This window comes from Vibrio sp. (genome assembly GCF_047973365.1).
Classification (GTDB): Bacteria; Pseudomonadota; Gammaproteobacteria; order Enterobacterales; family Vibrionaceae; genus Vibrio.
The window spans coordinates 1-49,142 of record NZ_JBKEBW010000055.1 but is presented as its reverse complement, the minus strand read 5'-3'; the positions used below and the strand labels follow the sequence as shown (position 1 = coordinate 49,142).

Annotated in this window: 50 protein-coding genes; 18 read left to right on the top strand and 32 right to left on the bottom strand. The window is 42.8% G+C overall.

Annotation, left to right across the window (positions count from 1 at the left end; all coding sequences use genetic code 11):
* Both ACK5MF_RS08035 and ACK5MF_RS08030 read right to left on the bottom strand, forming a co-directional pair.
* Positions 1-797: dihydrodipicolinate synthase family protein (locus ACK5MF_RS08035; RefSeq protein WP_416921053.1), on the bottom strand; the 797-nt coding region annotated here is incomplete at its 3' end.
* A 9-nt stretch (positions 798-806) separates the two neighbouring features.
* A complete protein-coding gene (locus ACK5MF_RS08030; RefSeq protein WP_416921051.1) occupies positions 807-1,943 on the bottom strand; it encodes an iron-containing alcohol dehydrogenase in 1,137 nt (378 codons plus the stop codon).
* Positions 1,944-2,142: 199 nt separating this feature from the next.
* Here ACK5MF_RS08030 and ACK5MF_RS08025 point away from each other — a divergent pair, with 199 nt between their 5' ends.
* Genes ACK5MF_RS08025 through ACK5MF_RS08015 form a run of 3 tightly spaced genes read left to right on the top strand, consistent with a single transcriptional unit; the run spans position 2,143 to position 5,176 of the window.
* Positions 2,143-3,441, top strand: coding sequence for a four-carbon acid sugar kinase family protein (locus tag ACK5MF_RS08025; protein ID WP_416921049.1), 1,299 nt, complete (start codon positions 2,143-2,145; stop codon positions 3,439-3,441).
* Complete coding sequence (gene pdxA, locus ACK5MF_RS08020; RefSeq protein ID WP_416921047.1) at positions 3,438-4,424, top strand: 4-hydroxythreonine-4-phosphate dehydrogenase PdxA; 987 nt, start codon at positions 3,438-3,440, stop codon at positions 4,422-4,424. Before ACK5MF_RS08025 ends, pdxA begins: the two co-directional genes overlap by 4 nt.
* Complete coding sequence (locus tag ACK5MF_RS08015; protein ID WP_416921045.1) at positions 4,421-5,176, top strand: DeoR/GlpR family DNA-binding transcription regulator; 756 nt, start codon at positions 4,421-4,423, stop codon at positions 5,174-5,176. Before pdxA ends, ACK5MF_RS08015 begins: the two co-directional genes overlap by 4 nt.
* A gap of 100 nt (positions 5,177-5,276) precedes the next feature.
* On the opposite strand, the gene ACK5MF_RS08010 is transcribed toward ACK5MF_RS08015, so the two are convergent.
* From ACK5MF_RS08010 to ACK5MF_RS07970, 9 genes are all read right to left on the bottom strand, one after another.
* Entirely contained in the window at positions 5,277-6,260 is a 984-nt protein-coding gene (locus tag ACK5MF_RS08010) for an HAD family hydrolase (protein ID WP_416921043.1), read from the bottom strand.
* A 138-nt stretch (positions 6,261-6,398) separates the two neighbouring features.
* Entirely contained in the window at positions 6,399-7,658 is a 1,260-nt protein-coding gene (locus ACK5MF_RS08005; RefSeq protein WP_416921041.1) for a hypothetical protein, read from the bottom strand.
* Positions 7,651-9,360 carry a VWA domain-containing protein gene (locus ACK5MF_RS08000; RefSeq protein ID WP_416921039.1) on the bottom strand — a complete coding sequence of 570 codons (1,710 nt, stop codon included), beginning with the start codon at positions 9,358-9,360 and terminating at the stop codon, positions 7,651-7,653. Before ACK5MF_RS08000 ends, ACK5MF_RS08005 begins: the two co-directional genes overlap by 8 nt.
* A complete protein-coding gene (locus tag ACK5MF_RS07995) occupies positions 9,353-10,348 on the bottom strand; it encodes a VWA domain-containing protein (protein ID WP_416921037.1) in 996 nt (331 codons plus the stop codon). Before ACK5MF_RS07995 ends, ACK5MF_RS08000 begins: the two co-directional genes overlap by 8 nt.
* The gene (locus tag ACK5MF_RS07990; protein WP_416921035.1) at positions 10,341-10,853 is read right to left on the bottom strand and encodes a DUF4381 domain-containing protein; all 513 of its coding nucleotides are present in this window, start codon (positions 10,851-10,853) and stop codon (positions 10,341-10,343) included. Before ACK5MF_RS07990 ends, ACK5MF_RS07995 begins: the two co-directional genes overlap by 8 nt.
* The gene (locus ACK5MF_RS07985; protein ID WP_416921033.1) at positions 10,850-11,800 is read right to left on the bottom strand and encodes a DUF58 domain-containing protein; all 951 of its coding nucleotides are present in this window, start codon (positions 11,798-11,800) and stop codon (positions 10,850-10,852) included. Before ACK5MF_RS07985 ends, ACK5MF_RS07990 begins: the two co-directional genes overlap by 4 nt.
* A gap of 5 nt (positions 11,801-11,805) precedes the next feature.
* Positions 11,806-12,795: an AAA family ATPase gene (locus ACK5MF_RS07980; protein WP_416921031.1), complete on the bottom strand. Its 990-nt coding sequence runs from the start codon at positions 12,793-12,795 to the stop codon at positions 11,806-11,808.
* A complete protein-coding gene (locus tag ACK5MF_RS07975; protein ID WP_416921029.1) occupies positions 12,782-14,086 on the bottom strand; it encodes an anaerobic sulfatase maturase in 1,305 nt (434 codons plus the stop codon). The genes ACK5MF_RS07980 and ACK5MF_RS07975 overlap by 14 nt, the downstream gene beginning before the upstream one ends.
* Positions 14,087-14,154: 68 nt before the next feature.
* Positions 14,155-15,672, bottom strand: a complete 1,518-nt coding sequence (locus ACK5MF_RS07970; protein WP_416921027.1) for an arylsulfatase — start codon at positions 15,670-15,672, stop codon at positions 14,155-14,157.
* A gap of 143 nt (positions 15,673-15,815) precedes the next feature.
* On the opposite strand from ACK5MF_RS07970, the gene ACK5MF_RS07965 reads away from it, so the two are divergent.
* The 4 genes from ACK5MF_RS07965 to ACK5MF_RS07950 all read left to right on the top strand — a co-directional run bounded on the left by ACK5MF_RS07965 (position 15,816) and on the right by ACK5MF_RS07950 (position 18,488).
* A complete protein-coding gene (locus ACK5MF_RS07965; RefSeq protein WP_416921025.1) occupies positions 15,816-16,676 on the top strand; it encodes a LysR family transcriptional regulator in 861 nt (286 codons plus the stop codon).
* A 130-nt stretch (positions 16,677-16,806) separates the two neighbouring features.
* Positions 16,807-17,244 (top strand): DUF3069 domain-containing protein, encoded by a 438-nt coding sequence (locus ACK5MF_RS07960; RefSeq protein WP_416921024.1) that lies wholly within the window; start codon positions 16,807-16,809, stop codon positions 17,242-17,244.
* A 172-nt stretch (positions 17,245-17,416) separates the two neighbouring features.
* A complete protein-coding gene (locus tag ACK5MF_RS07955; protein ID WP_416921022.1) occupies positions 17,417-17,698 on the top strand; it encodes a hypothetical protein in 282 nt (93 codons plus the stop codon).
* 115 nt (positions 17,699-17,813) lie between these two features.
* Positions 17,814-18,488: a tRNA (adenine(22)-N(1))-methyltransferase TrmK gene (locus tag ACK5MF_RS07950; protein ID WP_416921057.1), complete on the top strand. Its 675-nt coding sequence runs from the start codon at positions 17,814-17,816 to the stop codon at positions 18,486-18,488.
* 40 nt (positions 18,489-18,528) lie between these two features.
* Here ACK5MF_RS07950 and ACK5MF_RS07945 read toward each other — a convergent pair whose 3' ends face one another.
* Positions 18,529-19,029 (bottom strand): GNAT family N-acetyltransferase, encoded by a 501-nt coding sequence (locus tag ACK5MF_RS07945; protein ID WP_416921020.1) that lies wholly within the window; start codon positions 19,027-19,029, stop codon positions 18,529-18,531.
* A 230-nt stretch (positions 19,030-19,259) separates the two neighbouring features.
* On the opposite strand from ACK5MF_RS07945, the gene ACK5MF_RS07940 reads away from it, so the two are divergent.
* Complete coding sequence (locus ACK5MF_RS07940) at positions 19,260-19,781, top strand: DUF2058 domain-containing protein (RefSeq protein ID WP_416921018.1); 522 nt, start codon at positions 19,260-19,262, stop codon at positions 19,779-19,781.
* Positions 19,782-19,864: 83 nt separating this feature from the next.
* Here the strand turns inward: ACK5MF_RS07940 and ACK5MF_RS07935 are convergent, their stop codons facing one another.
* The 10 genes from ACK5MF_RS07935 to thrS form a co-directional block, all read right to left on the bottom strand.
* Complete coding sequence (locus ACK5MF_RS07935; RefSeq protein WP_416921016.1) at positions 19,865-20,299, bottom strand: GNAT family N-acetyltransferase; 435 nt, start codon at positions 20,297-20,299, stop codon at positions 19,865-19,867.
* Between the two features lie 3 nt (positions 20,300-20,302).
* Complete coding sequence (locus ACK5MF_RS07930) at positions 20,303-20,494, bottom strand: DUF1289 domain-containing protein (RefSeq protein WP_416921015.1); 192 nt, start codon at positions 20,492-20,494, stop codon at positions 20,303-20,305.
* 20 nt (positions 20,495-20,514) lie between these two features.
* Positions 20,515-21,132 (bottom strand): NUDIX hydrolase, encoded by a 618-nt coding sequence (locus tag ACK5MF_RS07925; RefSeq protein WP_416921013.1) that lies wholly within the window; start codon positions 21,130-21,132, stop codon positions 20,515-20,517.
* 24 nt (positions 21,133-21,156) lie between these two features.
* A complete protein-coding gene (locus ACK5MF_RS07920; RefSeq protein ID WP_416921011.1) occupies positions 21,157-21,522 on the bottom strand; it encodes a VOC family protein in 366 nt (121 codons plus the stop codon).
* 196 nt (positions 21,523-21,718) lie between these two features.
* Positions 21,719-21,967 carry a DUF3297 family protein gene (locus ACK5MF_RS07915; protein ID WP_416921009.1) on the bottom strand — a complete coding sequence of 83 codons (249 nt, stop codon included), beginning with the start codon at positions 21,965-21,967 and terminating at the stop codon, positions 21,719-21,721.
* 515 nt (positions 21,968-22,482) lie between these two features.
* Positions 22,483-22,701, bottom strand: a complete 219-nt coding sequence (locus tag ACK5MF_RS07910) for a VF530 family DNA-binding protein (RefSeq protein WP_416921007.1) — start codon at positions 22,699-22,701, stop codon at positions 22,483-22,485.
* A 132-nt stretch (positions 22,702-22,833) separates the two neighbouring features.
* Entirely contained in the window at positions 22,834-23,187 is a 354-nt protein-coding gene (rplT, locus tag ACK5MF_RS07905; protein ID WP_102939616.1) for a 50S ribosomal protein L20, read from the bottom strand.
* A 42-nt stretch (positions 23,188-23,229) separates the two neighbouring features.
* The gene (gene rpmI, locus ACK5MF_RS07900; protein WP_416921005.1) at positions 23,230-23,424 is read right to left on the bottom strand and encodes a 50S ribosomal protein L35; all 195 of its coding nucleotides are present in this window, start codon (positions 23,422-23,424) and stop codon (positions 23,230-23,232) included.
* A 118-nt stretch (positions 23,425-23,542) separates the two neighbouring features.
* Positions 23,543-24,094, bottom strand: coding sequence for a translation initiation factor IF-3 (infC, locus tag ACK5MF_RS07895; protein WP_416921055.1), 552 nt, complete (start codon positions 24,092-24,094; stop codon positions 23,543-23,545).
* 3 nt (positions 24,095-24,097) lie between these two features.
* The gene (thrS, locus tag ACK5MF_RS07890) at positions 24,098-26,026 is read right to left on the bottom strand and encodes a threonine--tRNA ligase (protein ID WP_416921003.1); all 1,929 of its coding nucleotides are present in this window, start codon (positions 26,024-26,026) and stop codon (positions 24,098-24,100) included.
* Here thrS and ACK5MF_RS07885 point away from each other — a divergent pair.
* On the top strand, positions 26,025-26,204 hold the full coding sequence (locus tag ACK5MF_RS07885) for a hypothetical protein (protein ID WP_416921001.1): 180 nt from the start codon (positions 26,025-26,027) through the stop codon (positions 26,202-26,204). The genes thrS and ACK5MF_RS07885 overlap by 2 nt on opposite strands.
* Before the next feature lie 118 nt (positions 26,205-26,322).
* Here the strand turns inward: ACK5MF_RS07885 and ACK5MF_RS07880 are convergent, their stop codons facing one another.
* Positions 26,323-28,221, bottom strand: coding sequence for a DEAD/DEAH box helicase (locus ACK5MF_RS07880; protein WP_416920999.1), 1,899 nt, complete (start codon positions 28,219-28,221; stop codon positions 26,323-26,325).
* A gap of 377 nt (positions 28,222-28,598) precedes the next feature.
* On the opposite strand from ACK5MF_RS07880, the gene rnb reads away from it, so the two are divergent.
* Positions 28,599-30,635, top strand: coding sequence for an exoribonuclease II (gene rnb, locus ACK5MF_RS07875; protein WP_416920997.1), 2,037 nt, complete (start codon positions 28,599-28,601; stop codon positions 30,633-30,635).
* A gap of 88 nt (positions 30,636-30,723) precedes the next feature.
* Here the strand turns inward: rnb and ACK5MF_RS07870 are convergent, their stop codons facing one another.
* Entirely contained in the window at positions 30,724-31,077 is a 354-nt protein-coding gene (locus ACK5MF_RS07870) for a DUF3024 domain-containing protein (protein WP_416920995.1), read from the bottom strand.
* A gap of 215 nt (positions 31,078-31,292) precedes the next feature.
* On the opposite strand from ACK5MF_RS07870, the gene ACK5MF_RS07865 reads away from it, so the two are divergent.
* Entirely contained in the window at positions 31,293-32,117 is an 825-nt protein-coding gene (locus tag ACK5MF_RS07865; RefSeq protein ID WP_416920993.1) for a phosphate ABC transporter substrate-binding protein, read from the top strand.
* A 51-nt stretch (positions 32,118-32,168) separates the two neighbouring features.
* Here the strand turns inward: ACK5MF_RS07865 and ACK5MF_RS07860 are convergent, their stop codons facing one another.
* On the bottom strand, positions 32,169-32,840 hold the full coding sequence (locus ACK5MF_RS07860) for a MaoC family dehydratase (protein ID WP_416920991.1): 672 nt from the start codon (positions 32,838-32,840) through the stop codon (positions 32,169-32,171).
* A gap of 418 nt (positions 32,841-33,258) precedes the next feature.
* Here ACK5MF_RS07860 and ACK5MF_RS07855 point away from each other — a divergent pair, with 418 nt between their 5' ends.
* Complete coding sequence (locus ACK5MF_RS07855) at positions 33,259-33,420, top strand: hypothetical protein (RefSeq protein ID WP_416920989.1); 162 nt, start codon at positions 33,259-33,261, stop codon at positions 33,418-33,420.
* Positions 33,421-33,707: 287 nt separating this feature from the next.
* Here the strand turns inward: ACK5MF_RS07855 and uxuA are convergent, their stop codons facing one another.
* The 5 genes from uxuA to ACK5MF_RS07830 all read right to left on the bottom strand — a co-directional run bounded on the left by uxuA (position 33,708) and on the right by ACK5MF_RS07830 (position 39,243).
* Positions 33,708-34,781: a mannonate dehydratase gene (gene uxuA / locus ACK5MF_RS07850; RefSeq protein WP_416920987.1), complete on the bottom strand. Its 1,074-nt coding sequence runs from the start codon at positions 34,779-34,781 to the stop codon at positions 33,708-33,710.
* Positions 34,782-34,784: 3 nt separating this feature from the next.
* On the bottom strand, positions 34,785-36,266 hold the full coding sequence (locus ACK5MF_RS07845; RefSeq protein ID WP_416920985.1) for a mannitol dehydrogenase family protein: 1,482 nt from the start codon (positions 36,264-36,266) through the stop codon (positions 34,785-34,787).
* 103 nt (positions 36,267-36,369) lie between these two features.
* A complete protein-coding gene (locus ACK5MF_RS07840) occupies positions 36,370-37,332 on the bottom strand; it encodes a TRAP transporter substrate-binding protein (RefSeq protein WP_416920983.1) in 963 nt (320 codons plus the stop codon).
* Between the two features lie 16 nt (positions 37,333-37,348).
* Complete coding sequence (locus tag ACK5MF_RS07835) at positions 37,349-38,710, bottom strand: TRAP transporter large permease (protein WP_416920982.1); 1,362 nt, start codon at positions 38,708-38,710, stop codon at positions 37,349-37,351.
* A complete protein-coding gene (locus ACK5MF_RS07830) occupies positions 38,707-39,243 on the bottom strand; it encodes a TRAP transporter small permease (RefSeq protein ID WP_416920980.1) in 537 nt (178 codons plus the stop codon). Before ACK5MF_RS07830 ends, ACK5MF_RS07835 begins: the two co-directional genes overlap by 4 nt.
* A gap of 375 nt (positions 39,244-39,618) precedes the next feature.
* Between ACK5MF_RS07830 and uxaC the strand changes: the two genes are divergently transcribed.
* From uxaC to ACK5MF_RS07815, 3 genes are all read left to right on the top strand, one after another.
* The gene (gene uxaC / locus ACK5MF_RS07825; protein ID WP_416920978.1) at positions 39,619-41,031 is read left to right on the top strand and encodes a glucuronate isomerase; all 1,413 of its coding nucleotides are present in this window, start codon (positions 39,619-39,621) and stop codon (positions 41,029-41,031) included.
* A gap of 71 nt (positions 41,032-41,102) precedes the next feature.
* Entirely contained in the window at positions 41,103-42,563 is a 1,461-nt protein-coding gene (locus tag ACK5MF_RS07820; RefSeq protein ID WP_416920976.1) for a tagaturonate reductase, read from the top strand.
* Positions 42,564-42,572: 9 nt separating this feature from the next.
* Positions 42,573-44,060 (top strand): UxaA family hydrolase, encoded by a 1,488-nt coding sequence (locus tag ACK5MF_RS07815; protein ID WP_416920974.1) that lies wholly within the window; start codon positions 42,573-42,575, stop codon positions 44,058-44,060.
* Between the two features lie 111 nt (positions 44,061-44,171).
* Here ACK5MF_RS07815 and ACK5MF_RS07810 read toward each other — a convergent pair whose 3' ends face one another.
* A complete protein-coding gene (locus tag ACK5MF_RS07810) occupies positions 44,172-44,921 on the bottom strand; it encodes a GntR family transcriptional regulator (RefSeq protein ID WP_416920972.1) in 750 nt (249 codons plus the stop codon).
* Positions 44,922-45,445: 524 nt separating this feature from the next.
* On the opposite strand from ACK5MF_RS07810, the gene ACK5MF_RS07805 reads away from it, so the two are divergent.
* From ACK5MF_RS07805 to ACK5MF_RS07795, 3 genes are all read left to right on the top strand, one after another.
* Positions 45,446-45,829, top strand: a complete 384-nt coding sequence (locus tag ACK5MF_RS07805) for a YgiW/YdeI family stress tolerance OB fold protein (RefSeq protein ID WP_416920970.1) — start codon at positions 45,446-45,448, stop codon at positions 45,827-45,829.
* Between the two features lie 271 nt (positions 45,830-46,100).
* Positions 46,101-46,685: an outer membrane beta-barrel protein gene (locus ACK5MF_RS07800; protein WP_416920968.1), complete on the top strand. Its 585-nt coding sequence runs from the start codon at positions 46,101-46,103 to the stop codon at positions 46,683-46,685.
* Positions 46,686-46,732: 47 nt separating this feature from the next.
* A complete protein-coding gene (locus ACK5MF_RS07795) occupies positions 46,733-48,613 on the top strand; it encodes a hypothetical protein (RefSeq protein WP_416920966.1) in 1,881 nt (626 codons plus the stop codon).
* A 169-nt stretch (positions 48,614-48,782) separates the two neighbouring features.
* On the opposite strand, the gene ACK5MF_RS07790 is transcribed toward ACK5MF_RS07795, so the two are convergent.
* Positions 48,783-49,142: glutathione S-transferase C-terminal domain-containing protein (locus ACK5MF_RS07790; protein WP_416920964.1), on the bottom strand; the 360-nt coding region annotated here is incomplete at its 5' end.

Below are 49,142 nucleotides of genomic sequence, written 5' to 3'. Positions count from 1 at the left end.
TCACCCAGTAAATTCATCATTTTCTTCACAACCGCAGGAGCAAAAGCGATTGGATATAGCGTTGATCTTAAGTAGTTAATTCTTTCTTGAGCCTCGTTAGCCAAACCCTGCTCATCCTGTTTAAAGCCGCGGTAAACTTGGTTAACCAAATCAGGTACTATGTTGGCAATTCCAGAAATACATCCAACGCAGCCCAGTTGATAACCGGTAAGAATTAAAGAATCAGGTCCCGTTAAAACATCGAAATTTTCTGCATCGTTGCTAACAGAAAGAAATCCTTGCAAGCTTTCCAACGATCCCGCACTGTCTTTAATGCCGTATATGTTTGGATGTTTAGCAAGTTCAGCTGCGACTTCAGGCGTAATAGTGTTACCTGTACGCGCTGGAATGTTATAGAGGTAAACAGGTACTGGCACAGCATCAGCAACTTGTTGGAAATAACGAACAAGCTCTTGTGGCCTTAAAGCTGAAAACCAAGGAGTAATCACAGATACGGCTTTAATACCCATTGCTGCAACATCTTTACCATGAGTGATTGTTTGAGCCAAAGTTGTTTCACCAATATGAGTAACAACCAGTTCACTATCTTTGGCTTCATCAAGGCAAATCTCTGTCACTCGGCGTTTTTCAGCGTCATTCAAGACAAAGAACTCACCATTTGTTCCGTTACAAAAAATCTTATTGCCATTAGAAACCTGCCTGCGAACCTGAGCTCTTAGCGCTTGTTCATCAATAGCGCCTGCCTCGTCAAAAGGCGTGACAATGGCTACGTGTGGACCAGTAATTGGGCTAGTCATAATAAGTCCTTAATTTGTGATACTTTGGTAAAGTTTCAGAACATCATCTTCCGTTACTTTTACCGGGGAATGATTCAGCAAACGAGTCACTTGCATAGCACCAGCAGCCAATTCAGGTAACTGGTCTCGTTCAATACCAATTTCGTTTAATGTAGTAGGCAAGCCAAGCTTGCTAACCAGTTGCTCCAGATACTCAACTAAGGCAGCAGCCATATCAGGCTCAGACAGCTCAAGATCAGCGTTTGGAAGAAGACGATAGACGTTAGCAAGCTTCTCTTCACAATGGCGATAAACATGCTTCATAACGGGAACAAGCAATAATGAATTCGCCAAACCATGAGGAATCTTGTATTTGCCACCAAGCGGATAAGAAAGCGCGTGAACAAGGTGGGTTCCCGAATGAGAAATAGAGGCACCACCGTAATAAGACGCCCATAGTAAGTTCAGACGAACGGTGAGATCTGTCGGAGCTTCAATCACCTTTTCGATATTGGCAAAAAACTTCTGCATGCCAATCATCGCGTAATTGTCACCAACAGGATTAGCAACACTCGCGGTATAACACTCAATCAGGTGACACAATGCATCAATGCCTGTTGAAGCTGTAATATGAGAAGGCATCGAAGTCGTTAGTTCAGGTGCTAAAACAACATAGTCAGGTAGCATGACAGGTGAAATAATACCGACTTTAGTTACTTTCTCAGGCAGAGCGATAATTGAGTTTGGCGTCGCTTCTGCACCTGTACCAGCAGTGGTTGGTACAAGCACAAGTGGGATTCTGGATTCTGGCTTTTCACCGTTTAATAGCTGATTGAAACGCTCCAAAGAAGGAGAAGAACCAACATATAACACTGAAATCAACTTAGAGATATCTAAGACGCTACCCCCACCAATACCTAAGACAACATCGACTCTCTGGGGCAATGTATTGATTAAATGTTCGACATCATGATTGGTCGGCTCAGCAGGCAAATCGCTAATCAGCGTGTAGTTATAACCTTGGTTATCCAACGATGATAATAGAGACTGTACTTGATCCAGCTTAATCACATTGTTGTCCGTCATCAGTAATAAATGGTCATCACTTGATAGGACACGCAACATCTGTTCAACGCCGCCACTTACTACTGTTGTAAATATATTCATTCCTTTCCCTTAGCCTAAATGATTGTTTTTAATCATCTCATTCATCAAACAATCATATTTATACATAAAATCAGATTTTAAATGCGGGATTTAGCTCACAAATAATCATAATGATTAAATTTAATCAAAAAAGACTTTATTAAAGTGATTTTTTGATTACAATGAATCCAGTCGATAAATCTTGGAGTACAGAAATCGCATGAAGGAAGAAATAAACAAACCGAGCTATATCATTGCTGATGACTTTACAGGTGCAAATGATATAGGTGTCGCGTTGGCTTCTTCAGGTGTCGCAACAAAAGTTTTGTTAGCAGCAGCGAATACCGAACGCACCTCATCTCATGTTGGTGTTATTTGTACTGATTCCAGAGATCTAGAAATAGCAGACGCAAAATCAGCACTAAAACTTGTTTCCCAGAGCTATCAATTAGCTCAGCAACAACCTCTTCTTATAAAAAAAGTGGACTCAACATTACGCGGGAACATTGGAAGTGAAATAGAAGCATTGCTTGAGGCTGGCTACAAACTAGCAATCGTCGCCATTGCAGCTCCTTTTTCCAAAAGAAAAACCATTAACGGTATTTGCTATATCAATGACATACCACTAGCTGAAACCGAATTTGCGTCTGATCCTAAATCACCAATTCACTCGTCCCGAGTTGAATGCATTATTAAGTCTCAAACTACCTGTGAGACAGCTGAATATCTCTACCCTAAACAAAAAAATTCGTCACATATTCAAAATTTTGTTCAATTTTATGAAGCTGGTACTGAAATTATCGTATGCGATACGCAATCCCATGATGATTTGTATTCACTTTATAGCGCAGCGAGCCAACTGAATGTTCCGGTAGTCTTTGTTACTACTGGAGAACTCACCCACGCGCTTGTGAATAAAAAGTTGAATTTAGAGTTGCCTATAGAAACGACGGACTCTCCCGTTTTAGCAATTATCGGTTCAATGAGTGCAATGACACTCAAGCAGTCTCAATACTTAATTGATAATGAAATAGCTAAAGTCGTTGATTTGGAACTCAATGAGCTCTTGTCCGAAAACTATAAAGCCTACTTGGAAAATATTGCGTTTAAAGCAGCAGCAATTTTGCGGGCAGGAGACAACTGTGTTGTACGCAGTTGTAAAAGCATAGAACTAAGACATGAGTTGAAAGCAATTGCCGCAAAAAACGACTTATCACAAAAGCAATTAGCTGAGCACGTTCGCGAATGTCTGGCTGAACTGGCTTATCAAATCATTGCATCAGACCACCAACAATTAGGTGGAATGATTCTTTGCGGTGGCGACATCGCCATAGCAACTGCTCGGCAGTTAAACGCTTCCTCATACCAAATCGGAGGCATGGTTGCGGACTGTGTCCCTTGGGGATTGCTCGATAGCGAGCTCACTCCGTTTCCAATCTTCACTAAAGCCGGTGGCTTTGGCAATCCCGCTACTTTTTCCCAAGTTATTCAACAATTACATAAAGAGGTCAGACAATGAAAGGTGTCATTGGTATCACAATGGGCGATCCTGCAGGGATAGGGCCTGAAATCATTCTTAAAGCACTCGAGACAAATTCTCTTTCAGGAACCAATTGCGTTGTGATTGGCAGTGCAGAAATTCTTCAGATGGTAATCGATAAAAAATTGGCTAAGCCACAGAAAATCAACATCATCAACAAAGTCAGCGAAGCTCAGTTTGAATCAGGAATCGTGAATGTTCTTGATACGCCTTTGACTGACCTAGAAAATTTTGAGTTCGGTAAAGTACAAGCTCAAGCGGGTGATCTTGCATACCGCTGTATAGAAACAGCGACTACGCTAGCGTTAAATGGCGAAATTAGTGCTATTGCAACTGCGCCATTGAACAAAGAAGCACTGCATCTAGCAGGACATCACTACCCCGGGCATACAGAGCTACTTGCAAAACTTACTGACACCAAAGATTACGCTATGGTGCTTTACACAGATACTTTACGCGTTATCCACGTAACGACTCATATCGCATTACTTAAATTTTTACAGACACTCAACAAGACTCGCGTAAATACGGTGATTAAAATCGCTGACGAGTTCATGAAAAAAGCAGGCTTTGCTCAACCCAAAATCGCGGTTGCAGGCGTGAACCCACATGCTGGCGAAAATGGTCTATTTGGGCAAGAAGAGATTGAAATTCTAACGCCATGTATTGAAACCATGAAACAAGAAGGTCTGGATGTTTATGGTCCTTGCCCGCCAGATACTGTGTTCTTACAAGCTTCACAAGGTCAGTACGATATCGTTGTCGCTATGTATCATGACCAAGGCCACATCCCGTTGAAATTGATGGGCTTTTACGATGGTGTTAACATCACTGCCGGATTACCTTTTTTCCGCACTTCAGCAGATCATGGCACAGCCTTTGATATTGCTTGGTCAGGTAAGGCGAATCCCGAAAGTATGGTTAAATCCGTCGAGCTGGCGGTCAAATTGAGCAATGTATGAAAAATCACCGCGTTGAGCAGATAATTGAATTCCTTAAACACCATAATTTGGTGACAGTCGATGACTTAGTGAAAGTTGTGGCGGCATCTCCCGCCACAATTCGTCGAGATTTAATAAAGCTCGATGAACAAGGAGTCATTACCCGAACCCATGGTGGAGTATCGCTTAACCGTTTTGTGGCAAACCAGCCTACAACCAATGAAAAGATGCTGCGTAGTATGCGAGAGAAGCAACATATCGCAGAAACTGCAGCAGAACTGGTACAGGCTGGTGATTCTGTAGTGCTGGATGCCGGAACCACTTCAATGGCATTAGTGAAAAATCTTATTCACTTACCCATTAGAGTGATCACGGTTGACTTGCACATCGCGCTTTTCCTCTCTGAGTTTAAACAGATTGAAGTCATTGTGACAGGAGGGACTGTCGACCACAGCAGTCAATCCACGATTGGCGAACACGGTAGACAATTGTTACGCTCAATCAACCCGGACATTGCATTTTTAACCTGCAATAGTTGGAGCCTTGAAAAAGGTATAACAACACCGACAGACGAAAAAGCAGCGTTAAAGCGCGACATTATTATTAATGCTAACAAGAAAGTCCTGATTGCGGACAGCTCTAAATACGGTGCTTATTCGCTGTATAAAGCATGTGATTTGGTTGATACCACTCATATCATCACAGACACCAACCTCGAAGACGAAATTCAGGCAAAAATTCGCGCAAAAAATATCGCGTTAATCACAGTATAAAAAAAGCCGCAATCACTCAAAATTGCGGCTTCTCATTTACTGTTACTGCATATTTTCACCAACAAATGCAGTTGGTTTGGTTAGCAGAGTTTGGAAAGCACTAGTTTGGATAAACAGTTTTCCACTCTTTCGCCATATCCACCACAGCCCAACCTTTTGCTTTTGCTTCGTCTAAACCTTTGTCCAAACGACCAACATGCGACTCGCGATCGTATTTGTATTCGCGTTTCTCATCGGTATGGTGAATGTACATTGGGAAACGCAGACCTTTTCCTGCGTATGTCCATTGCAACATAGCTAAATCACCGTCTGAGTTACCAAATGCAGCAATGGGTTGACGACCAATACGCTCGTAAATTTCTAACGCTTTCATCTCTTTGTCATCGTTAACCAAAACTTCAGGCAAACGTTGGATCTCTGGTATGCCGTTATTCATCACATACTCAGTCTTAAAGGTTGTACCGACCACTTGTTCTGGCGGGATACCGTAAACAGACTCGACCCAAGCACGCATAAAGCCTGTACCGCCACCCGAAACGATGAAGGTTTTGAAGTCGTTTGCGCGTAAGTAATCAAGCAGTTCCAGCATTGGTTGGAACACCATATCAGTATATTTCTTACCTGTGATTGGATGTTTCGCTGTCGCAATCCACTCTTTAACAATTGCGTCAAACTCTTCGGTGTTCATACCAGCATGAGTGGTATACAACACTTTCATCAAATCTTCGGTATGCAGGTTCTTGATATCATCTTTCAACACACTGGCGAATGGCTCTTCCGTCTGCCAATCAGGATGGGAAGGAGCTAAAGCTTTTACTCGATCAAGTGCAAATTGCACCTGGAAATACATTGGTTGCTCAGACCATAGTGTTCCATCGTTATCAAATGTTGCGATACGTTCAGCGACTGGAACAAAATCTGGCGAGTCTGCTTTCGTTACCGCTTCAACAAACTTGATAATCGCCGTTTTTGAAGGACCAGCATTCCAAGACGGAAGAGGATCTGCAGCCGCCCAAGCTAAGTTGAGAGAAGCTAAGCTAAACAAAACCGCCACGGCATATTTTTTAAAATGAACCAGTTTCACGACGTTCTCCTTATTGATAATTATTATGCCACCAACACCTTGGATTAGTGACGGTCACCCTAGCACCGATTGCTATCTTGTATACAATCAACTTGTATACAATAAACTTCTCGATTGCATTTCGTTCTACCCGAAAGGCTACTTATTAATGCTTTCTAATTCAGGTAGTGCTTTAGAAATAAACACTTTGCGTTGAGCTTTACGTTTTATATTTCGCCAAAGCAGCAGCATTAATCGACGGTTCGACTGCCCAGCCTGCATCTGTAATGATCTCTCCTGTAGCTTTTCGTTTTTCAGAGTTTCGCTCATTATCAGTTGCCCTGTCGTTAAGCGAGCTTTTCTGTACAGTAGCGTACGCGCAAGTGACCACTTACCTTTTAGAATAGCTCCGTAATAGCTAACCCATTGAGGAGAAGGATGAGTTCGGTAATAACGACGCACAGCCAGCGTTATGAACACCACCACTAGCAACACTACGAGTGAGCTGAATATTACGTAACGATAGGCTTTTAGCCAAGAGGATAACGTATGCTTCACATGTAAGTTGTAGCCCTCAATCGTTATCTTTTCTATGCTTTGTGTTTTTGTATTCCACCACCAAATTTCAAAACTGGGCCAACTGATGTCTCCCCCTTGCTGCAAAACATAGCTGATACTGTCTTTACGTTTTGAAATGTAACCATCACGGCTTTGTGTGTCGGTTAATTCTGGTGGATTCCTATACCCTTGCCAGGCATCACTGACCGGGTTTGACATCACATTCGGTAATAACACGGATAACGAATCTTGTGCCTCAATCTCTATGACACGGGTGATCACATCCCCAACTTTTGGATCTTCAGACGAAACTTGCCAATCTTGTTTCACCGTCACATCACTAGCAGCAAACCAAGGTTGAGTTCCACCTAATTCTGCATTGGGGATCTCGACTCTAAATTTTTGCGCTTGCGTTTCTAATGTCACCAGTTGCTTTTGACCGTTTTTACCTGCCACCTGCACATCTAAAGAGACAGGAGGTACGATAAAATCTCCGCTTTTCTGTGGATAAAGAACGACTTCCCACAACTGACGGGACCATGTTTGCCCTTTTTCACGAACCGTAGAGTTTACCGCGAACGGGTTACGGCGCTTAACCAGCACATCGGGAATTTCTAGCGCCGAAATCTTGGTTCCAGCCGTGAACCAAGTATTAGTAGACACTTCGATATTGAGAACAACTTGCTCAGTAGGTGCAAACACTTGCACCTTATTTGTTGATTCATCTCCAATCCATGTATGCACTGTAACCTGCGTCGGTTGTGATTCCTCAGCAAACGCCATACCGCTTAAAGCCAATAAGACCATCAAAACCAAGACACGCATAACTTCAGGCAAACGCATTTGAGTTAAGTTATTCATTTTTCGTGTCCTCAACCCTAAGTACTCTAGAACCCGCTTGGTTATATTGAATCTGAAACTTAGATTGAAGGAAGCGACTAGGATCAGCTTCCACTCGTTTTAGCCACACTTCCGCAAGTTTTGGATCGCCCAAGATTTGTTCTGCGCTAAGCTGCTGCTTTTTCATAAGCTCTTCAGTGGTATTCTCATCTGCACCATCAGAGGTTTGTGGTTGATCATCAGGTAATTCAATCGAGACTTCCTGATCCATATCCATACTGTTGGCTTGAGATTTACTCATGGTGTTGATTTCATCAATCAGCGCGGTAATCACTTTGAGGTTATAGGCAATATTCCCTTGCAGAGCTTTATCCAGATCGGGGAGCTCGTTTAGCTGCCTTAACAGCGCACGAGCAGCTACATACTCTCTTTGTCTGGCTAATGCACTGGCAGCATAATAAAAACCTAACGGCGTGTTATCTTGCATAAAAGCAGTGTTAGCCAGTTTGAATTCCCCGGCGTAGTAATAAGCAATACCTTTGTTCAGTGGTTTCTGATAATGCGCGGCGGCTTGCTGGTAATCACCACGATTAAACAATCGCTGCGCTTGTTGATCCGGTGTTAACCATAAATCCATCCACCATTGTTCCGTTTTGTTCCACAAAGTCGTTGGTTGTGTGGCAACTGCAGTTTCGGCTTTGCTCTCGACCATACCCGCTGCTTGGGCAGAATTGGGCATAAGTAAGGGCATACTCACAACCATCACCAAGCTCCATTTGACCAGCCAACCTTTTCTAAACCATAACAACATCAGCAAGACCAATGGATATAACAAACGATACCCTTCATCTTGCCATGGCATTGAAGAATCACTGTTGATCAGCATGAAGCGCTCAATTTGACGATTTAGTTGCGTAACATCTGTATCATCAATGCTCATTTCAATCAGTTTGCCATTGGTTTCTTCAGCCAATGTTCGCAAAGATGCGATATCCAGCGGAGAATCAACAGCAACGTCTGAATTACCCACCGCAAGAATCAGCAACTGATAAGGGCGAGTTGCAAAATAGCGCGTAAAATCGCGAATGGTGTTGGCATCGACACCATCGGTCACTAGGAGAAGAGAATTCCCTTTATTGGCTTCAATCTGCTGTGTTAACAAAGGCAGAGCGGTTTGCGGTGCTTTACCTGCGAGCGGCATAATGTCGGGTTTTAAAGCAGACAGATAAGGAAAAATAACCTGATTATCTTTGGTTAAAGGCATGGCGACATGTGAACTTCCGGCATACACCATCAGTCCGGTTTTACCACCAGCACGAAGTTCCGTTAAATCGGTAATTTTATGTTTAGCACGTTCTAGCCGACTTGGCGCAACATCTTTCTGCTGCATACTTTCGCTATTATCCAGCAAGATCATCAGTGAGGCAGCATCTTCGCCAAACGGAGAGGCTTGCTTTTGCCACGCAGGTCCTGCACAAATCAGTACGGATAAAACAAGTAACAAGCTGAGCATTTTAAGCGGCAACTGATTGCTCCAACCGGAACGTTGCACGGTCAATGCATTACGTAGATGAGCAGGAAAAAATGCAAAGCGATTTTCGTCCGCACTGACCTTCCAGCGCAGATAGAAAATTATCGCTAAAGGTATTAACGTCAACAACCACCAAGGGCGTAAAAAATGAAATTGCGAAACATATTGCCATTCAAGCTGCCAATCACTCATTTGGCACCTCTCGTAATCGTTTAATGGTGAGCGCACCAAATACCAGTAGATGTAATATAACCAAAGCGACAATCAGATAATGGTGGAGGCTGATCTTAGGACGATATGTCGCCATGTTGTAAGTTTGTGGTTCCAGCTCATCAATCAATTTATACGCTTCGCTCAACGCTTGCTGATCGATTGCCGTAAATGAGCGGGCTTTAGTGAGAGCGGACACCCGCTCTATCACGTCCATATCTAGCGGCTGCTCACCGACAGTCTCAGGATCACCCATCGCGATCATGTATATTTTGATGCCTTTAGCAGCCGCAATTTTGGCCGCATCAATAGGTTCAACGAAACTGCCTGTATCGTTGCCATCCGTCAGTACAATCATCACTTTTTGCTGCTCTGGATCTTGATTCTGCTCGAACACTTTGATGCCAAGCCCCATTGCATCACCAAGGTTAGTACTTTGCCCTGCCATCGCAACGTCAGATTCATTGAGCAAATTCAACCACACAGCTCGGTCTGCGGTAAATGGCGTTTGAACAAAGGCTGAATCGCCAAACAAAATCAAACCAAAGCGGTCACCTTCACGGTTCGCTACAAATTCTTCCAACACTTGCTTTGCAGCTTGAAGACGCGTTAAATGTTGTCCGTTAGTCGTAAAATCTTGTTCTGCCATTGAACCGGACAAGTCGACTACGACCATCACATCACGCCCAAACTCTTCTCTGGTTTGTACTTCGCCCAACATGCTTGGATGTGCCAAAGCCGTGACTATCAGTAACCATGAAATAAACAATGTGGTCTTTTGCCACCATTGTGAAGTTAATAACCCTGCGGCTTCTTTCGGTGATTCATTTAACGCTTCAAGAATCTGAGTGAAAAACGGTACTTTGATGGCGCTTTCACGGCTGTGGTATGCAGGGACGAGCCAGTAAACCAGTAATGGCAAAGGCAACAATACAAAGTACCAAGGATGTGCAAATTCAATGCTACTCATGATCACCTTCTAACATCACTTGATGGGTGTTAACCCAAACAATCAGACGGCTACGGGTATAGTCAAAATCTGGGTATGGCGACTTGCAATTCTCGGTACACGCCAACCACTGTTGAGTGGCTTCATCATGGCGGAAATTATATTCGCAGTGATTGAGATGACCTGATTGAGATAAAGAATCCATTTTCGACAACAAGTTAACGCCATACAAAGCCGCATTTTGTTTATCTATATATACCAGTACTGCTTTGATGATCTTGACCATTTTATAAGGCCAGTTAGCATCATCTGGTTGAAGAGATTGCAGCGCAACGATGGCTTCTTTACGATAACGGTTTTTCCACCAATGTTTGCCATAGCGATACCCTCGATAAATTGCATACAAAGCAACGAGAGTGAATACTATCTTCCAACCAATGGTCTGAGGAAACCAACTGAACACTTCGGGTAACTCCACATCACGGAGGTTTTTCAGCATGTAGCTGTCTGGCGGTTTTGGGATCATTTCATCACCTCCAGATACTTAGCGAGTTGAACAAAATGGTCACCCTGAGTACCAATCTCGATGCAAGGCAGTTTCTGTGCCGCCATTAACATTTTCAATTGCTCCCGTTTTTCTTCATGCCGTTGCTGCAACGTTTCGTAAGCCTTTTCACTCTGCTTACCTTGCTGTAAAGCAAACTGATATTCACCATCACCAATCACCCAAGGGGCATTTAAGTGCTGGGTCGGCAAAGCAGATTCCAGCGGATCGGAAACAAAAATGCTGATGACATCGTTGTGTTGATGCAGATACTGAAGTTGACGTAACGTCTGTTCATCAGCATCAATGAAATCACTGATAATGATAAAGGTCGCCGACTTGAGCTTTTTCGCCTGTAACGCTTTAAGCCAGTGACTCATACCCACATGAGCGACGCTTTGCGTTTGCACATTGAGTTTGTGGTTGGCTTGAACCAATTCGTTCAGCCCAAGCAAGTAGGATTTCCCACCACGTTTAGCCGAACGCCAGTGAAATTTTTGGTGATCACAAATAAGAAAACCGACACGGTCGTTTTGTGCTAGCGCCATCCAACCCATTAACGCAGCAGTTTCAGCCGCCACGACCGATTTCATATGACTTACCGAACCAAAGAACATGGCACTGCGTTGATCAACGCATAGAATAATCTGCCGATCTTTCTCTTCGGTATAGCTACGCACATGGGGTTTGCCCGTACGTTGCGTCACTTTCCAGTCCATTTGGCGAATATCATCGCCTTTTTGGTAATGACGCAACTCTTCGAAGTTTAAACCACGTCCGCGAGCATGAGAGTGATAACGTCCAGACATCTGAGCCCGCGAATAACGAGCCCCCAATAAATTGATATTGGATACATGGCTTCGTGTACGGTTAAGTTGTCTGATATCGACGTAAATTCGCGGGTCTAAGCGGTTGTGCTTATCATCCATAGCGATTATCCAATATTGACGACGTCCAACAATTCCATCACAAGATCCTGCTGACTGACGCCATCCGCAAGTGCTTCATACGACAGGCTTAATCTGTGCCCCATCACCATAGGCGCGACAGTTCGTACATCATCAACAATCACATGGGCACGCCCTTCCAACCAAGCCAATGCTCGGGAGCATTTGTCGAGAGCAATTGAAGCGCGTGGGCTAGCACCAATGGCAAGCCAGTTTGCCAGCTTAGAATCTGGGTACTGTTCTGGCTCACGAGTCGCCATGACCAAATTAATGATGTAGGTTTCAACCAATTCAGACAGCTCAATTGCCGTGATTTCTTTTCTCGCTTGAGAGATACAAGCAGGATCGATGGTGACACGTTCATTGTTGGTAGAATGCAACTCACCCGCCTCTTCCTGACGAACTAAACGAATGATATCTCTCTCTGCGCTGTGGGTTGGGTAATCAACACAAACTTTAAGCAGAAATCTGTCCATCTGCGCTTCTGGCAATGGATAGGTACCTTCTTGCTCAATCGGGTTCTGTGTCGCCAATACCATGAATGGTTCTGGCAAATGGTGTGTCTGCCCTGCGACAGTAATCGTTCCTTCCGCCATCGCTTCCAAAAGTGCCGCTTGCACCTTGGCCGGTGCTCGGTTGATTTCATCGGCTAATACAATTTGATTAAATACGGGTCCCGGTTGAAAGTGCAGTGATGACTTCCCCTCAGACTCTTGAAGAACCTCTGTACCGGTGACATCTGATGGAAGCAAATCGGGGGTGAACTGAATACGACCAAAAGAGATGGTTAATGCATTTGCCAAGGCTTTCACCGAACGAGTTTTTGCCGTACCGGGTAAGCCTTCCAGCAGAACATGGCCGCTACTTAACAAGCCAAGCAAAATACCCTTAACCACAGAATGCTGACCCACCACTTGTGAATCCAAGTAGTTTAATAAGTTAACAACATCCTTATGGGCTTGATTATTTGTTTCCATTATTTTGTCCCAGTAATACTGATATGCCAGTTAAGATCGGTAAAGAGTAATCAAAGAAAGCTTTGATTCCCGGGCAAAGATAATTCAAGCCCTCTTCACCGTCCGGTGTTTTTAACAGCCGATTTTTCGGACACTCGCCCCAACACAAGTGCAAATATGGACACTCTTTACAATATTTCGGCAGTGAATCTCGCTTTGCCATGCCAAAGGATTGTTGTCTAATAGAGAATGCCATTTCGTTTAAGGGACGATCTTTTATGTTCGCTAATTTATATTCCGGATAGACATAGTGGTCACAACTAAACACGTCACCATTATGCTCAATGGCCAAGCCTTTGCCGCAGAATTCCGCCGTAATGCATAGCTGCGAAGGTTTTCCCATCACCTGAGCCACCGCAGTTTCAAACAGGTTCACTAATACGTGGCCTAAGTCGTTATTCACCCACTCTTCAAATATGGCAATCAGGAATTGTCCCCAGTCATCGGCATCCACTGACCAATCAGTAACCACTGACATCGGGTGCCCCGGTTTGGCTAACTCACTACCCACAATCGGAGTCATACTTTCATTCCAGAACTGTGGCGCGGTAGTTTTAAAACCGCTCGGTTCAACAACGGGAGCAAATTGAATGTAAGTGACACCGAGCTCCTGAGTCATGAAACGATAAACTTCCAACGGATATTTAACGTTATAATCATTCACGGTCACTAACGCATTGAATCGGACACCATGTTTCTTCATCGTATCGACCGCTTTCATCACTAAATGAAAGGTCGGTTTACCGCTACGAGTAACACGATATTTATTATGGATCTCTTCTGGACCGTCGATTGAAAGGCCGACAAGGAAGTTATTGTGTGCCAGAAACTCACACCATTCATCATTGAGCAAGATGCCATTGGTTTGCAGATCGTTCTCAATGCGAACGCCTACAGGCTGATATTTTTTTTGCAGGGCGACAATTTGGCGGAAATAGTCCAAGCCAAGCAGAGTTGGTTCCCCGCCCTGCCAGGAAAAGACAATCTCTTCACCATCTTGACTCTCAATATAGCTCTTCACAAAGGCTTCTAAAGTTTCATCATCCATTTTGGGTTGTTTGGGCTGATGAAGCAGCTCTTCTTTGTGCAAGTAAAAGCAATATTGGCAGTCAATGTTACATTTGGCGCCACCCGGTTTTGCCATCACGTGAAAACGACGTTGATAGGCAGGTTTATCACTGAGATCTTTATACGCTGACTTTAAGGCAACCACATCCAGCATTGTTGAAGCACGCATTGAAGTTTTGGTCATTAAGGCATCCTTATTTCAAATATGGCGCCCACCAAGAGCGCCAATTTTTCTACCGAATCAAGCTCAGTTTATCTTGGAACGAATGTGCCCGCTTTCATACGTGGAGGAAACTCTTTAAAGGTGTCCATCACTTCTTTAGCTTTAGCAATTGCTGGAGCCGCTAAGTACGAGCGTTGATACATCCAAGTGTCATAACCGATGCCGTATTGACCACGTTCAAATGGGTCGATACTGAGGTCAAAGATCAGAGGAACACGTAGTTTGGTGAACGGATGACGCCATACATCAAAGCCAGTTTCTTGTTCCTGAATTTGGAAATGGAACTTGTATTTGCCCTGACGTAGTGCAAGCAAGTCACCATCATCGCTCCAGTAAACAAACTCATCACGCGCGGATTCATCTGATTTGCCGGTAAAGTAAGGAAGCTGGTTATAACCATCTAGGTGAACCTTGTAAGATTTACCATCGGCTTTTTTACCTTTAAGCAGCTCTTCTTTCACATCGTTGTTGCCTGCGGCAGCCACCAGTGTTGGGAAGAAATCTTCCTGAGAAACAATACCGTTTAGCGTTGTACCCGGTTTGATGTGTCCAGGCCATTTGATCATCATAGGAACGCGGAATGCGCCTTCCCAGCCAGTATTCTTCTCGCTGCGGAATGGCGTCATACCAGCATCCGGCCACAATGCAACCATTGGGCCATTATCTGTAGTGTAGATAATAATGGTGTTGTCATCGACGCCAAGATCTTTAACTTTTTGCAATAGTTGACCGATTTCATCATCGTGCTGTTTCACACCATCGGCATAGAAACCGGCACCGGTCGAGCCATTGTATTTATCCGGCACGTGAGTGAAGTTATGCATACGCGTGGTGTTGAACCAAGTAAAGAACGGTTTATCCGCTTTCACCTGTTTCTCCATAAAGTTTCCAGCCGCTTCTAGGAACTCACCATCCACAGTTTCCATACGTTTACGGTTCAAAGGACCAGTATCTTCGATTTTACCGTCAGCGTATGAGTGGATTACACCACGAGGACCAAATTTTTTCTTAAATTCAGGGTCTTGTGGATAATCAACATTCTCAGGCTCTTCTTCTGCATTCAGGTGATAAAGGTTACCAAAGAATTCATCGAAACCGTGGTTAGTCGGCAAGAACTCATCACGGTCGCCTAAATGGTTTTTACCGAATTGACCTGTCGCATACCCCATATCACGCAAGATATTAGCAATGGTTGGATCTTTTTCACTAATACCTTCAGGAGCGCCTGGCAATCCCACTTTACTTAGACCGGTACGCTTAGGCATCTGCCCTGTAATAAACGCACTACGACCTGCCGTTGAACTCTGTTGACCATAGAAGTTAGTAAATTTAACCCCATCGGCTGCGATACTATCAATATTAGGTGTGTTGTACGCCATCATTCCTTGGTTGTAGGTGCTGAGGTTCCAATAACCGACATCATCACCAAAAATAACTAAGATGTTTGGTTTATCGGCAGCATAAGCTGTCATCGAGGCAGCCCCCATTGCAAGTGTGCATGCATTTAGCAGCAACTTGCTTGAGCGGCTTGGTTTACCAGTACTCATAAATACTCCATTTGGACGTGTTAGTGAAATGAAAGTTCTATTCAAATGTGCACATATCGAAGTAAGACTATTCCTAAAAGGTTGAGGAAACAATCGCCCATTTGTTTTATAATCCATAAATTAAATTTATGAGTTAAGCAATTATGGACTTAAACCTAGTACGTACATTTTTAGTTGTAGCGGAGAACCTCTCTTATACCAAGGCTGCCGAGCAAATGCATTTGACTCAACCAGCTGTGAGTTCAGCAATAAAAAGACTAGAAAAAGAATATGGACAAACACTGTTTGTAAAAAATGGGCGTGGCATCGAATTAACCACCCGAGGACATCAGTTAATCCCTTTTTTCCGTCAGGCAATCAATATTATTGAAAGTACCTTACAGATGCGTGAACACTTTAATGTCTATTGCACAGAAACCATTCTTTACTGCCTGCTGCCGATGAAAAATATTACCCTTATTGAATCCCCCACCGATAAAGATATGCTGTTTGAACATCTGCGACAGCAAAAAGCGGATCTGGTGCTCGATATCATGGTAACCAAAGACAGCTCCTTTATTATAGAAGAAATTCACAGGGAGCCTGCGGTGATGATTTGCCGCAAAGATCACCCCCGAATTCAGGGTGAAATCAGCAAAGAAATGTTCTATCAGGAACAGCATGTTCTCAATTCATCAACTTGGGAAAATTTAAGCGGTTTTGAACAATTAGCCCAAGAACCCATTGAAGAGCGTAAAATCAGCATTATTAGCGGTTCATTAGCAGGGCTCGCTCTCCATACTTTGCAAAGTGACGCTTTGGCATTGATATCGCGCTCATTTGCGAATAAGTGGGCCGATAAACTTGGTTTACAGGTACTACCATGTCCGATCAAAACCAACAGTATTCCGTCTCATCTGGTTTATCATAAAAGAGAGCTGCAAAACCCTGCCCACAAGCTATTACGAGAAAGTATTAAACGACAACTCGCCCATAGCTTAACCATAGATTTTGGATCAGAATAATCTCGATATTGATCAACATTTATTCACGAAACCGGTCAGTTCTTGCGCTAATTCGTGATAATGACGTACTTATATTGACATTTCGGGTAAAATTTCTAGCATTACAGTTTTTCTTATCGAGAATTTTTTCATGTCTGAGACAACTCAAAACGAAGCAATCACAGTGGACTTAGAAGCCATTTCTCCAGAGTTACGCCAAGTCATCGAATTTGACCAAGTGCCAGAAGAGATGTACCACATGGTAACGTCTATTCACGAAGTGTCTGAAGAAGCAGTTCGTGAAGCCTGGGATGAACTTCCAGCAAGTGCGCAAAACATTTTAGACAACTTTGAGCAGTTTCATGCACTTATTTCTGTTAGCCAAGCGTTCGCAGGTATCAATGTGATGGAAGAGTTTCCAACCATTCAACTACCGAAAGATATGACAGAACAAGACAAAGAAGAGTATCGAGCTCAACTGTTGGACAAAGTTCTCTACGACTGCGTGAAGGATATGGCAAAGCAGCTTAAGAAAGCACGCCGTGACCCAATTCTGAAGCGCGATTTTAAAGACGTATTCGAAAAATAAGCCAAGCGTTATGAAGACAAAACCCGCAATATTGCGGGTTTTTCATATGCAGAAATGCTAAATCTACATAGTATTGAATTACATCCTTTCCGTATGCTGTTGCCAAGCAAACCCAAATTCGTTTACCCTGCTATGAATGTGGGAATAGCCTATACGTGTAACGAGAACTCAAGTGTCAAAAAAGCCCGATAGAATTACAGCCATGCAGCAAATCATTGATGAAGTGAAGGAACAGTTCCCTTTATACAATGAAGATACCTTTAAATGTGGTACTGACAATACTTGTATCGGCTGCCCCAAGAAACTCATGGAACTCGTTGATTCCGAATTAAGCTATTGGCAGCACCAAATCAATAGAGGTATTGAACCGGGTTTCGATGACATCCGTCGTTTTGGCAAAATGTGTAAAAACGTGCATCGTTCTTTAGTGAGGAATCATCGTATTCCTTCCTAAATTCACTAAGTTCACTTATTTTCTCCGCCAGAGAAAACCTCTAGAATTCGCTCATATCATTCCACTCTAGGTAAACCTATTGAAACTCAGCAAACGACTCACACAAATCGATAAGATGGTCACTGAAAATTATGACCACATTTGGGATTGCTGTTGTGACCACGGTTTTCTTGGCGCTTCCCTTCTGAACAGACAAGCGGCAGCCAATATCCATTTTGTCGATATCGTGCCAAGACTTATGGCAGAAGTAGAGAGTAAGCTGCAACGCTTTTATGCCAATTCATCGTCTAAATGGCATACCCACTGCTTAGATGTCGCTCAACTTCCTTTAGAGCAATACTCAGGGAAACATTTGGTTATCATTGCCGGGGTAGGTGGTGATTTAATGATGTATTTCATTGAACAAATTCATCAAAATCACCCTACATTAGATATCGAGTTCCTGCTGTGCCCTGTGCATCATCAATTTGCCTTGCGACAAACACTAATTGGCTTGAAATTTGGTTTGCTAGAAGAAATTCTGCTTGAAGAAAACGGCCGCTTCTATGAAGTCATTCTGGTCTCTATCTGCAACGAAAATAGAAAACAAATACAAGTGACCGGTAATGAGCTTTGGCACTGCAACAATGATAAACAAGCCAAGACAGCTTACCAGTATCTGACAACGACATTAGATCATTACCGACGTATTCAAAGTGGCAACACAGCAGATGTGCAGCACATTATCGATGCCTATTCAGAAGTGGTTATCACATCAAAGGTTGTTATAACGTCAGAAGTAGAGAAGTAGCTACCGGGACAAAACAGCCACAGCTCGCTAATAGCGCTAGCTAATCGAGCGTTTTCTCGTAGCAAGCAAGAGTTAATGTTTTGCCATTAAGCACAAAGGCATTCTTCTCTTGACCTACACGGACAAAGTCCGACTTTTCAAGCACACGCATAGATGCTGGGTTATTGGTAGCGGCTTTGGCGGTAATCAAACGAAGATCTAACTCATCACGAGCTATCTCACTCAACTCGTTGACAGCGAAGCTAGCTACACCTTTACCACTCCAGTTCTGGCAAACTCGATAACCGATTTCACACTCATCGTCCGTCACATCAATGATGTTTGCGCGAGCAATGACTTCACCGTCCTGAACAACAACATAAAAGTATCCGGTCCCTTCTTCATGTTGTTCAATCAAGCTATTGGTGATATCACGAAAGCTGGCAAAGCTGTCATAGCTTGAAGGTCTTGGGGGTACAAATTGCTCGAACCAGTCTCGGTTGTTTCTCTCAAACTCAAATAGTGATTGGAAATGTTTTTCTTCTAATAACTCTAATTCCATATCTTATATCCGCGTGGAAATGTATTAATTGTTAGTCGCCTAAAATTTGAATATAACGCCCTGTGCAATCACTCGCAATGCATAAACATCACATCTCCAACAATAAGACGAGCAATCGAAAAGCAGCTACATTCATGTCGTTCATATCAACAGTCACCAATACAAGTGACGCTTTATTTGCAGTGTCTGAGCCGTTAAAATGGCACAAATTTGAGAAACGGGACATATCGATGGCAAAGTTAACACTCCAGGAACAGATGCTAAAAGCTGGCTTGGTTAATGAAAAAAAATTAAAAAAAGCACAAAAAGGCTCGAAGAAATCTCGTGTACAGGCTCGCGAAGTGAAAGCAGCCGTTGAAGAGAACAAACGTGCTCAACAAGAGCGCGACAAAGAACTTAGCCTGCAACAAAATGAGCAGCGCCTAAGCAAAGAGATCAGCGCGCAGATTAAGCAGCTAGTAGCAATGAATAAAATTGATATTGCGGATGGCGATATCAAATACAACTTCACCGATGGAACATTAGTGAAGTCTCTTTACGTGACATCGCTGATACGCGATCAGTTAATCAAAGGTATTGTGGCTATTGCCCGTTATGAAGAAAGTTACGCAGTGATCCCAAGCGGTGTAGCAAACAAAATAACAATGCGCGATGACAAGACAGTGATTGAGCAAAAAGCCCCAGAAGCCGATATTCCAGCAGAAGATGATCCGTACGCAGACTTCGTCGTACCTGATGACCTTATGTGGTAATCAAAAGAAGAAATGAGAAAACGGCGCGAAAGGCGCCGTTGCTATTTCAATTCGATCAAATATTTCAGTTCGATCAAATGCAGCTAGACGTTTAAGTTATCCGAACTGTTGTACGAATACATGGTTATCTCACTGCGCGGACACCACCCCAGTTTGTGGTAAAAACCTTTAGCGCTGTGGTTTTCATTTAGCACAAATAGATGGGTTTTTGAGATCCCGAACTCCGCCAATGCACGCACAGACATATCAACCAGCGTTTGTCCGATCTTCTGACCACGATAACGCTCATCAACAGCTAGGTGCTGCAAATATCCGCGGCGACCATCTGTTCCAACAAGCACAGCCCCAATCACAGTCGCACCATCAAGCGCAACATAGCTCAGCCCGGGATTACGCTTCAAATACACTGAAATGTTTTGCTCAGAATCGGCATCTCTAAGCGATAGGTTATCTGTTTGTCCCCATAATGTAATCACTGCCTGATAATCAGAAATATCCATTTCTCGTATGGTTGTCATCATTTACCTATTTAATTTACGTTGAACTTTTCTTTGTTTACATCGTTCTATTATTTGTATTTTTTCTGCATCCGAAGACGCGTTCCAGTGAATGATTTCGTTTATGGTTCGAAAGCATCCCACACAGATATCTTGCTCATCCAAACAACACTGGCGAATACATGGAGAACCGGAGGGCTTGTTATTACGAGACACTACGCACTCACATATTTCGGCTAATCTACATAAATTTTTTTGTTTGGGTCTAGGTAATGTTCAAACATCAGCTCAATATCGCAAGGCAAAACACGCCCTTCCGATAATTTCGGTAACTCATCCAACGCAAAAAAGCCGATATCGGAAATTTCGATGTTAGTCACCGCTTCGCCAGATTCAAACTCACACAGGAAAAACATTTTATAGATATGATAGGGAAATTTAGGAAAATAAGGATGAACATCTCTGTCTTTTATCGCCACCAAGCGTGGAGAATTAACGACATAACCAGACTCTTCCAAGACTTCTCGCACGATACCTTGCGAAGCTGTTTCACACACATCCGCCCATCCCCCCGGGAGCGACCAACAATCATCTTCTCTTTCACGTACCAGCAAGATTTTGTTGTCTTTAATCACGGCAGCTCGTAAATCCACTTTTGGGGTAGGATAGCCAGCTTCAGGGATGAATAACTCTGCAACTCGCTCTACCGGTGTGTCCGACAGCTCAGCAAACATCTGATGGGAAATATCTGAGATTTGATCGAAACGCTCTAAATCGAACTTATCTTTCGAATACGCTTTACCTGCCTGACCAATCGCTTGGATCTGCTTTGCCCACTCCAGCCACTTACTCATTACTACACTCCGACAACTTGTACATTATTGTTCAGCTAAACCTTCAGACCAAACAGCAAACTCATTACCACTAGGCTCTGTAAAGTGAAAACGGCAGCCGCCAGGAAACTCAAAGATAGGTTGCACTATCTCGCCGCCATTGAGTAATACTTTTTCTAAGGTCTCTTCAATGTTGGCACTATAAAAAATCAGTAACGCACTACCATTCGTACTAACGCTACAAGCGTCAGCTTTGTAAAAGCCGCCATCAATACCTTGATCAGCAAACGCAGTATAATCAGGGCCGTAGTCGATAAACTCCCAACCAAAAACCATGGAGAAAAAAGACTTCGTTGCCACTAAATCTTTTGCCGCGTACTCAACATAATTAATTTTTTCGTGCTGTTTCATTGTTATCCCTTATTCCAATAGATAATGTCGACGACCAATAGATAGTGTCAACTGGGCTCAAAATTTAGTTTAAGCCTAGCACTCTATTAGCTATCAGTGAATGACAAGAAACGAGAAAGGAAAGATACATAGAGCATGTGCCCTATGTATCAGATACAGATAGCGAGTGAAATAATTCGCTAGAGACAAGAGTGAGTTACTTGTAGAAAGCCTCTACTTCACCTTTTAAAGTGATGAGCATTGGGTTGCCCCAACGGTCTTTTGCTTTAGGTGACGGAATTTTTACCCACCCTTCACTGATGCAATACTCTTCAACATCAGTACGCTCTTTACCGTTAAGACGAATACCAATAGGGTGTTCAAAGCACTCAGCAACAAAATGTGGGCTGCGTGGATTGCCTGATAGATGATCGGGTAAAGCTGGTTTTGAGTTATTTTCGCTCATTTTTATGACCTGATATGAAAAAAGTAGGCCATTTTAAACAAAGCGAGCCACTGGCTCAACAATTAACACCCAGCTAGCCTTTGCGGGTAATACCCTTCGATTAAAGACTCGCCCTTAATATCAGTTATAGCGTTGGGACTGCCAGTAACCCATGGATATTTTCTGAACAAATTTAAAGCAAAATTTAAATTTTTGACACAGACTTTACAGTGAATTATTGAGTAATAACTCTAACACTGACTATGCTTTTTATTTCATAAGTCGTGAGAGCTAAATTGATGGTAGAAAAGCTAAGATTTCCGTACATCACAGATACTGTGTTAGTCGATGGCGTTTATCAGGCTGAGCGCAGAATTGATATTGAACGACGACGCAACAAAAAACATTCCGTTCATTATGAACGAAGAAGAACTAGGGATCCGCGTTTACCCGCTGCAAAATCGATTAATGAGCTGATATAACCCAATCGTTGCGATCATCTATGCTCGATCTTATCGTCTTCAAACAGTGATGAATTAACAAAAGGTTTGAATATAAAGCGCTTCTACTTTATCGCGCGCCCATTGGGTACGGCGTAAAAATTTTAGTGAAGACTTGATCGATGGGTTGTTATAAAAACAATTGATTTGAATCTGAGCATCTAAACTTTCCCAGCCGTAATGTTCAACCAAGCGAGTAAGAATTTTCTCTAGGGTAAGACCGTGCAGCGGGTTATTCGGTTGTTCCTGGCTCATTCAGCTCTTCTCTATAGCATAATCGTTGGAAGGTGTAGTGTAACACTAATAGACCAATGGGTTTCACTAATCCCCGCTAAAAAGAAGGAGAGCAAATGCTCTCCTTCTTTAAATTTCAAACTTGACTGCTAATTAAAGAGCAGCTTTCGCTTTTTCAACTAAAACAGTAAATGCTGCTTTGTCGAATACTGCGATGTCCGCAAGGATCTTACGGTCGATCTCGATAGATGCTTTCTTAAGACCGTTGATGAATCGGCTGTAAGATAGACCATTTTGACGAGATGCCGCATTGATACGAGCAATCCATAGTTGACGGAATTGACGTTTCTTAGCGCGACGGTCACGGTATGCGTATTGACCAGCTTTAGTAACAGCTTGGAAAGCTACACGGTAAACACGTGAACGTGCACCATAGTAACCTTTAGCTTGTTTTAGAACTTTCTTATGACGTGCACGAGCTTGTACACCACGTTTTACGCGAGGCATTATGCTTCTCCTAAACTAAACGAATTAAAAACTAAAAACAAATTAAGCGTATGGTAAACAACGTACGATACCCGCAACTTCACATTTAGGAAGAATTGAGTTTGGACGTAGTTGACGCTTGTTCTTAGTAGTACGCTTAGTCAGGATGTGACGTTTTGTAGCGTGTTTGTATTTAAAGCCACCAGCTGTTTTCTTGAAACGCTTAGCAGCACCTTTGTTGTTTTTCATCTTAGGCATGATGAATAACTCCGCATTGTAGTAGTTTAATAAACAACGTAATTAGGGCGAATAAAACCCAGCCATGTGCCTTTACTTGAAAGGGACGCGGCTAGGTTCATTACTTGCAAGCCGTTAATTACTTCTTCTTAGGGGCAAGCACCATGATCATTTGGCGACCTTCGATTCTCGTCGGGAAAGATTCCACTAGAGCGAACTCTTCAGTATCAGCTTTCAAACGATTTAGAACGTCAACACCGATCTCTTGGTGAGCCATTTCTCGGCCACGGAAGCGAATTGTTACCTTCACTTTGTTGCCTTCTTCAAGGAAACTGATCAGGTTGCGTAGTTTTACCTGATAGTCACCGATATCAGTCCCAGGGCGGAATTTTAGTTCCTTAATCTGGATCTGTTTTTGCTTCTTCTTCTGCTCTTTCGCAGCTTTGCTCTTTTCGAAGAGGAACTTGCCATAGTCCATCACACGACAAACTGGTGGCTCGGCGTTAGGGCTGATCTCTACGAGATCCATACCAGCTTCTTCGGCTGCAGCTAATGCTTCTTGGATTGACACAACGCCAACTGATTCACCGTCAGCGCCTGTTAAACGAACTTCACGTACGCCACGAATTTCACCGTTTAAACGATGCTGGTTTTGTTTGGCCGGAACTTGGCCACGTCTTCCGCCTTTAATAGTTTATTCCTCCAGATTAAGCTTACGGCTTTCAACTTCGGCGTGGATGTATGAAATAAAGTCATCCAACTTAAATTTACCTAGGTCTTTGCCCTTACGTGTACGTACTGCAATTTCGCCGGCTTCCATTTCTTGGTCGCCACAAACAAGCATATACGGCACACGCTTCAAAGTGTGTTCGCGGATTTTAAAGCCAATCTTCTCATTTCTCAAGTCCGCTTTTGCTCTAATACCACTTTTTTGTAGCTTTTGTGCGACTTCTCGAGCGTAATCAGCTTGTTTGTCAGTAATATTCATGACAACTGCCTGTTCTGGTGCCAACCAAGTTGGGAAGAAACCAGCATATTCTTCAATAAGAATACCGATGAAGCGTTCAAGAGAGCCCAAAATAGCGCGGTGAATCATTACTGGCACTAAACGTTCATTATTCTCACCTACGTATGTCGCACCAAGGCGAGTTGGTAAGTTAAAATCAAGCTGAACAGTGCCACACTGCCATGCACGATCTAGGCAGTCGTGTAGCGTGAACTCAATTTTCGGTCCGTAGAATGCACCTTCCCCTTCTTGAATTTCATAAGCGATGTCCATAGCTTCAAGAGAAAGTTTTAGTGCTTCTTCAGAGCGATCCCAGATTTCATCACTACCTACACGCTGTTCAGGACGTGTAGAAAGTTTTACGGCAATGTTATCGAAGCCAAAAGTAGTATATGTGTCATATACCATCTTAATGCACGAGGTTACTTCTTGCTGAATTTGATCTTCAGTACAGAAAATATGCGCATCATCCTGAGTGAAGCCACGAACACGCATGATACCGTGTAGAGAACCTGATGGTTCGTTACGGTGACATGAACCGAACTCAGCCATACGTAATGGCAGATCACGGTATGATTTCAAACCTTGGTTGAAGATTTGAATGTGACCCGGACAGTTCATTGGTTTAATTGCGTACTCACGGTTCTCAGAAGAGGTGGTAAACATTGCGTCTGCGTATTTGTCCCAGTGACCAGAGCGTTCCCAAAGAACTCGGTCCATCATTAGCGGACCTTTTACTTCTTGGTAACCATATTCGTTCAGTTTTGAACGAATGAAAACTTCAAGATCACGGAATACTGACCAACCATTGTGGTGCCAGAAAACCATACCAGGCGCTTCTTGCTGCATGTGGAACAGGTCAAGTTGCTTACCCAGTTTACGGTGATCACGCTTGGCAGCTTCTTCAAGGCGAGTGAGGTGCGCATTCAGTGCTTTCTTATCATGGAAAGCTGTACCGTAAATACGTTGTAGCATCTTGTTGTCGCTGTTACCACGCCAGTACGCACCGGCAACGTTCAACAGTTTGAAGTGTTGACAGAAACCCATGTGTGGTACGTGAGGACCACGACACATGTCGATGTATTCTTCATGATGGTAAAGACCTGGACGATCATCGCGAGATACGTTCTCATCTAAGATTGCCATTTTGTATGGTTCTTGACGAGATTCAAATGTATCGCGAGCTTCCTGCCAGCTAACGTTCTTTTTCACAACCTGATATTTGGTTTTCGCCAACTCTAGCATGCGAGCTTCAATCTTCTCTATATCTTCTTGAGATAGAGGTTGCTCAACATCGATGTCGTAGTAGAAGCCGCTATCGATCGTAGGACCAATGGCCATTTTTGCTGCTGGGTATAGCTGTTTAAGCGCATGACCAAGCAAGTGAGCACAAGAGTGACGAACAATTTCTAAACCATCAACTTCGTCTTTAGCCGTGATGATTTCTAGGCTTGCGTCGTTTTCGATCAAATCACAAGCATCAACACGAACACCATCAACACGACCTGCGATCGTTGCTTTCGCAAGACCAGGACCGATAGATAGAGCGACGTCCATTGTAGAAATTGGGTTATCAAATTGACGTTGACTGCCGTCAGGAAGAGTAATAATAGGCATGAATAGTCCTTACAGTGGTGTTGCACACCAAGCAACACATGTTTTAAATATTGTGCTTAAAAATCAGAATGATAAAAAACAAGCACTCGATAAATCATTGTTATCTGCATTAATTCAAAGCGCAAATACGGATGCACTGTCCTTAACACAGGGGAAGCATTCTAGCGGATGTGAGTGAAATCTCAAGCGATCATTACAAGCAAGCCCTATTCGAGCTTATTTTAACCGTTGAGATAAATAGCAAAACCCGTGGTTTTCGCCACGGGTTTCATCAATTAGATAGATGTAGATTCTAATTAAGCTTCTTGGCTGCGACGGTTGTGACCACGTTCACCACGGTAGTTACCACGGTTATCGCCGCCACGGTTGCGGTCGAAGCGACGCTCACCGCCTTCACGGTTACCACGGAAACCACCTTCGCGACGGTTACCACCTTCACGATTACCACGGTAGCCACCATCACGGTTACCACCGTCACGACGTCCGCCTTCACGACGACCACCACGAGACTCGCGGAAATCATCAAAATCACACACCACTGCACCCACTTCTTTTTGACGGATACGTAGTTTACGTAGTTTGCCAGTCACTTCGGCAGACATAGTCTTTGGCAACTGAACAAACGTATGACCTTGAGCCAGTTTGATTGCACCGATAGAACCTTTAGTTAAGCCGAGTTCGTTTGCAAGTGCACCAACGATGTCTTTAACTTGAACGCCTTGGTCACGACCAACCTGAAGTTGGTAAGTTTCCCAATCAGCATTGTCACGGCTACCGAATTCACGACGACCGCCTTCACTGCGCTCACCTCGATCATCACGGCGCTCGCGACGACGTTGTTTGTCACGCTCTACTGCTGCGATCATTGGGTCTTCGCCAGTGTAGAAGAGTGGACGCTTACCTTGTTGGCGTTTTAACAAGATTGCACATAGTGTTGCAGCATCGATTTCTAGAGAAGTTTGTAGCTTCTCTACTAGTTCAGCAAACTTATCAAGAACTGTGTTGTTTTCTTTCTCAGCCGCTAGCTCAGTAGCAAGTAGAGTCAGACGAGCCGCTGCTACTTGATCACGGTGTGGAAGTTGGATTTCTTCCATTGATGAACGAGTAACGCGTTCAATAGTGCGAAGCATACGAAGTTGGTTAGTACGTACCAACAGGATCGCTTTACCTTTACGGCCAGCACGACCTGTACGACCGATACGGTGGATGTACGACTCAACATCGAATGGAATATCGTAGTTAAATACGTGAGTGATTCGTGGCACATCAAGACCACGTGCAACAACGTCAGTTGCAACAAGGATATCAATCACACCTTGTTTGATATGGTCAACAGTACGCTCACGTAGAGACTGAGGAATATCACCGTGCAGTGCAGCCGCTTTAAAGCCACGAGAGCTTAACCAGTCTGCAAGACGCTCAGTATCTTGACGAGTACGAACGAATACGATTGACGCATCAGTTTCTTCAGTTTCAAGCAGACGGCTCATCGCTTCGTCTTTCTCTACGCCTTTTACCACCCAGAATTGTTGTTCTACTTTCGCAACAGTTTGGTTTGAACCAGCAACGTCTACACGTGCAGGGTTACGTAAGAAGCGATCAACAATGGTTTTAACCATTGGAGGCATAGTTGCAGAGAATAGTACGCGTTGCGCAGATTCAGGAGCTTGCTCCATGATCCAAGTAACGTCGTCAACAAAGCCCATCTTCAACATTTCGTCAGCTTCATCAAGAACGAATGTATGACACTCGTCCAGGTGTAAGCGCTCACGAGTGATCAAGTCTTTCACGCGACCAGGAGTACCCACAACAATGTGAGCACCTGAACGTAGAGAACGCATTTGATCAACGATAGATGCACCACCGTAGATTTCGAGAACTTTAAGACCAGAAATATTTTGACCTAAGTTTTTGATCTCAGCAGCAACCTGAATCGCTAACTCACGAGTTGGCGCCATGATGATTGCTTGAGGTTTGTGCTGAGATAGATCGATCTTGTTTAACAGCGGCAAAGAGAATGCAGCTGTTTTACCTGTACCTGTTTGTGCTTTACCTAATGCGTCGCGACCTTCTAATAACAGAGGAATAGCAGCTGCCTGGATAGGCGTTGGAGACACGAAGCCCATTGAATCTAGGGCTGAAAGAACAGCACTGTTAAGTGCTAAGTCACTGAATTGAATTACAGTATCAGACATGGGGATCCCACTAAAATAATGATTAACCAAGGTCCCATGTGCTCCACCATTTCCAACCAATCCTGCGATTGTCTGATTCCGTTCAGATACGGATAAGTTTTGTAACGCATCAAGCCACTAGGGACATATAAGGGAGGCGGATTATTCCCCAAATGCATAAAAAAAGCTAGAAAAAATTGAAATTCATCACAATTTATTCTCTTAAAGGATAAAAAATCATCAATCTTTAATTCCAACCCTTTTATTACTAAGCATTTTGTACCATCAAAGCGACAAATTTCATCTTGCAAAATGCCTGAGAAAGGTTATCGCTGGGTAGTAATAATCGCCTGTAATGATTATAGTGTGCGCAATTAACTACGCTAGAAATAGAAGACATGTTCCAAGATAACCCGCTACTCGCCCAACTTAAGCAACAAATTCAGGAAAACCTGCCAAAAAAAGAAGGTGTTATTAAAGCCACCGATAAAGGTTTTGGATTCTTAGAAGTTGATAGTAAAACCAGTTTCTTTATCCCGCCTCCGTACATGAAGAAATGTATGCACGGAGATAAGGTGATTGCCATTATCCGCACCGAAAAAGAGCGGGAAGTTGCTGAACCACAAGAACTTGTCGAACAATCTCTGACTCGCTTTATTGGCCGAGTAAAGTTATTCAAGGGTAAACTCAACGTTGCACCTGATCATCCGCAACTGAAAAAACTGCCCTTAAAAGCAAAAGTTAAAAAAGGTTTGAATCCGGAACACTTCCAAGACGGTGACTGGGTTGTTGCCCATCTGGTTCGTCACCCTCTAAAAGGTGAAGACAACTTTCTCGCAGAAATCTCAGAAAAAATTACGGATTCTGACGATAAAATCGCACCTTGGTGGGTAACGTTGGCAGAGAATGATCTGCCTAACAGTGAGTCTGCAGGTATCGAGAACTGGCAACTTAAAGATGATGCCGACCTTGAGCGTTGTGACTTAACCCATATCCCGTTCGTGACCATTGATGGCGCATCAACAAAAGATATGGACGATGCGCTCTTCGCGAAAAAATTAGATAACGACAGCTTTGAGTTAACCATTGCGATTGCTGATCCTACCGCCTACATCACCCCTGATGATGAGATGGATAAAGTGGCACGTGAGCGTGGTTTCACTATCTATTTGCCAGGTCGCAATATCCCAATGTTGCCACGAGATTTAGCTGATGACTTATGTTCTCTGATTGAAAATCAAGTGCGCCCTGCCCTTTGTTGTACTGTCATTGTAGGCGCAGATGGTGTTATTGCAGACGACATCCGTTTCTTTGCTGCGAACATCCAGTCACACGCCCGTCTCGTTTACGACCACGTATCTGACTGGCTGGAACATGGATCATCGACTGAATGGCAACCGACCGAAACGATTGCACAAATCGTGCGTACCTTGCATGAGTTTTCTCAAGCACGTGCAAACTGGCGCGAAAACAATGCTGTGGTTTTCCCTGACCGCCCTGATTACCGTTTCGAGCTGAGCGAAGATAACGATGTTGTCGCCATTCATGCTGATATGCGCCGCACAGCAAACCGCCTTGTTGAAGAGGCGATGATCACTGCCAACATTTGTGCAGGTAAAGTGCTGCAATCAACATTCAATACAGGAGTGTTCAATACACATTCAGGCTTTAAAGCTGACAAGATGGCGGATGTAGTTGAACTGATGATTTCGAACGGTGCTCAGTGCGATGCAGAAAGCCTAGCAACACTTGAAGGTTTTGCTGCGCTTCGTCGTTGGTTGTGCGATCAGGAAACTTCTTACTTGGATAACCGCATCCGCAAATGTCAAAGTTACAGTGAAATTGGTAATCAGCCACTTCCTCATTACGCTATGGGCTTAGAGGTTTACGCGACTTGGACATCACCAATTCGTAAGTACGGTGACATGATTAACCACCGCATGCTTAAAGCACACATCTTGAATAAAGAGCCTGTGCAGCAGCCTGATGAAACGGTAGGTGAAGAACTGTCACTGCATCGTAAGCATCACAAAATGGCAGAGCGTAACGTTGCGGACTGGCTGTACGCACGGACTTTGGCAGAAGAGCCTGCAAAACAAACGCTATTTAATGCAGAGATCTTTGATATTAACCGAGCAGGCGCTCGGGTACGCCTACTTGAAAATGGTGCTGCAGCGTTTATTCCTGCGTCATTAATCCTTGCCAATAAAGAACGTTTAGACTGTAACGGTGAGCAAGGCATCATCACTATTGATAAAGAAGTGGTATACCGCTTAGGTGACGTTCTTGAAGTAGTATTGACCGATGTTAGCCAAGAAAACCGCAGTATCGTTGCAAAACCTACGCAGGTTTTCGCAGATGAACCTCAGCCGGACGCTGAAGCGCAAGAAAATGCACAGCAGGCTGAAATAAGTCGAGAAGAAAAAGCTGAATAACGTCTTTCCAGCTTCATACCAGAAAGGCATTCCATTGGAATGCCTTTTATCAGTTGATGACCACTTTACCCGGTATAAACTTCCCCATTCACGACCAGAAATAAGACTTAGGATCTTTTTCTACCTCACGCATCACCGCGGTTAAGTCTGAACTTTTGGAAAGAAATGGGTATGGAAGCCACTGTTCGCTGCCATCTTCACGCGAAGGGATATAAAGCTCCCACAAACGTTTATCCGCATCCCAAATAATACGAACAACTGGGCTCGAATACTCACTGTGAACAGAATCTAATTTATAGTGTTGCAGTATGAACTCAACACCGTTATCTATCGATTCGAAACCTGACTTCCCCATATCCACAGGAAGACTTCGATTACGACTATGGCACACAAGCTCTGCTCTACGTTCAATTTGACGCTGCAGCAAATTAACGACCGTCATGACTTTGGATTCCCCATTATCTTGTGACCGAATTCGACATTAAGAGCCTCTATACCCAAGGTACTTAAGGTTAACTCAGTATAAACCATCAGCCTCAAACTAGAGAGTTTTCAACCATATTTCAATGCGTAGCATCAAACACTTTCATAAAACTGTCATTTAATCGCAATATGATATGTCACTGATCTGTACTTATTTTTGCTTGGAGTTCCATTATGTTTCGAGTTGCGCTAGCCACTCTATGCTCGCTTTGTCTAGTAACCTCTTTCGCGCACGCTAGCGAAATCAACGTTTCTGGTTCTACTTCAGTCGCTCGCATCATGGATGTGATCGCAGAAGAATATAACTCTACCCATAAAGATAGCTACATCGCGGTTCAAGGTATCGGCTCCACAGCAGGCATAACACTGCTCAAGAAAGGCGTTTCGGATGTTGCCATGAGCTCTCGCTATCTAACCGATAATGAAGTTGAAGAGTCGCTACAAACCTTCATCATTGCCTTTGATGGTCTAGCGGTTGTGATTAACCAATCAAACCCAATTAATGACTTATCGCGTGAACAACTTTATGACATCTATAAAGGCAAGATCACTAACTGGAAGCAAGTTGGTGGTAACGATCAAAAAATCGCGGTAGTCACACGCGAAGCTTCATCCGGCTCGCGTTTCAGTTTCGAAAGCTTATTAGGGCTAACCCGAATAGTGAAAGACAGACTGGTTTCTGATATCAGCCCAAATAACCTTGTGGTGAATAGCAATAGCATGGTGAAAACGCTGGTCAATCATAACTCACAAGCCATTGGTTTCATCTCTACTGGCTCAGTTGACCGTTCGGTGAAAGCCATTAAATTTGAAGGCGTAGAAGCGACTCCTGAAACTATCGCGAGTCACGAATATCAACTTTCTCGTCCATTCCTACTTCTTCACTACCCTGAAAAAGATAAACAAGAAACAAAAGAACTATTCCGTTTTATTCAGTCAGATAAAGTTAAAAAGCTTATTGAAGAGTACGGTTATATAGCAACAGCGAAATACAAATAGCAGAGACACAAAAGGAGAGCAAATGCTCTCCTTTTTTATATTAATCAGGCATTAGAAATGCAGTTGAATAACAGAAGTTACTACGCAACCAGGGCGGCGAACACCTTCGATTTCAACTTTAATTTCTCGCTCAATTTCTAAACCTTTTCTAATTGGCGTCACTTTTGATAGCGTACTTACCGCGCGTACGCGGCTATCCACTTTAATTGGATAAGGAAAGCGTACTGAATTTAAGCCAATGTTCACCATCATCTTCGCCGTTGGGAACAACAATTTGTCTTCATCAACACTGTCCGTTAATTTCGGTAACAGTGCTAATGTAAGAAAACCGTGTGCGATTGTCGTTTTAAACGGTGATTCCGCTTGAGCTCTTTCAGGATTCGTATGAATCCATTGCATATCTTCCGTAATTGCGCCAAATTGGTTAATTCTGTTTTGATCAACTAACAACCAATCTCCTGTATGGATCACTTCACCCAATCTCAACTCAAGTTCGTTATACACAACCTGAGCTTCTGGCTTTAATACGATAGGTTCAGCAACAGGAGTATCTTCATTTGCTGGCTGGTGAAAATCCTTCACCCATGAAAAAAGCTGGCGGCTATTGGTTTTATCCAATAACTCCCCCCAGTACTCACGCACTGTCGGAGACATCAATTGTTTAAACTCATTATGCTTAACTAAGTTTTCAGCATGATGTTTAAAAATATCCGCAACTTTCATCAAAACCTCATTCATTCTTAACTAAGAAGAAATACGAATTTGTTAATTTTGAAACACTTCACATTAATCCGCAAACACTTTCGAGCGTACAAGCGTATTCTCAACAACAAATAATCGTTTAAATACAATGCATTATGCAATAAAACATTATTTTATTGGTTATTTTACCTTTAGAATGTTTACTCTAATTATCCACAACGCAATTATTTAAATTCCTTTAATTTTCAATGGTTAATATAAATACCGCCGAAAAGCTTCCTTCCTATAGAGAACTGCATACTTTATATACATCACTCGCTGTATAGCTCCGACATAATGTAATTAAATTACCTTTTCTAGTTCACAAATTTAAAATAATCAGAAAATGATTAAAAAAACCACAAACTTTATTGATCTATGTCATACAACGGAGTAAAGTGTGACCAACATCTCGTTAAATACTTACATAAAAGGTGACATCATGTTTGATAAAAAGAAATCGTTACTAAATAACGTTCGTGAACTTGGCAGCATTTTAGCGCTATTCTCAGTTTCATCACTGACTGTGCTTTTACTAAGCCAAACTTGGGTGAATTTCTAATTCTGAGTCAATCACAGAGACACTGAGAAATATCGAGAAAACGAATCTTTGATTGTTACTGTTCAATGATTGCATTCAATGTTTTCGTAAGCTTTCTTAAGCAAAGCTGGAAACAGAAAAGCATGTCCGAGATACAGTTAAAATAGAGGTTCTATTGGAGAGTTTTGATGGTTTGCTTGAGTTCAGATAACCCAAACAAGGTGTCATTTCACCGCTAGTATTTCACATTGAGTGAAATGACACACTTGCAAAACAGACAATCATTAAATAACTGTCTGTTCCCTTTGTTAAGATTGTTTAGCGTTCTTTTCTACGCTGTCCCAAACACCAAGAATATACATAATGCCTAGCGCACGGTCGTAAAGCCCGTAGCCTGGACGCGCCCACTGTTCTTCGCCCCAAATATGACGACCATGGTCAGGACGCACATAGCCTTGATAACCATGTTTATGCAGAGTCTGTACTACTTTCACCGTATCTACTGAACCATCACATGCGCGGTGTGACGCTTCAATAAAGTCACCGTTATCATAACGTTTTACGTTACGGATGTGCATGAAATGAATACGGTCATGGTAAGCATCAATGATGTCTGGAATATCGTTATTTGCTGAACCTAAAGAACCCGTACACAAGCTCAAGCCGTTGTATGGGCTATCGACTAGGTTGAGGAAACGGCCAATATTCTCTTTATTGATGATCAAACGTGGCAGACCGAAGATTGGGAATGCAGGATCATCCGGGTGAATACCCATCTTTATGCCCACTTCCTCACACACTGGGATCACTTGCTCTAGGAAGTATTCTAGATTCTTCCATAGGTCTTCTGCGGTAAAATTTTCATACAGCTTAAAGGTTTCTTTCAGGCGAGATAAACGCTCTGGTTCCCAGCCTGGCATGGTTACGTCAACATTAGTTGATAACTTTTCAATCAGCTCGATTGGATCGATATTTTCGATTTTGCTCTTTTCGAAGAAAAGCGCATTCGAACCGTCTTCCATCTCTTTGTAAAGTTCGGTACGAGTCCAGTCAAATACTGGCATAAAGTTGTAACACACAACTTTTACGCCCACTTTCGCGAGGCGACGCAGTGTCTCTTTGTAATTTTCGATGTATTTTTCACGGCTTGGCAGACCAAGTTTAATGTCTTCGTGAACGTTAACGCTCTCCACAACATCAATGTGAAAACCCGCGCCTTCGATGATCGCTTTTTCTTTTGCGATACGCTCTTCGCTCCAAAGTTCACCAGCAGCCATATCATGTAGCGACCACACAATGCCTTCTACGCCTGGGATTTGTTTAATGTTACCGAGCGTAACTTTGTCGTTACCTTCTCCGTACCAACGAAATGTCATTTTCATCGATTATTTCCTCTGTGCCACGAAGCTTGCTACTGATGCTTTAGCACCATTGGCAAACAGCTTTTCTAACGCTGATTTCAGCTCTGCTTTGAAAGTTTGATTACCTGCTAGCTCTTGGTCAAAGACGCTGCGCAGTGCTAAAAAGCCGTCAACGACTTTTGCTAAATCGGTACCTGCTTGCTGCCAAACTTGTGCAAGCTGTTGTTTTAAAGGGTCTTGAACGTCGATCTCTTGTCCTTGCTCATTTACACCACTGACATAACGCATCCACGCGGCCAGTGCTAAGCATAAGCCTTCAATCGAAACATCATTGTTTAAAGAGTAGCTAATGGTCTGTAAGAAACGTTGTGGGATCTTCTGCGTGCCGTCCATTGCTATCTGCCATGTGCGGTGTTGCAACGCTTTGTTCTCATAGCGTTCGATCAACTGGTCTTTGTACTGGTTGAGATCGATACCTTCAATATTCAGTGACGGCGTGATTTCCTCATCCATCAGATAACGAACAAAAGTTTTAAAATTTGGGTCTTGGATAGTCGCTGCGACGGTTTCGTAACCTGATAGATAACCCAGGTAAGCCATGGTCGAATGTGTACCGTTCAATAAACGTAGCTTCATCTCTTCAAACGGCACAACATTGTCTGTCACTTGAACGTTAGCGATAGAGGTTTTCTCCCACTGCGGACGATCGTTAACGAATTTATCTTCAATTACCCATTGTAAGAAAGGTTCTGTTACTACGCATGCCTTATCTGGCATACCAAGCGCTTTTTCAACACGCTCGATATCGTTATCCGTAGTACGCGGAACAATACGATCAACCATAGTGCATGGGAACTGGATCTCTTTTTTAATCCATTGGTACAACTCTTCATCTAACAGCTTAGCAAATTGCAGTACCACTTTTTCAAGCACATGACCATTTTCTGGTAAGTTATCGCAGCTCATTGGTGTGAACGGCTGAATACCTTTTTGATAACGATAGGCAAGCGCAGAGACCAAAAAGCCAATCGCGGATTTCGGTGCTTCAATATGTTGTAAATCATGCTGGATAAGAGGGTGTGACAAATCCAAATCACCCGTTGCTGGGTTGTGGCAGTAACCTTTTTCAGTAACCGTCAGTGAGACGATTTTCACTGCTGGGTCACGCATGTAACCAAGAACTTGCTCAGTTTGTGCTGCCATCAATACCGTTTCAATTGAACCAACGATATTGATATCTAATTGATCGTTGTATCCGACACCTACCGAATACAAACTATCTTGCGCGATTAAATCTTTCTGTAAATCAACAGAGCTCCAAGTGACGCCGACAATTTTCCAATCGCCGCCGATTTCTTTGATCACAGCATCAGTAATCAGCGCCTGATGAGCGCGGTGAAAAGCACCAAAGCCCAAATGAACAATCCCAACTTTTGCTTTTTTGTTGTTGTCGTTAGGTTTTACTAGGGCATTAGCCACAGATAAGTGAGCTTGACTTAATCTCATAATCATTCGAACCAAATTCTGTTAATACGCGCAAAGACATTTGCGAGAAAGAGGGACAAATAGCGCAGGGAGAATTCCCCGCGCTATAAATAGACATTTCAAATTACATCGCTTGAACTTTGTCTAGAAGAGGAACTAGATCTGGGTTTTCCTTACGGAATTTTTCATACACAGGCTTAACCGCTTCCTGGAACTTAGGAATGTCACTTTCAACAAAAGTAACATTTTGTTTAATCAGTTCCGCTTTCGCTTTTTCTACGTAATTTGCCCAGTTGGTGTCTTGTTCTTTCACCGTCGCTTTGGCGATTTCACGAATTTTCGCTTGGTCTTCTGCTGATAGGCTATCCCATACTGTAGTCGACACAACAAGCACGTCTGGAACCATAGTGTGTTTGTCGTAAGAGTATGACTTCTTCACTTCGTAGTGACGAGAAGAGTAGTAAGATGGAATGTTGTTTTCCGCACCATCGACCACACCTTGTTGTAGTGCTGAGTATAGCTCACCGTATGGTAGTGGAACTGGTGTTGCACCTAGCGCTTTAATGGTATCGATTGAAAGCGCTGAGTTTTGCACACGAATTTTCAGACCTTTCAAATCTTCTGGAGTGCGAACTGGTTTTTCTGTGTAGAAACTACGTGCACCCGCATCTAAGAATGCTAGGCCGATAAAACCTGATTCTTTAGAAGACGCTAGAATTTGTTCACCAATTGGACCTTGTAGTACTGCATCGTATTGTGCGCGGTCACGATATAGATATGGTAGAGAAAGTAGTTTGTAGTCTGAAGCGAATGCTGTCAGTGGCGCCGCACTTACTTTAGTGAAACCGATAGTGCCACCTTGTACCATTTGCAGCAATTCAGTTTCGTTACCTAGAGTACCGTTATTATACACTTTCACACGCAGGCTTGTTTCTTTAGACACTTGCTTAGCAAACCAGTCTAGGGAAGCGTGAACTGGGTGCTCAGTTGGAAGTTCATGCGCTAGCTTAACGGTTGCTGCATAAACATGTCCTGCCATTAGTGTAGAGAGGGTACAAGCAAGTAAAAGTTTATTTGTTGTTTTCATTTTATAGTCCTATCAATTATTGAGGTTTATAACCAGCTAGTTCCGGTAGCCATAATGAAAGTGAAGGGAACAAGGTCACTATCGTCAACGTGATGATCATGAGAACGAATAGCGGTAACAATTTAGGAACAACAGCGCCCAACTTAGAACCTGTAACACTACAGCCAACAAACAAGGCAGTGCCCACTGGTGGTGTACAAATACCGATACATAAGTTGAATACTAAGATGATCCCAAAGTGAATCGGGTCAATACCAAGTGACATTGCAATTGGTAAGAAAATTGGAGTAAAAATCAGTACAGCTGGCGTCATATCCATAAATGTACCAACGACTAACAAAATCACGTTCATCAATAGAATAACCATGATTGGGTTAGTAGACGTTTCTAGCACAAACTCCGCGATGTAGTTCGGAATATCCGCGTTTGCCATTGCCCAAGACATCGCAGAAGAAGTCGCGACCATTAGCAATACGATAGACGTTGTGATCACACTGTCGACAAGCACTGGGAACATATCGCTTATTTTCAGTTCGCGATAAGCGAAACCGAGAATGAGCGCATAAACAACCGCAATTGCAGACGCTTCTGTAGCAGTAAAGATACCGCCCAAAATACCACCCATGATGATGACGACGAGCGTCATACTAGGAATAGCATCCCAGATAACTTTGCGTTTCTTTTCGGTTGAGATGATTTTCTCACGTGGAATATTGTAGCGTTTACCCAATAAGAAAATACCCACCATAATACTCAGGCCCATCAAGATGCCGGGGATATATCCAGCAATAAATAGATATTGAACAGAAGTACTACTGACCAATGCAAACAGGATAAGAATATTTGATGGTGGAATAAGAAGACCTGACGGACATGAAGCCACGTTAACCGCCGTTGAGAAGTCCATTGGGTACTTACGTTCCTCCTGCAGTGGTTTCATGATGCCACCAACCGCAGCAGCCGCCGCTGTAGCGGAACCCGATAGAGAACCAAACAGCATATTTGCCATCACGTTAACATGTGCTAACGAACCTGGCAGACGACCACCAAAGATCATAACAAAGTTAATCAAACGTGTTGCCAAGCCACCCCGGTTCATCAGGTTACCCGCCACGATAAAGAAAGGCAGAGCAAGCAAACCAAAGTTGTCCAAGCCGTTCGCCAGTTTTTGCGAAACCAGAATGGTCACTTGTTCAATAGGAAAGTCGATGAAAAGAGTAAACAGTGCTGCAATACCGATGGAGAAAGCAATAGGAACACCGATTAACAGAAGAATAGCGAGTACACCAAAAAGAACGCCAACCGGAAAGAAATCGTAAAACGCATCTGGCGCGTTAGCTAAAAATTCTTGAGAAAACAATAAATCTGTCAAAGTCATTTCGAGTACTCCTCTGTAGCAACTCGACCATTTTTATTCACTAGCGATAGCACTGATGAAATAATGTCGACAGCACCGAAGTAAGAAATAATGTAACCCGCCAGCGGGACCACAACGTAAACATAACCAATTAATAAATGCTTACCCGCAATCACGATTCCTGGTGAGATCTGACCGTTTTTGAGTGTGTTTGTTACTAAAGCAGTACCGCCATAGATAAAGGCGATCACAGCAAAGCCAATGATGATTAAGTTAATAATGATACCAAGTATCAGTTGACCATTGTGGCTTAACTTTGGAGCCAGAAGCTCCAACGCCAAGTGGCGTTTGATTGCGTAAGTGTAAGCACCACCTAGCACACCAATCCAAATAAGTAAGTAACGTGAAAGTTCATCTGTAAAAGCAGACGGATCTTTTAAAACAAAACGAGTGAAAACTTGCCAAACAACCGCAACGATCATTACGGTCATAAAAATGCTTAATACAACACGTAAAAAGCTATTAATAAAATCGTTGATAGACTTAATTATCATAGTAATTAATCTCTAATTAGTTTTTTGCTACTCACTGAACACATAATCCGTTATATCCGCATTCAATCAGTAACATTTCCTTGAACAACCTGTGCCGCTTGCAATCATCACATATCGCTGTTCGTAAACTTGATCATCGTAAATACCGAAGATGGAGTGATCCTACATTTGGTATAACAATAAAAAATTGGTCTAGGTCATAAAACAAAACAGGCTTTCATTTTTTTACTCAAAATATGATCACCTTTAAACTTTTGACAAAAATCACTCTTAATACGGCTACATTTTAATCAAAACTATACTTAAATCGTGTTTATTTGGCTTTTTTGAGTTTAATATCTCACACAAATGGTAGAACAACTAAAGGTTACATGTATGACATCTTTTCTTTCAGAGGATTTTTTACTCCACAACGAATTTGCGAAACGTCTTTATCATGAAGTAGCAGCCGATTTACCTATCATCGACTACCACTGCCACCTACCACCACACCAAGTATCAGAAGATTACCGTTTCAAAAACCTCACTGATATTTGGCTTCGCGGTGACCACTACAAATGGCGCGCGATGCGTATTAATGGCGTTGATGAGCGTTTTTGTACTGGCGATGCAACAGATAAAGAGAAGTTCTTAGCGTTTGCACGTACGGTTCCATACACCATTGGTAACCCAATTTATCACTGGGCTCACTTAGAGTTACGCCGTCCATTCGGCATCTCTGGTATGGTGTTAAATGAAGACACCGCCGAGCGCGTATGGAATGAAACCAACGAAATGCTGGCGACGCCTGAATTCTCTGCTCGCTCAATCATGCAGAAAATGAACGTAGAAATGGTGGGTACCACTGATGATCCAATCGATGACCTAGCAGCACACAAATTGGTAGCACAAGACAAGAACTTCCCAGTACAAATGCTACCAAGCTGGCGCCCAGACAAAGCGTTTAACATTCATCTAGAAACCTTCCCTGCTTATATGCAAGCACTATCTAAAGCAGCGGATGTTGAAATCAGTCGTTTCGCTGACCTTTGTTCTGCACTAGACAAACGCCTACAACACTTCGCAGACCACGGCTGCTGTGTTACTGACCACGCTTTGGATACGGTTTGTTATGAAGATTCAACTGAGCAAGAACTGGATGCGATTCTTGCCAAGCGTCTAAGCGGCGGCCAAGTAACTGAATTTGAAACCGCTCAGTTCAAGACAGCGGTATTGGTATACCTAGGCAAAGAATACGCGAAACGAGGTTGGGTACAGCAGTACCACATTGGCGCACTACGCAATAACAATCAACGTATGTTCAAACTGCTTGGTCCAGACACCGGTTTCGATTCGATTAACGACGGATTAGTGGCAATGCCGTTGGCTCGCCTTCTCGATGCCCTCGATCGTGATAACGCACTACCAAAAACTATCCTTTATGGTTTGAACCCACGTGATAACGAAGTTCTGGCAACCATGTGCGGTAACTTCCAAGACGGTAGCATCGAAGGCAAGATCCAATTCGGCTCTGGTTGGTGGTTCAACGACCAAAAAGACGGTATGGAGCGTCAAATGACTCAGCTTGCACAGCTTGGTCTGCTAAGCCGTTTTGTTGGTATGTTAACCGATAGCCGCAGCTTTATGTCTTACACCCGACATGAATATTTCCGTCGTATCCTTTGCCAAATGATTGGTAAGTGGGTTGAAGACGGTGAAGTACCTGCTGACTTTGAACTACTGAGCCGCATGGTTGGTGACATTTGTTACTACAACGCGAAAAACTATTTCGGTATTACCGCTAAATAACCCTCTTTGCTGTTGGTGTCTGTTACTCGTCCCCTCAGGCATCAACGGCAATATTTTTATAGGTACAAACTATGAAACAGCTAAACCGAGATACCTTTCCCGGCCCATCTTACCCAACCAAAATCATTCAATTTGGTGAAGGTAATTTTTTACGCGCATTTTTAGACTGGCAGATTGACCAGCTTAACCAACACACTGATTTCAATTCAGGTGTTAGCGTTATTCGTCCAATCGATACTGATTTCCCGCCAAGCTTAAACACTCAACAAGGTGTTTACACCACGTTAATCCGTGGTCTGGATGAAACCGGTCAAGCAGTATCACAATCACGTGTTATCTATTCTGTGAATGAAGAGTTGTCTGCGTACTATGATTTCCAAGCTCTGCTAGGGCTTGCTCGTAATCCAGAAACTAAGTTTGTGTTCTCAAATACCACTGAAGCGGGTATTGCATTTGTCGAGAACGATCTGCTTGAAGATTTGCCACCGAGCAGCTATCCGGCAAAACTGACACGCATGCTTTGGGAACGTTACAACCACTTCGAAGCAGATGAAGACAAAGGTTGGATCATCGTTCCTTGCGAACTGATTGATTACAACGGCGAGTGCTTGAAAGAAATTATCTATCGCTACATTGAAACCTGGCATCTGCCAATTGAGTTCAAAGAGTGGGTAGAAACGGCAAACACCTTCTGCTCAACACTGGTTGACCGTATTGTTACTGGCTATCCAAAAGATGAAGTCGCTGAGCTAGAAGCAAAACTTGGCTATAAAGATACCTTTATGGTGAGCGCCGAGAACTTCTATCTGTTCGTGATTCAAGGACCGCAATGGCTAAACCAAGCACTGTGTCTGGATCAACTGAGCGCAGAACAATCGCTCAACATTAAGATTGTTGATGACATCAAGCCTTACAAAGAACGTAAAGTCGCGATTCTTAACGGCGCACACACAGCCCTTGTGCCTGTGGCATTCCAATCTGGTATTGATACCGTTGGTGAAAGCATGGCAGATGAGCAAATGGCGGCATACCTGAAAGAAGTGATGTTCTCTGAAATCATTCCTACTCTTTCTCTACCAAAAGATGAACTGCAAGCGTTCGCTCAAGACGTGGAATATCGCTTTAAAAACCCGTACATCAAGCATCTGCTATTGTCGATTTCATTAAATGGTATGACAAAATTCAAGACTCGAATTTTGCCTCAGTTACTGACTTATCAGAAAACTAATAACCAGATCCCTCGCTATTTGAGCTTTGCGCTAGCGGCTCTGATCACTTTCTACCGTGGTGAGCGTGAAGATGGAAGCTACCCTCTAAATGACGACCAGCCATGGCTTGACCTGTTTGCAAGCGAGTGGCCAAAAGTGACATCTGGCGAGCAAAGTTGTGCTGCATTGGTTGAAACTGTGCTGAATGATGCGGCTCATTGGGGTCAAGACCTTAATCAAGTTTCTGGTTTAACAGAAAGTGTCACTGCGCATGTTGAGCGTATCTGCCAACTTGGTATGCGACAAGCACTCGCTGGCTGTTAAGGAGACACTATGAACTCTCTGATCAAAATACATCCAGCAGATAACGTAGCGGTTGCATTGAAAGACTTGAGTGCAGGCACTAGCGTTGTTGTCGATGGACAGCAAGTGACTTTGCAGGAGGACATTCCTCAGGCTCATAAAGTCGCGCTGCAAACCTTTGCGCAAAATGATCTGATCATCAAATACGGCTGCCCTATTGGTCATGCGTTGCAAACCATTGAACTTGGCTATCGTGTCTATCAGGACAACATTCGCACTAACTTGAGCGATCTCAATGAATACCAATACCAGCCTGATTTCCAAAATGTGATTAGCACATTGGAGAACAAGCCTGTCAACATCTACCGTCGTGCTAATGGGGATGTCGGTATTCGTAACGAGCTTTGGATCATTCCAACCGTTGGCTGTGTTAACGCCATGGCTAATATGATGAAGAAGCAGTTTGAGTCTGAAGTCGACATGTCTGCTATCGACGGCGTGCAAGTATTTACTCACCAATATGGCTGTTCACAGCTAGGTGACGATCACAACAACACTAAGATTTTGCTGCAGAACTTAGTGAAGCACCCGAACTCTGGCGGTGTTTTGGTCGTGGGTTTAGGTTGTGAAAACAACCAAGTGAATGCCTTTAAAGATACACTTGGCAAATACGATGAAGAGCGTGTCCAATTCATGATCTGTCAAAAACAGCACGACGAAGTGGAATACGGCGTTGAGCTGATGAAAAAGCTCTATGATGTAATGTCGAAAGACCAGCGTGTTCCGGGGCATCTCAACGAAGTTCGCTTTGGCTTGGAATGTGGTGGCTCTGATGGCTTCTCTGGCATCACAGCCAACCCTCTACTTGGTCGATTCTCCGATTACCTTGTTACTCATGGCGGTACAACCGTACTGACTGAAGTGCCTGAGATGTTTGGTGCAGAACACATTTTGATGAGCCGCTGCGCAGATGAGAGCGTGTTCGACAACACCGTATCAATGATCAATAACTTCAAGCAGTACTTTATCGATCACAAACAGCCGATTTACGAAAACCCATCTCCGGGTAACAAAGCGGGCGGCATTTCGACACTAGAAGAGAAATCTTTGGGTTGTACGCAGAAAGCCGGAACAAGTCAGGTAATGGATGTTTTGAAATACGGTGAACGCTTAACCAAACCTGGTCTAAACCTACTGAGTGCGCCAGGTAACGATGCTATCGCGACCTCAGCTCTAGCGATGGCTGGCTGTCACATGGTGCTGTTCAGTACTGGTCGTGGTACACCTTATGGTGGCCCTGTACCAACGTTGAAACTGGCAACCAACAGTGACTTGGCTCGTCGTAAGCCGCACTGGATCGACTTTAACGCTGGCACTTTGGTAGAAGGAACACCTATGGATACATTGCTTGAGCAGTTTGTCGATAAGGTAGCAGACTTTGTCAATGGTGAACCAACGCGCAACGAAATCAATGAATTCCGTGAGATTGCGGTATTCAAAAGTGGTGTAACGCTTTAACAAGCTGTTAGTTCAATCAATATAAACAACAAAGGCTACCTTATCTGGTAGCCTTTATTCTTGGAACTTAGTGAAACTTAAACAGAACAGCTCTATCCCTTAATACGTCTTCTATGATGTAGCAATCGGGCTTTCAGAGAACAAGAAACGGTCATAATCGTCATTCGATGCATCAAACAGCATAACCTTCGTGTTTTCGATATGCTGCCATGCTGCTTGTCTTGCGGCCATTGGATCGCGCTTAATCAACGCCTTAACAAGTTCATCATGGTCACTGCACCAACTGCGAATCTTGTTGTCTTCAATATGCTCGTGGAGCTTCTTCCAATAAGGGTTGTTTTCACGATGTTTCGACAGCATTTCCGCAATGTGCACCACTACCGAATTTTGCGTACAGCGAGCCAACTGGATATGGAACTCAATATCCCAATAAGAATCCCGCGAGTAATCGTCTTGTTTTGCTTGCTCTTGGATTTTCATCAAAGAAACCAAGTCTTGTTTGGTCGCTTGGGTCGCAGCGAACTCAGCAATATTGCTTTCAAATAGCTGACGAGCTTGCAGCAACTCAAATGGACCACAAGTCAACATGAAACCAAGGTCACCAGCCGCTTGCGCAATGTCTGGTGCTACGTTATCGACTTGCGTATTGATGACTCGGATACCCGAACCTTTACGCACTTCAACATAGCCTTCGACTTCAAGCATTATCATTGCTTCACGAATCACTGTTCGACTGACTTCCATCTGCTCAGCGATCACTCGCTCTGCGGGAAGCATATCCCCAACCATATACACGCCATTGAAGATTTCTGTTTTGAAGTGATTGGCGATTTTCTGATAAAGCTTAATATTCGGTTCCATATTAATCTCTTAAACCACTTGTTATACCAATTAGCGTTCAGCTTAACATAGATAACATTCCAATCCATAGCTAAAACTTTGGTCTAATTTCAAAGTTTTTGAAATGAAATGTACCACCCGTCACTACTATAGTTTTGTTACTTCGGTTACCCCACCCCATTAGCCGCCATAACCTCATGCTCAAACCTAGCGACAAACCAGCCAACTGAAAACAGCACAACAAAGGCGATGTAATAACGGATTCTCTAAATTGAACTGTCAAAGCAATTCGACAGATATAGTAATAAAAATCAAGAAATATTGAAAATATCAAATAACGTTAATAGTTAATTAGATATTACGTTAACAAATAATTAGAGGATCCTTATTCATAAATGGCGATTATCTAATATACCAAATTGAAATGTTAAAATATTACCCATTCACAGATGTAATAGTAGTTTTAATAAACCCAATAATCATTGACTATATAATGGTAATAAACGAAAATATAAAAAAACGATCTACGAATAAGGTTCGCCATAATGAAAAAGTATATTTTATCTGCTGTTATTACTATTGCCATATCAACACCAGCTTTAGCTAACAATGGGGGTTTTTCTGGTCAAACGGTTACTTCTGGAGGATTTTCCGGACCAACTCATGGAATAACGACTGTTCAACAAGTATTAGATTCGGGCATGTTTAGCGATGATACGCCCGTCGTTTTAACTGGATACATCAAAGCATCTCTAGGTAAAGATAAATACTTATTCACAGATGAAACAGGCACTGTTACCGTAGAAATAGACCATAAAAAATGGTTAGGTCAAACTGTTACTCCAGACACGAAAATTCAATTAATAGGTGAAATTGATAAAGAAATATCTAAAGTCAAAGTAGATGTTGATGCTATTAGAGTTTTATAATCATCAGGGAAAATCATAGTAAAGATTGCACTCATGTACCTTCCACTTATATATTTAGTCCCATCAATTTAAGAAACAAAACTACGCTATACTCCCACTCGTTGGGTTATAGCGTATTCACCCATCAAAAATAATAAAGTCCGGATAATTCTGACAGATTAATTAGCATTAGTCGCCTTTCATCTGGCAAGATGCCAACTCATAATGTTCAATTTGCGGTCTAATGTCCCAATTAAACCTTATACTGACAACTACATATAATTAGATACATATGTCTATTCATAAAATAATACCAATTACATTAGTAAGCTTTACAATATATAGCCCTTTTTTGTTCTGCGAAACGTTAAAATTTCCTCAATTATTTATAGGACTAAAAACAGGCTACCAGTGGGCAGATGATGAAGCTTATAAAAGAAATGACCCTAATGATATGATGTTAGGTGGGTTTGCTGGATTACGTTTATCCCAAGCTTGGAGTTGGGACATAGGTTATCAACACCATAATAAGTTGCAGGCTAAATCCACGGATATTGATGTAGAAACAAATCTATTTGATAGTGGTTTACGTTATGACTGGTATCTAAATACTAATAATAATTTAAGCGTATATGGACGTATTGGTGTTACCTATTGGGATATGATAAAAAAAATCGATACTTCTCATATAATCAAAGCCACTGGATTTTCACCAGTAGGTGAAGTGGGATTAAATTTATATTTAAACCAGAACTTACGGCTATCCATTGGATACCAATATGTCAATGGTATTGGTAGTTCTAATACGGGGCAGTATGACAGTCACGGCCTACTCTTAGGATTATCCTATTCACTATATCCACCTTCAAATCAATAAACCCCAAGTAGAACTTATACCAAATATTAAAAATATAAGAGAAATTTATGGATTTTTTTTGTCGTCTATTTGTATTAATTTATGTGTTTATCTCTCTATTTCTATCCGGATGTAATTCAGAGGGAGCATTTAGTAATACGGTAATTCATGAACCAATAACATCCGAACCAATAGAGATTACATCATTGGTGTTAATGTACAGCAATGGAACATTAACACCCATAGTGGAATGTGATCGATGCGTTCCTACGCTATATCAATTTAAATGGATAATAAACAATACAACAGTCGGGACTGATAGCACTTTCGCATATCAAAATGAACACTTAGGTTATGACGAACTAAAATTTGAAGTAATCGGACAAGATACGTCAGGTCAACGAGTGTCTGGATATATTATTTATAATATATCGATAGCATATGATTTTTACTCAACTGAACAAGGTTTTGCCGTACTCAAAACAGATGGCTCCGTAGTAAGTTGGGGAGAATACACTAAGGATGGAATGTCAGGCTATACTGATCCTGAAACTGGTGAGTGGCAAACGGTGGATTTAAGTCACAGCGTTCAGAATATTTACTCTACTGGCTTTGCATTTGCAGCACGAAAAACCGACGGTTCCGTGGTGACTTGGGGTGAGGATTTAAGCGGCGGTGCTAACGGATATTATGATCTTCAGACTAGTGAGTGGAAAACTGTAGATTTAAGTCAAGGAATTCAAACAATTAAATCTAACCAACACGCATTTGCAGCACTTAAAGCTGATGGTTCTGTGGTCACTTGGGGAGATGACTATAATGGTGGCGCTAATGGCTATCATGATCCTCAAACTGGTGACTGGCAATCGGTGGATTTAAGTTATGGTGTTCAAACAATTAAATCTAACGACTACGCATTTGCAGCAATCAAAACAGATGGCTCTGCGGTAAGTTGGGGGAATTATAGTATGGGTGGCAGTAGTACCTACTATGATGTCGAATCAAATGAATATAAACAAGTAGATTTAAGTCAAGATATTCAAACGATTTCCTCTAGCAATGAGGCATTTGCAGCACTAAAAACCGATGGTTCTGTAGTTACTTGGGGAGAGAGCGATACTGGTGGTATGAACGGCTATTATGATCCTCAAACTTCTGAGTGGAAATGGGTAGATTTAAACAACGATGTTCAAAGTATTTACTCAAATAGCTATGCATTTGCAGCACTTAAAGCAGATGGTTCCGTGGTGACTTGGGGAAGATCTGATGTAGGTGGCTGCAGCGGCTATAATGATTCTCAAACTGGCGAATGGCAATGGGTAGATTTAAGCCACGATGTCCAAAATATTTACTCTACTAGGTCTGCATTTGCAGCACTCAAAACCGACGCTTCCGTGGTAACTTGGGGTGAAAAGCCTAGCGGTGGTGCTAGCGGTTATACTGATCCTGAAACTGGTGAGTGGCAATCGGTGGATTTAAATCATGGTGTTCAGAATATTTACTCTACTAGGTCTGCATTTGCAGCACTCAAAATCGACGGTTCCGTGGTGACTTGGGGTGATGTGTCTAGCGGCGGTGCTAGCGGCTATCACGATCCTCAAACTAGTGAGTGGCAATCAGTGGATTTAAGTCATGGTGTTCAAACGATTAAATCTAACGACTACGCATTTGCAGCACTTAAAGCCGATGGAACTGTTGTTACTTGGGGGGATAGATATAGTGGTGGCGCAAGCGGTTATCATGATCCTGTCACTGGTGAATGGCGACCAGTAGACTTGAATCACGTTATTCAATCTATATATTCGGCGAATGATTCCTTTTTAGCATTAAAAGCCGATGGTTCAGTGGTTGTATGGGGAAAAGCTGCGGGCTATGTAGAAGAGACAACGCAAATTGACCTAAGACCCAAGATTGAAGTGGTATATAGTTCAATCGATGAAATGTTTTAACCGTTAATAATACCCACCATGAGAAACCATCTCATGGTTAAAAAGTGGAATATGCTGCATTTCTCAAACCCAATGGCTTTGTGACTTAATTCCGCTTTCTCCACGCCCTAGATTTCCAACAGCATTATATTTGAGCGTATTGATAAAATACGCTCTTTCTTAATATCAACTAAGGTTTTAGTTTCAACACATCATCAATGTCTTTAGCTGAATGCCGTTCAGCTAATTTTTCCCACGCTTCACCAACCACGCGGTTTACGATACGCCCACGCTGAACCGCCTCACGAGCTTCAATCTGCTTAGCCCAACGAACAACATTTTCATAGGTATGAACCTGTAAAAACTCAGCAGCATTTCCATATGATCGACCTAATACAAGGTTTCCATACCAAGGCCAGATTGCGATATCCGCAATGCTGTATTCCTCACCAGCAATAAAGGTGTTTTTCGCTAGCCGTTTATCCAGTACATCTAGTTGACGTTTTGCTTCCATCGCAAAGCGGTTAATCGGATATTCCTGTTTTTCATC

Excerpts from the sequence above, each read along its gene's own strand:
- ACK5MF_RS08030 (WP_416921051.1), bottom strand. The coding sequence starts at position 1,943 with ATGAATATATTTACAACAGTAGTAAGTGGCGGCGTTGAACAGATGTTG.
- ACK5MF_RS08025 (WP_416921049.1), top strand. The coding sequence starts at position 2,143 with ATGAAGGAAGAAATAAACAAACCGAGCTATATCATTGCTGATGACTTT.
- pdxA (WP_416921047.1), top strand. The coding sequence starts at position 3,438 with ATGAAAGGTGTCATTGGTATCACAATGGGCGATCCTGCAGGGATAGGG.
- ACK5MF_RS08015 (WP_416921045.1), top strand. The coding sequence starts at position 4,421 with ATGAAAAATCACCGCGTTGAGCAGATAATTGAATTCCTTAAACACCAT.
- ACK5MF_RS08005 (WP_416921041.1), bottom strand. The coding sequence starts at position 7,658 with ATGAATAACTTAACTCAAATGCGTTTGCCTGAAGTTATGCGTGTCTTG.
- ACK5MF_RS08000 (WP_416921039.1), bottom strand. The coding sequence starts at position 9,360 with ATGAGTGATTGGCAGCTTGAATGGCAATATGTTTCGCAATTTCATTTT.
- ACK5MF_RS07995 (WP_416921037.1), bottom strand. The coding sequence starts at position 10,348 with ATGAGTAGCATTGAATTTGCACATCCTTGGTACTTTGTATTGTTGCCT.
- ACK5MF_RS07990 (WP_416921035.1), bottom strand. The coding sequence starts at position 10,853 with ATGATCCCAAAACCGCCAGACAGCTACATGCTGAAAAACCTCCGTGAT.
- ACK5MF_RS07985 (WP_416921033.1), bottom strand. The coding sequence starts at position 11,800 with ATGGATGATAAGCACAACCGCTTAGACCCGCGAATTTACGTCGATATC.
- ACK5MF_RS07980 (WP_416921031.1), bottom strand. The coding sequence starts at position 12,795 with ATGGAAACAAATAATCAAGCCCATAAGGATGTTGTTAACTTATTAAAC.
- ACK5MF_RS07975 (WP_416921029.1), bottom strand. The coding sequence starts at position 14,086 with ATGACCAAAACTTCAATGCGTGCTTCAACAATGCTGGATGTGGTTGCC.
- ACK5MF_RS07970 (WP_416921027.1), bottom strand. The coding sequence starts at position 15,672 with ATGAGTACTGGTAAACCAAGCCGCTCAAGCAAGTTGCTGCTAAATGCA.
- ACK5MF_RS07965 (WP_416921025.1), top strand. The coding sequence starts at position 15,816 with ATGGACTTAAACCTAGTACGTACATTTTTAGTTGTAGCGGAGAACCTC.
- ACK5MF_RS07960 (WP_416921024.1), top strand. The coding sequence starts at position 16,807 with ATGTCTGAGACAACTCAAAACGAAGCAATCACAGTGGACTTAGAAGCC.
- ACK5MF_RS07950 (WP_416921057.1), top strand. The coding sequence starts at position 17,814 with ATGGTCACTGAAAATTATGACCACATTTGGGATTGCTGTTGTGACCAC.
- ACK5MF_RS07945 (WP_416921020.1), bottom strand. The coding sequence starts at position 19,029 with ATGGAATTAGAGTTATTAGAAGAAAAACATTTCCAATCACTATTTGAG.
- ACK5MF_RS07940 (WP_416921018.1), top strand. The coding sequence starts at position 19,260 with ATGGCAAAGTTAACACTCCAGGAACAGATGCTAAAAGCTGGCTTGGTT.
- ACK5MF_RS07935 (WP_416921016.1), bottom strand. The coding sequence starts at position 20,299 with ATGACAACCATACGAGAAATGGATATTTCTGATTATCAGGCAGTGATT.
- ACK5MF_RS07925 (WP_416921013.1), bottom strand. The coding sequence starts at position 21,132 with ATGAGTAAGTGGCTGGAGTGGGCAAAGCAGATCCAAGCGATTGGTCAG.
- ACK5MF_RS07920 (WP_416921011.1), bottom strand. The coding sequence starts at position 21,522 with ATGAAACAGCACGAAAAAATTAATTATGTTGAGTACGCGGCAAAAGAT.
- ACK5MF_RS07915 (WP_416921009.1), bottom strand. The coding sequence starts at position 21,967 with ATGAGCGAAAATAACTCAAAACCAGCTTTACCCGATCATCTATCAGGC.
- ACK5MF_RS07910 (WP_416921007.1), bottom strand. The coding sequence starts at position 22,701 with ATGAGCCAGGAACAACCGAATAACCCGCTGCACGGTCTTACCCTAGAG.
- rplT (WP_102939616.1), bottom strand. The coding sequence starts at position 23,187 with ATGCCTCGCGTAAAACGTGGTGTACAAGCTCGTGCACGTCATAAGAAA.
- rpmI (WP_416921005.1), bottom strand. The coding sequence starts at position 23,424 with ATGCCTAAGATGAAAAACAACAAAGGTGCTGCTAAGCGTTTCAAGAAA.
- ACK5MF_RS07885 (WP_416921001.1), top strand. The coding sequence starts at position 26,025 with ATGAATAGTCCTTACAGTGGTGTTGCACACCAAGCAACACATGTTTTA.
- thrS (WP_416921003.1), bottom strand. The coding sequence starts at position 26,026 with ATGCCTATTATTACTCTTCCTGACGGCAGTCAACGTCAATTTGATAAC.
- ACK5MF_RS07880 (WP_416920999.1), bottom strand. The coding sequence starts at position 28,221 with ATGTCTGATACTGTAATTCAATTCAGTGACTTAGCACTTAACAGTGCT.
- rnb (WP_416920997.1), top strand. The coding sequence starts at position 28,599 with ATGTTCCAAGATAACCCGCTACTCGCCCAACTTAAGCAACAAATTCAG.
- ACK5MF_RS07870 (WP_416920995.1), bottom strand. The coding sequence starts at position 31,077 with ATGACGGTCGTTAATTTGCTGCAGCGTCAAATTGAACGTAGAGCAGAG.
- ACK5MF_RS07865 (WP_416920993.1), top strand. The coding sequence starts at position 31,293 with ATGTTTCGAGTTGCGCTAGCCACTCTATGCTCGCTTTGTCTAGTAACC.
- ACK5MF_RS07860 (WP_416920991.1), bottom strand. The coding sequence starts at position 32,840 with ATGAAAGTTGCGGATATTTTTAAACATCATGCTGAAAACTTAGTTAAG.
- uxuA (WP_416920987.1), bottom strand. The coding sequence starts at position 34,781 with ATGAAAATGACATTTCGTTGGTACGGAGAAGGTAACGACAAAGTTACG.
- ACK5MF_RS07845 (WP_416920985.1), bottom strand. The coding sequence starts at position 36,266 with ATGAGATTAAGTCAAGCTCACTTATCTGTGGCTAATGCCCTAGTAAAA.
- ACK5MF_RS07840 (WP_416920983.1), bottom strand. The coding sequence starts at position 37,332 with ATGAAAACAACAAATAAACTTTTACTTGCTTGTACCCTCTCTACACTA.
- ACK5MF_RS07835 (WP_416920982.1), bottom strand. The coding sequence starts at position 38,710 with ATGACTTTGACAGATTTATTGTTTTCTCAAGAATTTTTAGCTAACGCG.
- ACK5MF_RS07830 (WP_416920980.1), bottom strand. The coding sequence starts at position 39,243 with ATGATAATTAAGTCTATCAACGATTTTATTAATAGCTTTTTACGTGTT.
- uxaC (WP_416920978.1), top strand. The coding sequence starts at position 39,619 with ATGACATCTTTTCTTTCAGAGGATTTTTTACTCCACAACGAATTTGCG.
- ACK5MF_RS07820 (WP_416920976.1), top strand. The coding sequence starts at position 41,103 with ATGAAACAGCTAAACCGAGATACCTTTCCCGGCCCATCTTACCCAACC.
- ACK5MF_RS07815 (WP_416920974.1), top strand. The coding sequence starts at position 42,573 with ATGAACTCTCTGATCAAAATACATCCAGCAGATAACGTAGCGGTTGCA.
- ACK5MF_RS07810 (WP_416920972.1), bottom strand. The coding sequence starts at position 44,921 with ATGGAACCGAATATTAAGCTTTATCAGAAAATCGCCAATCACTTCAAA.
- ACK5MF_RS07805 (WP_416920970.1), top strand. The coding sequence starts at position 45,446 with ATGAAAAAGTATATTTTATCTGCTGTTATTACTATTGCCATATCAACA.
- ACK5MF_RS07800 (WP_416920968.1), top strand. The coding sequence starts at position 46,101 with ATGTCTATTCATAAAATAATACCAATTACATTAGTAAGCTTTACAATA.
- ACK5MF_RS07795 (WP_416920966.1), top strand. The coding sequence starts at position 46,733 with ATGGATTTTTTTTGTCGTCTATTTGTATTAATTTATGTGTTTATCTCT.